Origin of the sequence: Hydrogenophaga sp. (assembly GCF_036675665.1) — a bacterium.
In the GTDB taxonomy this organism is placed as follows: Bacteria; Pseudomonadota; Gammaproteobacteria; order Burkholderiales; family Burkholderiaceae_C; genus Hydrogenophaga.
This window is the reverse complement of the sequence record NZ_JAKFEO010000007.1, coordinates 333,515-391,185: the sequence shown is the minus strand read 5'-3', so window position 1 is coordinate 391,185 and position 57,671 is coordinate 333,515. Positions and strand designations below refer to the sequence as shown.

Here is a 57,671-nt window from a genome sequence, read left to right as displayed (position 1 = left end):
CCTGGGTGCCGCTGGGGTCGGCAGCGGTCTGCATCAGAGCATGACCTGCGGCTGGACCCTGGATGGTCATCGGCGTGTTGCCGTGGATGCGTCGGTTGTAGGGTGAGTTGCGGACCAGCTCCCATTCTCCGGCACTGGTGCGGCGCACGTGGGCCACCGTGCCGCCGTGAGCAGCCAGGCCTTTGCGTGCCTTTTCGAACGTGAAGGGGGCAAGCCAGTCGGTCGGATCGGTGTCAGGCTTGTAGAAGTACTCGGGGTTGATGTACTCGTGATTGAAGACCAGCAGGCCTTCGTCGTTGCGCTCGCCCAAAGCGTTCCCTTCGGTGTTGAAACCGAAGAAGGCCATGCCGTCATGGTTGTCACCGACTTGTTGTTCCTGATCGGCTGCAGTATTGGAGGCATCCGCCGCGAAGCCTGGTGCGCTGAGGCTCAGAGGCGTTCCCCAGGGCAGGAATGGGGTGGCTACATAGCCGGGCGGCACGGTTACCGTGTCTGCGCCTGAGGTGGGGATGCCCTGGAATCCCAGCAACTGCTCGCTGGGGGGCGTAACGACCGGTGCGGTCGGAGCTGGATCGTCGCCGCCACCGCAGGCTGCAAGGCCGCCCAAGAAGGGAATGGCTGCCATACCAAGTCCGGTCTTGAGCAACAAGCGCCGGTTGGGCTGACGTGCAATCGCTTCGTCAACAAGCTGGGTGAGGTGAAGATTGAAAGAAGGATTCGAGATGCCGTCATCGTCTCGCAGGGTGTCTGCCATTTTTTTTGCTCCAGGTAAGGGGAAATGCCCTGGGCAGAGGATGACGACACTGTGTTTAACCTTGACGCACCATTGATGAATCTTTGGTGACGTGCGCATGCAGGCCCTGCACGGTCAAAGCGTTTTTTGCACTACAAGGCGGGGTGCGAAGAATCCGGGCACTTTGTGCAGGCGATTGCGGCCTGCGGGGGCCAGGCCCGCTGGTTGAGCCGGTAGAGGGATCAACGCGTTGCGGCCGGGTGCGCCTCGGGCGGGCGCTGCTCCATGTACCCGCGCCCATCCTTCACACCGGTGCGCCCGGCGATCTGCCAGGCGGTGCGCTGGTCGATCAGGCGGGCCAGGAACTCCAGCTCTTCGTCGGTGTGGTTCAAGGCCGGTGCGGGGGTGAGGAAACGCCCGGCCTTGGGTTCGACCTCGCCCCAGAACGCCTGGTGGTAGCTCGACACCGAGAGCGCCCGGTTGCCCCCGGCCTGCATCTCCACCGTGCCGTAGCAGTTGCAGAAATAGCTGCGGTTGGCCTGGTCGGCAAACACCTCGGTGTACACGCCGGTGCCCCGGATGCCCGCGGTCAGCGTGGGGGTGACGATGGATCGGCTGGGGCCGCTGCCGAAGGCGCTGACCACCGCACCGCTGAGCAGGCGCAGCAGGCTCACCGTGTGCAGGGTGGCACCACGCTCCACCGTCATGCGCGAGTTTTGCCGCACATTGAAGGACGCATTGCCCAGCACGAAGATCAGCCGCGAGGCCGGGCCGGTGGCGATCTCGTCGCCGGTCTGGATGGTTTGCTGGGCCAACATGCGCCGCCCGTTCAGGAGAACGTCTCCCACCAGCTCCACCACGTTGCTGCGCTGCTGCGCCATGGCCGCCGGCAGCCCACCCATGGTCACCCAGGCGGCGGCCGCCTTGAGGGTGTCGCGGCGCTGGAACCAGGTCACTTCGCTCTCGACGCGGCCCTGCAGGGTGTGTTGGCTCATGCATCTTCTCCGGTGGTGGGGGGCACTGGCTGCTCTGTCGACTCGAAACTGTCAACAAAAGTGAAATATATCGAGGTGTGAAACATCGAGGCCATGAACAGGACAGCCGGGTACAAAACGATGTTGAGCGCGGCCGCGCCGCCCAGCAGGGCGCCGAGCAGGCTCATGAGGAGGCCCACCAGCATGAACACGCCGACCCAGCCCAGCGAGTACATGAGCATCGCGCCCTTGTTGCCCCAGCAGGCCATGAAGCTGAAGAACAGGCTCTTGCCCGGGCTCACGCCATGCCAGTGCACCAGGGCCGGTGCATGCCAGAAGGCCATGAGCACCGGCAGGTAGACCACCAGACCGGCGAGCAGGCCCTGGTTGGCCAGCGAGGCGCGCACCACGTCGGCCGTGACCTCGGCGTTCGCGTCCGGTGGTGGTGTGGCCTCGCCGGCAAACAGCGTGGCCACGCCCAGCACCAGCAGCAGGCCGGCGGCATACAGCGCACCGAGGATGAGCATGTTGCGGGTCTGCACCGGCGTGCCCCGCAGGCCCGAGATCAGCGTGGACGGCATGGGAAAGCGGCCGTGCATGGCTTCGCGCGTGGCCGCCATCAACCCCAGCGTGGCCGCCGGCACCAGTGCCAGCGAGATCACCGTGCCCAGCAGCGGAATGAGCGAGAGCACCGAGACGGTGGCCATGAACATGAAGAACAGGCCCGACATGGCCAGCGGCTGGCGGAAGAAGGTCTTCATGCCCAGCTTGACCCACTGCAGGCCGGTGCGGGCGGGAACGAGGTGGAGTTTCATGCGGTCACGGGTTGGGGCGCTGTCGCGGGAGCAGCGGCATCGAGCAACTGCACCGACAGGTCGCGCGCGTGGGTGGCGCGCTCGCGCAGCACGCGTTCGAAATGGGTGGGGTCGTGGGCCTGCAGCATGGCGGCTTCGCGCGGCAGGTGCAGGTCCCACAGGCGGGAAATCCAGAAGCGCAGGGCGCCGGCGCGCAGCATGGCCGGCAGCAGGCTTCGCTCGGCCATGCTCAGCGGGCGCACCACCTGGTAAGCCGCCAGCAGGGCCCGGGCGCGCGCTGCGTCGTGGCTGCCGTCGGTGGCGTCCTGGCTGTGGTGCACGCACCAGTCGTTGAGGCAGACCGCGATGTCGAACAGGAAGGTGTCGCAGCCGGCGAAATAGAAATCAAAGAAGCCGGTGAGCTCGCCGGCCTCGAACATCACGTTGTCGCGGAACAGGTCGGCGTGGATCGGGCCGCGGGGCAGGGCGGTGCAGGCCGGGCTGGCTGCCACGTGGTTCTGGTAAGCCAGCTCGGTGCGGATCAGGTCGGCCTGCGGTGCGCTCAGAAAGGGCAGCACCACCGGCACGGTCTCGTTCCACCACGCCAGACCGCGCAGGTTGGGCTGGTTCAGGGGGAAATCGCGTCCGGCCAGGTGCATGCGCGCCAGCATGCCGCCCACCGCTTCGCAGTGCGTCACACCGGGGGCCAGCTCGCTCCTGCCGCGCAGCTTGTTCACCACGGCGGCGGGCTTGCCTTGGACCGTGTGCAGGATCTCGCCTTTCGCGGTGGCGGCCGGGTCGGGCACCGGGATGCCTTTGCCCGCCAGAAACTTCATGAGGTGCAGGTAGAACGGCAGTTGCTCGAAGCCCAGCCGTTCGAACACGGTGAGCACATGCTCCAGCGTGGCGCCATCGCGCTCGCTGGTCACGAAGTAGTTGGTGTTTTCAATGCCGCCCTGGATGCCCCGCAATTCGGTGAGGTCTCCCAGATCCAGGGTGTGCAGCAGGGCAGCGGCTTCCGCGAACGCGACTTCGGTGTAAACGGCCATGAAACGCGCAATCAGAAGTTCAGGATGCGCCAACTGCTGCGACCGGCATTGCCGGTGCGCTTGCCGCCGACTTCGCCGGTGCCTGAACCGTTCGTGTCGGGGTTGATCTGGTAGGCCGGCGCGCCGTTCTTGGGTTGCACGTCGATGCTCTTTGTCTCGCCGCCCACACGCACCTCGTCGATGCGGGTGAGCGCGTCTTCGTTGGTGATGCGTTCGATGCGATCGCGCGGCGAGACCGGCTGGGGCGGCTGCTCCACCGGGGCCGTCTGGGCCTGGGCGGCCGAGGCCAGGGTGATGCCCGCCACCAGGGCGAGGGTGGAGAGCAGGCGTGGGGTGTGGGCGTTCATGCCTCATTGTAGGCAGGCGGGGGCCTGCGGCACACATGAAGGGCCAAGCGCCCGGCCGACGAAGCGGGCTCGATCTCCCCGACAATGCTCGCATGTCCGACGTTACATCCCCCACCCCCACCCTGTTGCTGGTCGACGGGTCCAGTTACCTCTACCGTGCTTTCTTTGCTGGCGGCGAATCGATGAGCACCAGGCTCCCCGATGGCACGGAGCTGAAAACCGGCGCCATACGCATCCTGATCAACATGATGCAGAAGCTGCGCAAGGACGTGCGAGCCGACTACGCGGCCTGCGTGTTCGACGCCAAGGGCCCGACCTTTCGCGACGCGCTCTACCCCGAATACAAGGCCAACCGCTCGCCCATGCCGGACGACCTGCGCGCGCAGATCGGGCCGATCCACGAGGTGGTGAAGCTGCTGGGCTGGAAGGTGCTGGACGTGCCCGGCGTGGAGGCCGACGACGTGATCGGCACGCTCGCGCACGTGGCGGCGCAGCAGGGCATCACCTGCGTCATCTCCAGCGGCGACAAGGACCTGAGCCAGCTCGTCAACGAGCACATCACCGTCATCGACACGATGAACGACCGACGACGCGACATCGCCGGCGTGACGGCGGAGTTCGGCGTGCCGCCCAGCCTGATGCTGGACTACCAGACCCTGGTGGGTGATCAGGTGGACAACGTGCCCGGCGTGCCCAAGGTCGGCCCCAAGACCGCCGTGAAGTGGCTGCTCGAATACGGCTCGCTGGAAGCGCTGGTGGCGCGCGCGGGCGAGATCAAGGGCGCGGCGGGGGAGAACCTGCGCAACGCGCTCGATTGGCTGCCCAAGGGGCGCGAGCTGCTCACGATCAAGACCGACTGCGATCTCAAGGACCACATCGAAGGCTTGCCCTCGCTGGAGGCCATCACGATCGCCGGGCAGGATTCCGAAGGGCTCAAGGCGTTCGGTGAAAGGTATGGCTTCAAGGGGCTGGTGAAGACGCTGATGCAGCACGACGTGCCGCCCGAGTTGATCGAAGAACACCTGGCCAAGGCAAAAACCAAGACCAAGGACAAGGCGGGCGACGGCTCGCCGGGGCTGTTCGACGAGCCCGACCTGAGCGGCAGCACCGAGCGCACCACCAACCTGGCCTACGACACCATCCTGACCTGGGAGCTGTTCGACACCTGGCTGCAGCGCGTGCTCGCGGCCGACCTGGTGGCGGTGGACACCGAAACCACCTCGCTCGACGAGATGCGCGCCGAGATCGTGGGCATCAGCTTCAGTGTCAAGCCCGGCGAGGCAGCCTACATTCCGCTGCGCCACAGTGGGCCCGACGCGCCCGAGCAGTTGCCGTTCGACGAGGTGCTGGCGAGGCTCAAGCCCTGGCTGGAAGACCCGCAGAAACACAAGCTCGGCCAGCACGTGAAGTACGACCGCCATGTGTTCGCCAACCACGGCATCGAGGTGCAGGGCTACGTGCACGACACCATGCTGCAGAGCTATGTGCTGGAAGTGCACAAGCCGCACGGTCTGGCCAGCCTGGCCGAGCGCCACCTGGGCCGCCAGGGCATCAACTACGAAGACCTGTGCGGCAAGGGCGCGCACCAGATCCCGTTTGCGCAGGTCGACGTGGCCAAGGCGGCCGAGTATTCGTGCGAAGACAGCGACCAGACGCTGGACGTGCACCTCGCTCTTTGGCCACAGTTGCAGGCGGACGACAAGTTGAAGTTCATCTATGAACTCGAGATCGCCAGCAGCGAAGCGCTCTACCGCATCGAGCGCAACGGCGTGTTGATCGACGCGCCCATGCTGGCCGCTCAAAGCCACGAGCTGGGCCAGCGCATCGTGGCGCTGGAGCAGGAAGCCTATGCCATCGCGGGCCAGCCCTTCAACCTGGGCAGCCCCAAGCAGTTGGGTGAAATCTTCTTCGACAAACTGGGCCTGCCCGTCATCAAAAAGACGGCCACGGGCGCGCGCAGCACCGACGAGGAGGTGCTGGAAAAACTCGCCGAGGACTACCCGCTGCCCGCCAAGATCCTGGAGCACCGGGGCCTGTCCAAGCTCAAGGGCACCTACACCGACAAGCTCGCCCAGCTCGCGCTGCCGCGCACAGGGCGGGTGCACACGCACTACGCGCAGGCAGTGGCCGTGACCGGTCGCCTCTCCAGCAACGACCCCAACCTGCAGAACATCCCCATTCGCACGCCGGAAGGCAGGCGCGTGCGCGAGGCCTTCGTGGCGCCGGCCGGCCACGTGATCGCCAGCGCCGATTACTCGCAGATCGAGCTGCGCATCATGGCGCACATCAGTGGCGACGCCGCGCTGCTGCGCGCCTTTCACGAAGGCATCGACGTGCACCGCGCCACCGCAGCCGAGGTGTTCAGCGTGGAAGCGGCGCAGGTCAGCAACGAGCAGCGCCGCTATGCCAAGGTGATCAATTTCGGTTTGATCTACGGCATGAGTGCCTTTGGCCTGGCCAAGGCGCTGGCCATCGACAACACCGCGGCCAAAAATTACATCCAGCGCTATTTCGAACGCTTCGAGGGCGTGAAGCGCTACATGGACGAGACGCGGCAGAGCGCCAAAGCGAAGGGCTACGTGGAGACGGTGTTCGGTCGGCGTCTGGTGCTGCCGAGCATCCAGGCGGCAAAAGGTGCGCTGTTGTCCTCGCTGGAGCGGCAGGCCGTCAACGCGCCCATGCAGGGCACGGCGGCCGACCTCATCAAGCTCAGCATGGTGGCGGTGCAGAAGACGCTGGACGAGCAGCGGCGCGGCACGAAGATGATCATGCAGGTGCACGACGAACTGGTGTTCGAGGTGCCCGAGGGCGAGGTGGACTGGCTCAAGACCGAGATCCCGCGCCTGATGGCGGGCGTGGCTGAACTCAAGGTGCCGCTGCTCGCGGAAGTGGGCGTGGGACCCAACTGGGACAAAGCCCATTGATATGAAACACCCCCGCCGCGCTTCGTGCGACCCCCTCCAGGGAGCGGCGCCTGCGGTCCGGCGGAGCCGGTTCCGCGGCGCCCCTGGGTGGGACACGCGGGCCGGACACTGACGTGCAGCATCGCCGCGCGTTCCTGTGCGCCGGCCTGTCCGTGGCGGGCTGGCCCGCATGGGCGCAGACCGACGACAAGTGGGGCGCCCAGCGCGGGTACCCGGAGAGCCGCTCAAGCTTCGAGCGCTTGCCCGAATACCGCGTGGGCAATTACTCCGGCGGCCACGAGCGTTCGATCCGCCACCACGTGATCCGCGCCGGCGGCAGGGTGGCTGCCTGGAACGAGACGCCGGTGAACGATTTCCGCTACCGGTGGGCAGGGTTGCGCAAGACGCCCGACGACTACCTGGCGCAGTGGCCCGTCACGGGCCTGCTGATCGCGCGCGACGGCAACATCCTGGTCGAGCGCTACCGCTTCGCCCGCCAACCGTCCATGCGCTTGCAGAGCTGGTCCATGGCCAAGAGCATCACCTCGCTGTTGCTGGGCATCTGCCTGGACCGTGGACTCATTGCCTCGTTCGATGACCCGGCCGCCCGGTACGCGCCCGAGCTCGACGGCACCCTGCACGGTGAGACCACGTTGCGCCACCTGGCCAACATGTGCAGCGGCGCCGATGTGGTGCACGCGCGCGACAACGCCGTTCTGTACCCCGGTGCGTTGCTGGGCCGGGACCCCGACATCGCGCGCACCGTGAAGGACTGGAACCGGCGCAGCGAGCCCGCCGGCACGCGCTTCAACTACAACGAGCTGTGTCCGCTGACGCTGGGCATGGTGATGCGCCGCGTCACCGGGGATTCGCTGTCGGCCTTCGCCGAACAGGTGCTGTGGCAGCCCCTGGGCGCCGAGGCGCCAGCCACCTGGTTCACCGATGCGCGCGGGGCCGAGTTCAACAGCATCGGTTTCGCCGCGCGGCTGCGCGACTGGGCGCGGTTGGGCCAACTGGTCGCTCAACGCGGCCGCGGCCCCGAGGGCCAGGTCATCGTCAGCGAGGCGTGGATCAACGAATGCACGTCATGGAGCGAACGTGATGCCCCGGTGCGCCCCGGCCGGGCCCGGTTGGCGCTGGGTTACAAGGCCTTGTTCTGGCATTCGCGTGCCGATGGTTCGCGACCCGCCATGCACGGCCACCACGGCCAGCGCGTGCTGATCGACATGCCCACGCGCACCGTGCTCGTGCAGACGGCGGTCGACCAGCAGGGTCTGTGGGAGCAGGAACTGCTGGACATGTTTGACGCCGCCACACGGGTTTGATGGCCGTGGCAGACTGGTCCGACCCCAACCAGATCAGGAGACTTCCACATGCTCAAGGACCCACACGACCAACACGCCCAGGACCTCGGGGCCCTGCTGCCCGGCCAGTCGAATGAACACGGCACCACCCGCCGCACCGCCCTCAAGGCGGCGCTGGGCGTGGGTTACGCCGCGTCTGCCTTGCCCCTGATGGCGCAGACGGCGATCAGGACGCCGTCCGACGGGCTCACCGTGGGCGAGGTCATGATCGACGTCAACGGTTTCAAGATGCCCGCCTACCGTGCCGCGCCGGCCGGCAAGACCGGCCTGCCGGTGGTGCTCGTGCTCTCCGAGATCTTCGGGGTGCACGAGTACATCGCCGACACCGCGCGCCGATTCGCCAAGGCGGGCTACATGGCGATTGCGCCCGAGCTGTTCGTGCGCCAGGGCGATGCACAGAGCTATGGTGAGATCGCCAAGCTGATCGCCGAGGTGGTGTCCAAGGTGCCGGATGCACAGGTGATGGCCGACCTGGACGCCGCGGTGAAGTGGGCCGGTGCCAACGGCGGCGATGTTTCAAAGGTGGGCGTGACCGGTTTCTGCTGGGGCGGGCGCCACGTGTGGCTGTACGCGGCCCACAACCCGGCGGTGAAGGCCGGCGTGGCCTGGTATGGACGGCTGGTGGGCGATGCGACGCCCCTCAATCCGAAGCACCCGGTGGACATCGCCGCCCAGCTCAAGGGCCCCGTGCTGGGTCTCTATGGCGGCGCCGACTCCGGCATCCCCCTTGACACGGTTGATAAGATGAAGGCCGCTCTGGCGGTGGGAAGTCCGGCCGCCAAGGCATCGACTTTTGTGGTCTACCCCGAGGCACCCCACGCTTTCCATGCCGACTACCGCCCGAGTTTCCGCAAGGAGCCGGCCGAAGACGGCTGGAACCGGGCACTGGCGTGGTTCAAGCAGCACGGCGTGGCCTGAGCCGCGTTGCGCCGGGGACCCAAGGCCGCTGAAAAGCGGCCTTTTTCATGGACAAACTGAAAAGAACAACATGACCTTGTTGGCGATCCTGGTGGGTACCGTGGCGGCCGGTGTGGGCAGCGTCTGGCTGGCCGCGCTGATGGCGTTTGCGATGCTGGCGCGCTTCACACAACACATGCTCAGTCTGGCCGCCGGTGCGCTCATGGCCACAGCCTTCATGCACCTGCTGCCCGAGGCGTTCGAGAGCGAGGCCGGCGCGCACGAGTTGTTTGCCATGTTGCTGGGCGGGCTGGTCTTTTTCTTCCTGCTCGACAAGGCCGAGTTGTGGCACCACGGGCACGAGCACAACCACGGGCCGGCGCAGGCGCAAGCTCACGGGGATCACGCCCACCATCACCACGATCATGCGCACCACAGCCACGGTCCACGTTCGGGCGGCTGGGCCGTGCTGGCCGGCGACAGCGTGCACGCCTTTGGCGATGGCATCCTGATCGCTTCGGCTTTCCTGGCCGACATGCGCCTGGGCGTGATCACCTCGCTGGCGGTGCTGGCCCACGAAGTGCCGCACCACATCGGCGACCTGGTGGTGCTGCGCCTCACTTCGGGCACCTCGCGCGCCGCGCTGGTCAAGGTTTCCATGGCGGGCACGGTCACCGCCCTGGGCGGCGTGGTGGGCTATTTCCTCGTGACGCAGTTGCAGGACTACCTGCCATTCTTCCTGGTGGCCGCGTCCAGCAGCTTTGTCTATGTGGCGCTGGCCGATCTGATTCCGCAGTTGCAGAAGCAGCTGGGCTTTCGGGACACGGTGGCGCAGGTGGCCTGGTTGCTGGCGGGCATCGCGCTCGTGACTCTCGTGAGCAGCCTGGCCCACTGACCCCATCAGGCGGCGGGTTCGTCGCCGAGCGAAAAGCTGAACGTGGCGCCCTCGCCGGGCGCGCTGATGGCCGTGATGTCGCCGCCGTGGCGCTCGATGATGCGGCGCACGGTGGCCAGACCGATGCCCGTGCCTTCAAACTCGTTGGCCATGTGCAGGCGCTGAAATGGTTTGAACAGTTTGGCGGCGTAGGCCATGTTGAAGCCCACGCCGTTGTCCCGCACGAAATACCGGGGCGCACTGTCTGCCTCGTGCTCGGAACGCCCGAACTCGATCACCGTGTGTGGCTGGTCGCGGCTGTATTTCAAGGCGTTGCCCAGCAGGTTCTCCAGCGCGATGCGCGCGAGCTGCGGGTCGCATCCGGCCGCCAGGCCTTGTGCGATGTGGCACTGCACCTGGCGCTGCGGGTGTTTGTCCAGCTGTTCGGCCAGGATGCTGCGCACCAGCTCGCTCAAGTCGACGCTCTGGCGCTCCAGGGGTGCCTGGCTCACGCGGGCCAGCGCCAGCAGCGCGGAGATGAGCGAGCCCATGCGCGCGGTGGACGACAGCACCCGGTCGAACATCTCGCGCTCGTCGGCACTCATGCGCTCACCGAGCTGTTCGTCAAGCAGACGGGTGAAGCCGTCGATGGCGCGCAGGGGTGACTTCAGGTCGTGTGAGACCGTGTAGGCGAAGGAGTCGAGTTCCGCGTTGAGCTTCTGCAGATCGGCGGTGCGCTCGCGCACCCGCTGCTCCAGCGTTTCGGTCAGGCGCTGGATCTCGCGGTCGCGGTGCAGGCGCACCAGCTCGGCGTTGGCGCGGCTGGCAAAAATGGAGACCAGCGCCTGAAGGTCTTCGCGCAGGGTCAATGGCTTGCGCCACATCGCAAACAGGATGCCGATGGGCGTTCCGTCGGCATCGCGCATGGCCTGTCCGAGGTAGGCCTGGAAACCTTCCCGGTTGATGCCCCTGGCCTGCGGAAACTCCTGCGGCAGGCCTTGGGCGCACACGAACATGTCTTTTTGCTGGAGGGTTTCAGCGCACGGTGTGTTGGCTGTGTCGAAGCTGAAGGTGGGCATGGGCACTGCATCCTTCCAGATGGAGAGGGCATGCACTTGTTGCGGATCCCTGCATTCGCCGATCACCACCATGTCGCATCCGATGGCTTCGCAGAGGTGGCGTGTCAGCGCGCCGAAGAACGCCTCGCCGGTTTCCGCCGCCACGCCCTTGGCCACATTGAGCAACAAGGACTCCCGCCTCTTTTCGGCGGTGGTGTTGATCGTGCAGGACAGGATGCAGGCCTCCCCGTCGATCTCGATGAGTTCGGCCCACAGCCGGGCATCGATCAGGCTGCCGTCCTTGTGGCGCATCCGGGTGTCGTAGTTGTCGATGCGGCCGTCGCGCAGCAACTGCGCCACGAACCGTTCGCGGTCGGCAGGCGTGAGCCAGACACCGGTATCGACCGATGTCTGACCCAGTTGCTCCTCAAGCCGCAATCCCTGCACGGAGTTGTTGGTTTGATTGATCTCCACGAAGCTTCCGTCGGAAAGCCGGGTGATGGTGAGGTTCAGCGGACTGAAGTTGAAGGCCTTGGCAAACCGCTCTTCAGAGCGCCTGAGCCGGTCCATGGCTTCGGCCTGCGCACTCACATCGGTGATGGTGGTGATGATGAGCTTGTCTTCACGGTCGGTGCCCATCTCGCTGGAGATGAGCGCCTGGAAGAGGGTGCCATCGGCACGCCGGCCCAGGCAGGGAAACTGGTCCATGTGGCGCTCGGCGTAGAGCTGTTGCAGGTAGGTGTCGCGCTGGGCCGGGTCGTTCCAGAGAAAGTTCTCCTGGCGGCCGAGCACCTGGTCGCGGGTGTAGCCGTAGCTGCGTTCGAACGCCGGGTTCACATCGAGGATGGAGCCGGTGCGCGCCGACTGGGCCACCATGGGGCTCGGGCTGGTGCGGAAGATGCGGGCGAAACGCTCCAGGTTGCGGTCACGCTGCTGCTCGGTGGCTTTGCGCCGCTCGAATTCCAGGGTCTGCAGCCCGATCGCCCGGTTGGTCCTCACCCGACTGTGGTGCACCATCAGCGCGGACACCAGGATGGTGGCCGAGTGCGTGATCCACACCCGCAGACTGACGTTGAAATCCGGCGTGGCCGTCAACAGACCGTTGGCTTCGGCCCAGGTCAGGGCGCCCAGCGAGCCGATGCTGGCCACCGTGGTGACGATGAGCGCCGTGCGCCCTAGAAAAATGCCCGCGCCCAGGACCGCGGCCAGGAACAGGAAACCCACGGCGGTGCGCACCGAGCCGTAGGTGAGGGCGGAGAAGATGGCGGAGGCCAGCACGGCGGCCACGATGGCGTGAGCCACATAACGCGTGCGACCGGTGCGCGTGAGGCCGTAGCAGAACCAGGCCACGACCGTGAGCCCGCCAGCCACCCAGCCCTCGTGCTTGCCCGGAGCCGCGAGCACCAGTTCCAGCATGAGCACCAGCAGGCCCGCGATGCCGATCACGAGCGACATCAAGGCCAGCGCAGAGGTGCGGTCCCGGTCCCCGAGAATGTTCAGCGCGGCGTCGTCGTAGGACTGCATGGAGGACGTGAAGGACATGGGCGCAGGATTGCGGTGGCCGTCAGCCTGCGGCGCAGGGCGCAGCGGGCGTGTTGCACCATTCGCTCCAGCTGCCGGGATAGAGCGCAGTGCGGCCCAGGCCAGCAATTTCCATGGCCAGCAGGTTGGGAACGGCGCTCACGCCGCTGCCGCAGTGGTGAACCACGCTGGCGGGGTCGCGCCCGGCCAGCAGGTGTTCAAACTCGGCGCGCAATTGCGCTGCCGGCTTGAAGCGACCATCCGGTCCGATGTTCTCGGTGAAAGGCCGGTTCAATGCGCCCGGAATGTGACCGGCCACGGGGTCCAGCGGTTCGACCTCACCGCGAAAGCGCGCAGCGGCCCTGGCGTCGATCAGCGTTTGTGCGGGGCGGCCGAGCGATTGCAGGATGGAGCCCGTGGACGCGGTGGCTGCCGCGGTCGGCTTGAGCGTGAAGTTGCCGGACTCGGGCTGCGGAGAAGGCCCGCTGACGACCGCACAGCCGGCCGCTTTCCAGGCCGCCAGCCCACCATCCAGCACGGCCACGGGCTCATGTCCGCACCACTTGAGCATCCACCACAGGCGCCCGCAGTAGTTGGCACCCTGGCGATCGAGCACCACCACCTGCATGCCGTCCGACAGTCCCAGTGCCGCCATGCGCTTGGCAAACGTCTCGCGCGATGGCAGGGGATGGCGCCCGCCGCTGGTGCGGTCGGTGCCCGTCTTGTCGCTGAGGTGGTGGTCCAGGTGCACGTACAACGAACCGGGGATGTGCTCCTCGGCGAACTGCGCGGCGCCCGCATCGGGCTTCATGAGTTCGAAGCTGCAGTCGAACACGCGCAGCGGCGCACCGGAGGACATGAGTTGCTGCAGTTCGCGGGCAGAGATCAGCGTGGTGAACATGCGCGCATTGTGCTTCAGGTCCCAGGGGCGTCAGTGATCCTCGGCGGGCGCGTTCGGCACGGCCCGTGTGCGCAGCACCGTGGCGGTGATGCCGCTGACGATGATCAGGCCCATGCCCAGCCATCCGATCAGGGAAAGCTGGTCGCCGAAGATGACCATGCCGTAGATGCCCGCGATCACGATGCCCGAGTACTGCAGGTTGGCCACCACCATGGTCGCGCCGCGCGAGTAGGCGCGCGTCATGCAGAGTTGTCCGAACAGGGCCAGCAGGCCGATGGGCAACAGCCAGAGGGCGCTGGGCCAGTGCAAGGGGCTCACGCCCACGAACAGCATGCCCAGCGCGCCCGCGAGCACGGCGCCGACGGAGAAATAGAACACGGTGCGGCTCTCGGGCTCGCCGGCACGCGAGAGCGCGGCCACCTGCAGGTAGGCGAAGGCCGCGAAGATGCCCGAGAGCAAACCCACCAGCGCGCCCATGACCTGGTGGTCGGCGAGCGTGGGGCGCAGCATCATGGCCACGCCGGCAAAGCCTGCGAGCACGGTGAGGAACAACGGCCCCTGCTGGCGGATCGGCGCATTGCGGCCCTGCATCAGCAGTGCGCCGCCGAGCAGGAAGGTGGCAATCCACACGCTGCTCATGTAGTTCAACGTCATGGCCGTGGCCAGGGGCAGGGCGGCAATGGCGAAGAACCAGGCGGTGAGCGAGATCGTGCCGACGATGCTGCGCCAGACATGCATCATCGGCAGGCTGGTGCGCAGCGAGACGCCTTGCATGCGCGTCATGCCGACCAGGAAGGCCATGCCCACGAGGCCGCGGTAGAAGACGATCTCGAAGCTGTTGAAGTGCGCGGCCGCGAACTTGATGCACACGCCCATGGTGGCGAAGAACAGCGAGGCAAGCAGCATCCAGAGCGCTTGCACCGATCAGGCTCTCGATGTGTTCTGGTGGCGGATCACGGGGTCGATGGCGTGCTCCTGTCAGCCAGCGAGTGTCGCCGCCATCCGGCGGCGATACCACTCGTGGAAATGTTGCATGCCGTCTTCCATCGGGCTCTGGTAGGGGCCGACCTCGTCATCGCCACGGGCCAGCAGCGCCTTGCGACCGGCGTCCATGCGCTCGGCGATCTCGTCGTCTTCCAGACAGGTCTCCATGTAGGCCGCTCGCTGGGCTTCGACGAACTCACGCTCAAAGGCGGCGATCTCTTCGGGGTAGTAGAACTCGACCATGTTGATGGTCTTGTCCACGCTCACCGGGTGCAGGGTGGAGACTGTGAGCACATGCGGGTACCACTCCACCATGATGTGTGGGTAGTAGGTCAACCAGATCGCACCGTGCTCGGGCATCTGGCCCTGCCGGTACCGCATGAGCTGTTCGTGCCAGCGCTGGTAGACCGGGCTGCCGGCCTTGCCCAGCAGGTTGGCAGGCCCCACCGTCTGCACCGAATACTCGGGCTTGAATTCCCAGCGCAGGTCTTCGCAGGTGACGAATCCGCCCAGGCCCGGATGGAAGGGCGCCACATGGTAGTCCTCCAGGTAGACCTCGATGAAGGTCTTCCAGTTGTAGTTGCACTCGTGCAGCTCCACGTGGTCCAGCACCATGCCCTCGAAATCGAGTGCGGCGCGCGGCCCCATGTGGGCCAGATCGGCCTGCACGTCGCGGCCGTTGTCCTCGAACAGCAGACCGTTCCACTCGCGCAGCGGGTAGTTGTTGAGGTTCAGGCAGGGGTCTTTGTCGAAGTGGGGCGCGCCCAGCAACTGGCCCGCCTGTTCGCCCTGGATGCCGCTGTAGGTCCAGCGGTGCAAGGGGCACACGATGTTGCCGCCCGCGCTGCCGCTGCGGGTCTCCAGCAGGTTGCCCCGTCCCTTGAGGATGATGGCCTGCCGGTGGCGGCAAACGTTGGAGACCAGCTCGACGCCGCTGGCGGTGCGCACCAGAGCACGTCCGCCGGCTTCCTGCGGCAGGGCGTGGTAGTCCCCTGGGTTGGGGACGGCGAGTTGGTGCCCCACATACCGGGGTCCGCGCTGGAAGAGGACTTCCTTTTCGCGCTGGAACAGCGCTTCGTCGAAGTAACTGGAAACCTGAAGTTGGCTTGCGGCCTGCTGCAGTTGAAGACTTAAATCAGACATGGTGGTCCTGACCTAGAGACTCCCCCTATGAAGGGGCAGGGTAAGCGCTGTGCTCGTGAGACGAATTCGCGCGGGATGGGTGAAGTGGTGCGTCCCTCCGGGCTGGGGTGGCCCGTCAGTGATGAAAAGGGTGGAATTCTACCCCCCGGGGCAGTACCCACTGGCCAGCGCAGGTATGTCAAGGCGTGCCCACTTTAGAATGAACCACGTGAACGATCCAATCCCCACCGTGCCCCGCTCCACCAAGACTGCACCGGCCGCTTCCCCGACCGACGCCCCGCCCACCGCCGCGAGTTACGAAGCAGCGCTGCAAGAGCTGGAACAGCTCGTGTCCCAACTCGACGCAGGCCAGCTGCCGCTGGACCAGTTGCTCACCCGCTACCAGCGCGGGGCAGAGTTGCTGGCCTTCTGCCGCGCCCGTCTGGAAGCGGTGGAAAACCAGATCAAGGTGCTCGAAGGCGGTGAGCCCAAACCCTGGGACTCCGCGTGAGCGCCGTGCTGTCCACCCTCCCATCCACGGACTTCATCGCCTGGCGCGAAGCGCGGCAAGCCGCCGTCGAGCAAGCCCTCTGCGAAGGGGTGCCGCGCGAGGCGCCGGCCGGCTTGGGCGATGCCATGCGTTACGCCGTGCTCGACGGCGGCAAGCGGCTGCGCCCGCTGCTGGTGCTCGCCACGAGCGAGACCCTGGGCGGTCAACCGCTGGCGGCCATGCGCGCGGCCTGCGCGGTGGAACTGATCCACGCCTATTCGCTGGTGCATGACGACATGCCCTGCATGGACAACGACGTGCTGCGCCGTGGCAAGCCCACGGTGCATGTGCAGTTTGGTGAGGCCCAGGCCCTGCTCGCAGGCGATGCGCTGCAGGCGCTTGCCTTCGAGCTGCTGGTGCCCGACGACGGTACCGTGCAGCCCGTCATGGCCGCCCGGCTGTGCAGGCTGCTGGCGCTGGCGGCGGGCGCCGGCGGCATGGCCGGTGGTCAGGCGATCGATCTGGCCAGCGTGGGTCATGCCCTGGACCAGCCTGCGCTGGAAGCCATGCACCGGCAAAAGACCGGCGCCCTGCTGCAGGCCAGCGTGATGATGGGTGCGGCCACCGCGCACGTGTCTCTCGCCACCGAAGCGCGATTGGCCGAGTTCGGGGCCTGCGTGGGCCTGGCGTTCCAGGTGGTGGACGACATCCTTGACGTGACCGCCGATTCGGCTACCCTGGGCAAGACAGCGGGCAAGGATGCAGCAGCGGACAAGCCCACTTTTGTATCCCTGATGGGGTTGACCTCCGCACAAGCGTATGCGGACCGTGTGCTGGATCAGGCCCACGAGGCCTTGCGGTGCAGCGGCATCGATCGGCCTGACACCTTGCATGCCCTGGCCGACTGGGTCGGGCGCCGCGATTCCTGAGGTCCACCGGCCCTGCCCATTCATTCATGACCCGATCAACCCTGCCCATGAGTTCATTGCTCTCATCCATCGAGTCTCCGGCCGATGTGCGTCGCCTCACCCGCGCCCAGCTTCTGCCGCTGGCCGATGAGTTGCGCTCCTATCTGCTCCAAAGCGTGGCACGCACCGGTGGCCACCTGAGCTCCAACCTCGGCACGGTCGAGCTCACGCTGGCCTTGCACTACGTGTTCAACACGCCCGAAGACCGCCTGGTCTGGGACGTGGGCCATCAGACTTACCCACACAAGATCCTGACCGGTCGGCGCGACCGCATGAGCACGCTGCGCCAGTTGGGTGGCATCAGCGGTTTCCCGCGCCGCTCCGAGAGCGAGTACGACACCTTTGGCACGGCCCACTCGTCCACCAGCATTTCGGCGGCGCTCGGCATGGCCATGGGCGCGAAGATCAAGGGTGAACAACGCAACGCCGTGGCCATCATCGGCGACGGCGCCATGACCGCCGGCATGGCCTTCGAGGCGCTCAACAACGCTGGTGTGGCCGAAGGCCGCCTGCTCGTGGTGCTCAACGACAACGACATGTCGATCTCGCCGCCGGTGGGCGCGCTCAACCGCTACCTGGCCCAGCTCATGAGCGGGCAGTTCTACGCCGCCGCGAAGAACGTGGGCAAGCAGGTGCTCAAGGGCGCTCCGCCCCTGTTCGAACTCGCCAAGCGTCTTGAGGAGCAGGCCAAGGGCATGGTGGTGCCGGCCACGCTGTTCGAGAAGTTCGGCTTCAACTACATCGGCCCCATCGACGGGCACGATCTGAACTCGCTGATCCCCACGCTGGAGAACATCCGCCACCTGCTCGAGACCGACAGCGGACCGCAGTTCCTGCACGTGGTCACCAAGAAGGGGCAGGGCTACAAGCTGGCCGAAAACGACCCTGTCGCTTACCACGGACCGGGCACCTTTGATCCGGCGGTGGGCATCGTCAAGTCCGCCTCCGCTCCCAAGACCACCTTCACCCAGGTGTTCGGCCAGTGGCTGTGCGACATGGCCGCGGCCGATGAACGCCTGGTGGGCATCACGCCCGCCATGCGTGAAGGCTCGGGCATGGTCGAGTTCGAGCGCCGTTTCCCCGCGCGCTATTTCGATGTCGGCATTGCCGAGCAGCACGCCGTGACCTTCGCCGCGGGTCTGGCCTGTGAAGGGCTGAAACCGGTGGTCGCGATCTACTCCACGTTCCTGCAGCGCGGCTACGACCAGCTGATCCACGATGTGGCGCTGCAGAACCTGCCCATGGTGTTCGCACTCGACCGCGCGGGCCTGGTGGGGGCCGACGGCGCCACCCATGCTGGTGCCTACGACATCGCTTTTCTGCGCTGCATTCCCAACATGGCTGTTGCCTGCCCGGCCGACGAGGCCGAGTGCCGTCAACTTCTGTCGACGGCACATGCCCAGAACCAGCCGGTGGCCGTGCGCTATCCGCGTGGTGCGGGTGTGGGTGCTGCCGTCCCGATCAGCCTGGAGGGGCTGCCGTTCGGCAAGGGTGAGCTTCGGCGCCAGGGCAAGGGCATCGCGATCCTGGCCTTCGGTACGCTGCTCCATCCTGCGCTGGCCGCTGGCGAAAAGCTGGGCGCCAGCGTGGCCAACATGCGCTGGGCCAAGCCACTCGATGTCGAGCTGTTGCGCGAGCTGGCCGGCACGCACGAGGCGCTGGTCACGGTGGAAGAGGGCTGCCTGCCCGGTGGCGCCGGCAGCGCGGTGCTGGAGGCCTTGCAGTCCGAAGGCTTCAACCTGCCAGTGCTCTCGCTCGGTCTGCCCGATGAATTTTCCGAGCATGGCGATCCCGCCAAGCTGCTCAGCGCACTGGGCCTGGATGCCACCGGCATCGAGGCGTCCATCCGTGCCCGGTTTGAATCGTTGCTGCACGCAGCGCCTGGCCTGAAGGTGGTGGCCTGAGCTGGTCCTGCCCCGTCACCCGAGATGCTTGTCGTCAGGCGTGATGAAACGTGCATGAGACCTAGCACTTTTTGCAAAGCCTCGTTTTTCGAGGGAAAACCCCTGAGCCCCTCAGGGGGGTCGTTCCTACAATCGCGACTGACTTAATTTACAAGTCTCTTGCCCGGCTTGCCGAGCCGGGTCTACCCATACCAACCACGGAGTCAATCGATATGGATCGTCGTTCACTTATCAAGAATGCAGGTATCGCCGGCGTTCTGGCCGCAGGCGCCGCGCCCGCTGTGCATGCCCAGGCCGCCATACGCTGGCGTCTGGCCTCCAGCTTCCCCAAGGCACTCGACACCATCTACGGCGCGGCCGAAGTCTTCGCCAAGAAAGTGGGCGAAATGTCGGGGGGCAAGTTCTCGATCACGACGCACCCCGGCGGTGAGCTCATGCCCGCGTTCGGCGTGGTCGATGGCGTTCAGGAAGGCACCGTGGAGTGCGCCCACACAGCGCCTTACTACTTCTTCGGCAAGGACGACACCTTCGCCCTGGATTGCGCCATTCCCTTTGGCCTCAACAGCCGCCAGATGACCGCGTGGATGTACGAAGGCAACGGCATGAAGCTGTTCCGCGAGTTCTACGAGGGCTACAACATCGTCAACTTCCCCATGGGCAACACCGGTGCGCAGATGGGTGGCTGGTACCGCAAGGAAATCAAGACCCTCAAGGACATCCAGGGCCTGAAGATGCGTATCGGCGGCTTCGCCGGCAGGGTGCTCACCACCATGGGCGGTGTGCCGCAGAACATCCCGGGTGGCGAGATCTACCAGGCGCTGGAAAAAGGCACCATCGACGCCACCGAGTGGGTCGGTCCCTACGACGACCAGAAGCTCGGCTTCAACAAGGTCGCACCGTACTACTACTACCCCGGCTGGTGGGAAGGTGGCCCGCAGCTCTCGCTGTACATCAACAACAAGGCCTTTGCCGCCCTGTCGCCCGAGAACAAGGCCATCGTGGAGTGCGCCGCTGCCATCGCGCACACGACCATGCAGGCCAAGTACGACGCCCTGAACCCGGCCGCGCTCAAGCAGTTGGTGGCTTCGGGCACCAAGGTCCTGCCTTTCCCCAAGTCCGTGATGGACGCCGCGTTCAAGAACTCCATGGCGCTCTACGCCGACATCAGTGCCAAGAACCCGAAGTGGAAGAAGATCTACACGGACTATTCGGCCTTCCGCAAGGACCAGAACCTCTGGTTCCGTTTCACCGAAGCGCAGTTCGACCGCTACATGCAGTCGGCCAAGCTGTAATCGGTCTTGCGATCCAGCAAGAAGCCCCGCCCCGGCGGGGTTTTTTGCACGGACGCCAAGCTTTACCGGCCGCGCGCGATGGCGAAGTTTTCAGTGGCTATCCCGTGGTGGGTTTGTTGCTTGCTAGACTCAACGGCTTTGTCCGTCACACCCAAATCCTATGGGAATTCCCATGCTGTTCCTGCTCAAACTCTCGCGTCTTATCGATGCACTCGGCGACCTGATCGGCAAGGGGGCCATGTGGCTCATCCTGGCTGCCACATTCATCAGCGCGGGTAACGCCATCGTTCGCAAAGTCTTCAATGTCAGTTCCAACGGTCTGCTGGAGATCCAGTGGTACCTGTTCGCTGCCGTCTTCATGCTCGGTGGTGGCTACGCATTCCTGCGCAACGCCCACGTTCGCATCGACTTCATCTCTGCCAAGTTCAGTGCGCGCACGCGCAACTGGATCGACGTGGCCGGCATCCTCGTTTTCCTGTTTCCGCTGTGCTACATGATGGCCACGCTGGGCTGGCCGCTGTTCGAACGCGCCTGGACCTCGGGTGAGATGTCCTCCAACTCGGGTGGCCTGATCCGCTGGCCGGTGTACGGGCTTATTCCGCTGGGCTTCGCGCTTCTCTTCATCCAGGGCATTTCCGAGCTCATCAAGCGTTTTGCATTCCTCACGGGGAATGGACCTGATGTCTTGAGCCATACCGGTCCCAGTGAGGCTGAGTTGCTGGCCGAACAAATCGCCGCCGATGAAAAGGCACGCCGCGCAGGAGCCGCGACATGATCGAACTGCTGACCCAGAATTTTGTGCCCGTCATGTTTGCGGGCCTGTTGATCTTCCTGTTGGCGGGTTTCCCTGTGGCGTTCTCGCTGGCTGCCACTGGGCTGTTCTTCGGCTTCATCGGCATGGAGCTGGAGCTGTTTCCCTCGAACCTGTTTCAGGCGCTGCCGTTGCGGGTCTTCGGCATCATGCAGAACGACACCCTGCTGGCCATCCCGTTCTTCACGCTCATGGGCATCATCCTGGAGCGCAGCCGCATGGCCGAGGACCTGCTGGAGACCGTGGGTCAGGTGTTCGGGCCGGTTCGCGGTGGCGTGGGCATTGCTGTGGTGTTGGTCGGTGCCTTGCTCGCTGCCACCACTGGCGTGGTCGCAGCATCGGTCATTTCCATGGGCCTGATCGCCATGCCCATCATGCTGCGCTATGGCTACAACCGCACCATCGCCACCGGCACCATCACCGCGTCGGGCACGCTGGCGCAGGCACTGCCGCCGTCGCTGGTGTTGATCGTGCTGGCCGACCAGCTCGGCCGCTCGGTGGGCGACATGTACGCTGGCGCGCTGGTCCCCGGCCTCATGTTGGTGGGCTTGTACCTGTTGTTCATCGTGGCGGTGGCGCTGTTCAAGCCGTCGTGGGTTCCGGCCCTGCCGCCCGAGGCGCGTATCTACTCACAACCCAACGGCTCCAGCGGCCACATCTCGCTGATCGCCTTGCTGGTGCTGTGTGGTTTCGCGGGCTTCGTCTGGTCGCAGGTGCACGAGTCGGTGATGAACCCTTGGCTGGGCCGCGAACTGCCGGCGCCGGGTGACGAGATCTTCATCCTGTCCATGACCATCGCTGCCTTCCTGGCGCTCGGTCTGGCGCTGATCAACCGCCTGTTCAAACTGGGGCTGCTCTCGCGCCTGACCGAACGCGTCACATTCGTGCTGATTCCGCCGCTGGTGCTGATCTTCCTGGTGCTGGGCACGATCTTCCTGGGTGTAGCCACGCCCACCGAGGGTGGCGCCATGGGTGCGCTGGGCGCGTTGATCATGGCGGGTGCGCGTCGCACGCTGTCGTTCTCGCTGCTCAAGCAGGCGTTGGAGAACACGACCAAGCTGGCCATCTTCGTGATGTTCATCCTGATTGGCTCCACCGTCTTCAGCTTCACCTTCAACGCGGCCGACGGTCACGTCTGGGTCGAACACCTGTTCGACAAACTGCCTGGCGGCCAGCTGGGCTTCCTGCTGGTGGTGAATCTGCTGGTGTTCGTGCTGGGCATGTTCATCGACTTCTTCGAGATCGCCTTCATCGTGGTGCCCTTGCTCGTTCCGGTGGCCGAAAAGCTCGACATCAACCTGATCTGGTTTGGCATCATTCTGGCGATGAACCTGCAGACCTCGTTTCTCACCCCGCCGTTCGGCTTTGCGCTGTTCTACCTGCGCAGCGTGGCAGCGCGCAACGACTACGACGATGTGGTCACGGGCAAACGCATCAAGGCGGTGACCACGGCGCAGATCTACAAGGGCTCGATCGCCTTCATCGTGCTCCAAGTGATCATGGTCATGGTGATCGTTTTGAATCCTGGCATCGTCACCGGCAACCTGGGTGTGGCGGTGAAAGTGGATGACGCCGCCGTCAGCGACATGCTGCGCAACATGCCCGGCCTGGAAGAAGAGCCTGAAGCCGCCGAGGAGCCGGGTGCAGAGCCGGCTCCCGAAGGCGATTTGAAGCCCGAGCCTGCTGCCGAGGAAGCGGACCCTGACCCCATGAAGGCGATGGAAGAAGCGCTGAAAAAAACCAAATGAGAAGCCAGTCCGGAGCCTGCTGAATGCGCATCGATGTGAAAGTGCTGGATCCGCGCATGGCGGATCAACTGCCCGCCTACGCCACTGAGGGCAGCGCAGGGCTGGATCTGCGGGCCTGCCTTGATGCACCTTTGACATTGGCGCCCAACGCCTGGCAACTGGTGCCCACAGGCCTGGCCATCCACCTGGCCGACCCTGGCTTTGCCGCCATGATCCTGCCCCGCTCGGGGCTGGGCCACAAGCACGGCATCGTGCTCGGCAACCTGGTGGGCCTCATCGACAGCGACTACCAGGGCCAGCTCATGGTGAGCGCCTGGAACCGCAGTGGCGTGCCCTTCACCATCGAGCCCATGGAGCGCATCGCGCAGATGGTGATCGTGCCGGTGGTGCAGGCGCGGTTCAACGTGGTCAATGACTTCGAAGCCGCGAGCGAGCGCGGCGCGGGTGGCTACGGCTCCACCGGCCGCGGTTGAACTTCGGCGTCAATGCAAGGTGCGTGGGCCGGGTGGTGTGATACCCGGTCCCTGCAGCTCGTCGGGCTCGTCCACCTGCATGCGGAAAAAGCCCGTGCCCAGCGAGCCTTTGCCCACCTCGGCTTCGGTCGCTTCGCGCACCGCATGCACCTTCATCGAGATGCGCAGCGCAATGCCCGCCAGCGGATGGTTGCCATCAAGCACCACGTGCTCGGGGTAGATGTCGCTCACGAAGTACAAGCGGTCGCGGGGGGCAGCCGGGTTGCAGCCCGGTGGCAGGCCTTCGAAGCCCATGCCCTCCTCGAGTTCGGCGGGAAACAGGTGGCGCGGCTCCAGAAAGAGCAGTGTGTCGTCGTAGTCGCCGAAGCCGTCCACCGGCTCCAGATGCAGCTCGATCGTGTCGCCCACCGAGTGGTTGATCAGGCCTTCCTCGATCTTGGCCAGCAGGTCGCTGCCGCCCACGAGAAACTCCACGGGTTCTTCGAGCACATCAAGTGCTTCGCCCAGCGTGTCCTTCAGGGTCCAGGTCAGCGCCACGACGCATTGTTGGGTGATTTTCATCCGACAATTGTCCCATGTTCAAACCCGAAACCATTGGGCCGCAGGCCACGGTCGCCGTCACGCAAGTCCCTGTGAGCTTGTTGGGCGGTTTGTCGCCGGCGCAGTTCATGCGCCGCCACTGGCAGAAAAAACCCCTGCTGATCCGCCAGGCCATCCCTGACTTCGAACCGCTCCTGAGCCGCTCGCAACTGTTTGATCTGGCCAGCCAGGAAGCAGTCGAGTCGCGCCTGATCGTGCGCAAGCCCCAAGGCTGGACGCTCAGGCAAGGTCCGTTCAAGCGCAGCAGTCTGCCACCGCTGAAGCAGCCCGGCTGGACCCTGCTGGTGCAAGGTGTGGATCAGCACGACGATGCCGTGCACGAACTCTTGCAACGTTTTCGTTTCGTGCCCGATGCGCGCCTGGACGACCTGATGATTTCCTGGGCCAGTGAGGGCGGTGGCGTGGGTCCGCACTTCGACAGCTACGACGTGTTTCTGCTGCAGGCCAGCGGCCAGCGGCGCTGGCGCATCGGTCGCCAGAAAGACCTGACACTGCAGCCTGACGTGCCGCTGAAGATCCTGCAGAATTTCGAACCCGAGGAAGAGCACGTGCTCAACGCGGGCGACATGCTGTACCTGCCGCCGCGCTGGGCGCACGATGGCGATGCGATGGGCGAGGACTGCATGACGTATTCGATCGGCTTTCGCGCGCCTCAGCGGGGTGGTCTGGCGGGTGAACTGCTGCAGCGCATGGCCGACGAACTCGACGACGAGACGCTCTACCGCGACCCCGGGCAAGTGGCCACGGCTCACCCGGGTGCCATGCCCGCCGGGCTGGAGGCTTTTGCTGCGGACGCGCTGCAGCGGTTGCTGGCCGAGCGGCAGTCGCTGGCCTGCGCGCTGGGCGAGGTCATGACCGAACCCAAGCCACGCATCTGGTTTGAAGAAGCGCAAGATGATTGGGTGGCGGGCGCCGTGCGGCTGGACCGCCGCACCCGCATGATGTACGACCCGCGCCATGTGTTCATCAACGGCGAGAGTTTTCGGGCAGGGGGGGCCGATGCACGCCTGATGCAGCGGCTGGCCGATCAGCGCGGCCTGGACGAGCGGCAGGTGCGGCGCGCCAGCGATGGGGCACAGTCGCTGCTGCAGGACTGGTTCGAGGCCGGCTGGCTGCACCGCGTGTGAAGCCACCGGGTTCTTGCTGATCACTCACCCAGGAGCTCGCCATGACCGACCCCCTTGCCGCAGACACCGTGCCGCTGCCATCCTTGCCCACGGGGCGCTTGCAGGGACGCCAGGTTTTTGTGGATGCCGTGCGCCAGGCGTTCGAGGTGGCCGCCGAACAAGGCTGGAACCACATCACCCTGAGCGACCCCGACTTCGCCGATTGGCCCCTGGGAGAGCGCGCCGTGGTGGATGCGCTCAACCGCTGGGCACACCGGGGGCGCACGCTGAAAATGCTGGCGCGCCACTACGACCAGTTGCGCTTGCTGCATCCGCGTTTCGTGCAGTGGCGCGTCACCTGGTCCCACCTGATCGAGGCGCACGCCTGCCCCGGTGCGTCGGGCGCGGAACTGCCCAGCGCGATGGCTTCTCCGGTCTGGACGCTGGAGCGGCTCGACCCATTGCGCAACACGCTGGCAGCCAGTGTGGACGCCGAACGGCGGGTGGCGCTGCAGGAGCGTGTGAACGAGTGCTGGCTCAAGAGCGTGCCGGCGTTTCCGGCCAGTCGGTTGGGGCTCTAGCCGCTCGCGCGACCAAAGAAAAGGCCGCCCGAGGGCGGCCTTTTGCTGGCTGCGACGTGGACCTTTACTTCAGGTCGTTGGCCAGCAATTGCGTGATGCGCTGGGCATTGGCCGAGCCGTCGGGCTGGCCCTGGGCGCCAAGCACCGAGACCGTGGTGGCCGTGTCGGCACTGCGCACGACGACCTGGTAACGCTCGGTGGCTGCCTCCTTCTTGGAGCCGCCGAACAGCTTGCCGAAGAAGCCAGGTTCCTTGGCGTTGGTCACGGGTTCCACGTAGCGCACGAAGTAGATGCCTTTGCTGCGGTCGCGGTCTTCCACCGTGAAACCGGTGCGATCCAGCGAGAGGCCGACGCGGCGCCAGGCGCGGTCGAAGTTGTCTTCGAACTGGACCACGGGCGAGTTGTTCACCATGACCACCTTGGCCGCGGCTTGCACCGGCGCAGAGGCCGTGACGGCCTGAGCCTGCGCTTCGGTCACGCCGAGCTTGACCATGAGGCGGCGCAGGAATTCGGTTTCGAGTTCCACGTCGGCCGGGCGGGGCTGCCAGATGGTCTGGTCCTTTTCCTTGGTGGAATACACCTCGACCATGCCGCGATGGCTGATGTAGATCTCGGTGCCGCCGTTGGCCGTGCGCTCCAGGCGGGTGCGGAAGCGGTCGCGCTCGCCGGTGGAGTACAGGTTCTCGAATACCTTGCCGATGGTCGAGCGGATGAAGTCCTGCGGCAGCTTGGCCCGGTTCTCGGCCCAGTCGGTTTCCATGATGCCCAGTGTTTCCTGGTCGATGTCGAGCAGGAAACCGTTTTCCTGCCAGAAGTCGCGCACGGGGCTCCAGAGCTTGTCGGCCGGGCGGTCCACCACCAGCCAGCGCTGATTGCCTGCGCGCTCGATGCGCACGTCACCCACCTTGGCCATGGCGGTGGTGGCTGCGTTGGCCTGGGCTGGCAGGGCGGCCTGGTAGCCGCTGGCCGTCACGGTGGTGCCCGGCACGTTGTAGCGCGAGTCGCGGTTGAGCTGGGTCAGATCGGGCGGCACGTCCAGCGTGCTGCCGCGCTGGGCACTCTTGTAGTCGATCTTGTCTTCCTGGAGCATGGAGCAGCCCGAGGCGATGAGGGCGGCTGCGGCCACCAGGCCCAGGCGGGACCACGCGGCAGCACCGGCCCAGGTCTTGAGGCGGGAGGTCTGATTCAGAGTGGGAGTGGACATGGGAAGCTCGGTGGGAACCGGGAGTGTGGGATGGACAAGAGAGGGGTTGGAGTCAGATCAGGCCGCTTTGTTGCAGCGCGCCTTCAACCAACGGCACCAGGTGGCGCGACATGGGCGTGAGCGGCAGGCGCATGGTCTCACGGCACAGATCCATGCGGGCCATGGCCCATTTCAGCGGAATCGGGTTGGCTTCGCAGAACAATTGTTTGTGCACCGGCATCAGGCGGAACTGGATGTCCATGGCGCGTTTCACGTCGCCCGCGATGGCCGCCACGCAGAGCTCATGCATCAGGCGCGGCGCGATGTTGGCCGTCACGCTCACGTTGCCCTGGCCGCCGCACAGCATGAGGGCGACAGCGGTCGGGTCGTCGCCCGAGTAGATGGCAAAACCCTTGGGCGCTTCGCGGATCAGCCACTGCGCGCGTTCGATGTTGCCGGTGGCCTCCTTGATGCCGACGATGCCGGGCACCTGGGCGAGGCGCAACACGGTCTCGTGGTGCATGTCGGCCACGCTGCGGCCGGGCACGTTGTAGAGCACGGTGGGCAGGTCACCCACGGCTTCGGCAATCGCCTTGAAGTGCTGGTACTGGCCTTCTTGCGTGGGCTTGTTGTAGTAGGGCACGACCTGCAGCTGGCAGTCGGCACCCACGCTTTGCGCGAAGCGCGCGAGCTCGATGGCCTCGCGGGTGGAGTTGGCGCCGCAGCCGGCCATGATGGGCACACGCTTGTCGCCGTGCGTCTTGGCCTGTTCGACCGAGACGCGGATGATCTCGCAGTGCTCTTCGACCGTGACGGTGGGTGATTCGCCGGTGGTGCCGACCACGCCGATGCAGTCGGTGCCTTCGGTGATGTGCCAGTCGATGAGTTTGCGCAGGGTGGGGTAGTCCACGCTGCCGTCTTCATGCAGGGGGGTGGCCAGGGCCACGATGCTGCCGGTGATGGTGTTCATTGCTGCAGGCTCAAATGGGGGCGCGTTTTGGGAGCCGCCCGGTTGGGGTACGGCCTCTCGCGCGAATCGTGCATTCTACCCAGTGGCATCCAGCGGATACCGGGGCGGCGAGTCGGGTGTTCCCGGGTGTTTTCGCACCGCCGCGATGCGCTGCACGAAGCGCTCGGGACGGTCGCAGAAGCCGTCTTCAAATGCCACCACGTGAAGACCCTCGCACGCCCTCAGAAGTTCGCCGGATTGCAGCAGGAAGTCGGGTCGCGATGGCTTGCCCACGCTCTCGTTGCCCGCCGCAAAGGTTTCGTAGATCAGCACGCCGCCTGGCGCCACGCTGCGCGTGATCACGGGCAGCAGCGCTCGCCAGAGGTAGTTGGTCACCACCACCGCGTCGAAGGCCTCGCCTTCGAATGGCCAGGGCCCGTTCTCGATGTCGGCCAGCACCGCGCGGCCAAGGGGCTTCACCGCTTCGATCGCCTCGGCCGATCGGTCGACCCCGGTGACGGTGTGACCGCGCTGTGCAAACCATTTCAGGTGGCGGCCGTGGCCGCAGGCCACGTCGAGCACCCCGCCGCCCACCGGAACCAGGCGCGACCAGCGCTGCACCCACGCCGAGGGTGCCTCCGTACCGTGCATCAGAAACAGCTCCAGAGCTGGTCGGCCAAATTCACCAGAAAGCCCGGCTGGTTGTAGAGCGCAAAGGTGCCCAGCAGCACGGCGACGACGCCGGTCCACACCAGGGCACGCAGGGCAATGGGTTTCACGCCAGCGCTCCCTGGGGTTGCGGTGCGCGCACGATGGGGGTCTCGCGCACCGGCAGGTTGATCAGACCGGCGAAGACACCCAGCGCGATCGAGATGTACCAGACGATGTCGTAGCTGCCCGTGCGGTCGTAGAGCACACCGCCCAGCCACACGCCCATGAAGCTGCCGATCTGGTGGCTGAAGAACACGAAGCCGCCGAGCATGGACATGTGGGCCACGCCGAAGATCTGCGCCACCACCGCGTTGGTGGGTGGGATGGTGGAGAGCCACAGCAGGCCCATGACACTGGCAAACACGTACACGCTCATGGGCGAAAGCGGCACGATGAGGAAGATGGCAATGACCACCGCTCGCGCGAAATAGATGAACGACAGGATGTGTCGCTTGGCCAGGCGCTGCCCGAGCACGCCGGCCGCATACGTGCCGAACACGTTGAACAGCCCGATGAGCGCCAGCGCGTAGCTCGCCACTTGAGGCGAGAGGCCGTTGTCCTTCAGGTAGCTGGGCATGTGCACGCCGATGAACACCACCTGGAAGCCACACACGAAATAGCCCGCCATGAGCAACTGGAAGCTGCGGTAGCGGAAAGCCTCGCGCAGCGCCTGCAGGATGGTCTGCTCGCGCGCTGGCGCGCTGCCTCCGGCAAAGCCGGGCTCGCGCAGCCCCCAGGCCAACGGCACGATCAGCAGCACTGCAGCGCTCAGGAACAGCAGCGCTTCCTGCCAGCCGAAGCTGCTGATGAGCCAGCCTTCCACCGGCACCATGAGGAACTGGCCGAACGAGCCGGCCGCCGCGGCCACGCCCATGGCCCAGGAGCGCTTCTCGGCCGAAATCTGCCGCCCGATCACACCGTAGATCACCGCGTAGGTGGTGCCGGCTTGCGCGGCGCCGATCAGCACACCGGCGGTGAGGGCAAACGTCATGGGCGTGGTGGTCAGGGCCATGCCGGCCAGACCGAGGCCGTAGAGCACTGCCCCGCCGATCAGCACGCGAAACGCACCGAAGCGGTCGGCCGCCATGCCGGCGAAGATGCCGAACAGGCCCCAGGAGAGGTTTTGAATGGCCAGCGCGAAGGCAAAGTTCTCCCGCGTCCAGTCTTGTGCCTGGGTGATGGGCTGCAACCAAAGGCCGAAGCCGTGGCGGATGCCCATGGACAGGGTGACGATCAGGGCGCCACACGCCAGGACCTGGAAGGTCGAGAGCGGGGCGCGGGTGGGGGATGCGGTGGCAGAGGACATCCGGCGACTGTAGCGAAGAAGCTCCCGGTTCGCCTGTCATCCGCGGCGCTCGCTCTTGATATTGGCCCGCTCGATTGATGCCGGTTGGGCATCGCTGGCCATACCGGCAACGGGTATCTGTATTTTTGTACAGTCTTTCCGGGCTGCCGTGCTTACAATCCGCCCCCATGGCAACCCAAACCCCCCCCGCATATTCCGAAGGCTCCATCCGCGTCCTCAAGGGCCTGGAGCCGGTCAAGCAGCGGCCGGGCATGTACACCCGGACCGACAACCCACTGCACATCATTCAGGAGGTGCTCGATAACGCGGCCGACGAGGCCCTGGCCGGGCACGGCAAGAAGATCAAGGTCACGCTGCACACCGACCACTCGGTGAGCGTGGAAGACGACGGCCGCGGCATCCCGTTCGGCTTGCACCCCGAAGAAAAGGCCCCTGTGGTCGAGCTGGTGTTCACCCGGCTGCACGCCGGCGGCAAGTTCGACAAGGGCAAGGGCGGCGCCTACAGCTTCTCGGGCGGCCTGCACGGCGTGGGTGTGAGCGTGACCAACGCCCTCTCGACCCGGCTGGAAGTCATCAGCTACCGCGAAGGCCAAGTGGCAAAGCTCGCGTTTTCCGCCGGTGACGTGATCGAGCCGCTGGTGCTGGCGCCAAAGGGCGAGGGCGACCGCAAGCAGGGCACCACGGTGCGCGCATGGCCCGACCCCAAGTACTTCGAGTCGGCCGCGCTGCCCATGGCCGAGCTCACCCACCTGCTGCGCAGCAAGGCGGTGCTGATGCCGGGCGTGACGGTGACCCTGGTCAACGACAAAACCAGGGACATCCAGACCTGGCTCTACAAGGGCGGCCTGCGCGACTACCTGCAGCAGACGCTCAACGGCGACCCGGTCATTCCGCTGTTCGAAGGTGAAGGCTTTGCCGACAGCGGGCACGACAGCTTCGCCGAAGGCGAAGGCGCGGCCTGGTGCGTGGCCTTCACCGAAGACGGCCAGCCCGTGCGCGAGAGCTATGTGAACCTGATTCCCACCAGCGCGGGCGGCACGCACGAGAGCGGCCTGCGCGACGGCCTGTTCCAGGCGGTCAAGGGCTTCATCGAGCTGCACGCGCTGCTGCCCAAGGGCGTGAAGCTGCTGCCGGAAGACGTGTTTGCGCGCGCTTCGTATGTGCTCAGCGCCAAGGTGCTCGACCCGCAGTTCCAGGGCCAGATCAAGGAGCGTCTGAATTCGCGCGACGCCGTGCGCCTGGTCGGCAGCTTCGTGCGCCCCGCGCTGGAGCTCTGGCTCAACCAGCACGTGGACTACGGCAAGAAGCTCGCCGAACTCGCCATCAAGGCCGCGCAGTTCCGCCAGAAGGCGGGTCAGAAGGTCGAGAAGCGCAAGGGCTCGGGCGTGGCCGTGCTGCCCGGCAAGCTCACCGACTGCGAGAGCAAGGACCTGGCGCACAACGAGGTGTTTCTGGTCGAGGGCGACTCGGCCGGCGGCAGCGCCAAGATGGGCCGCGACAAGGAATGCCAGGCCGTGCTGCCGCTGCGCGGCAAGGTGCTCAACACCTGGGAGGTCGAGCGCGACCGGCTGTTTGCCAACAACGAGATCCACGACATCGCCGTGGCCATCGGTGTCGATCCGCACGGCCCCAACGACACACCCGACCTCAGTGGCCTGCGTTACGGCAAGGTCTGCATCCTGTCGGACGCCGACGTGGACGGCTCGCACATCCAGGTGCTGCTGCTCACATTGTTCTTCCGCCATTTCCCCAAGCTCATCGACGCCGGCCACGTGTTCGTCGCGCGCCCGCCGCTGTTTCGCGTGGACATCCCCGCGCGCGGCAAGAAGCCCGCGGCCAAGCAGTACGCGCTGGACGACGGTGAACTGCACGCCATCCTCGACAAATGCGCCAAGGACGGCGTGCCGCCCGAGAAGTGCCAGATCAGCCGCTTCAAAGGCCTGGGCGAGATGAACGCCGAACAGCTGTGGGACACCACGCTCAACCCCGACACGCGCCGCCTCATGCCGGTGGTGCTGGGTGCGATCAATTTCGCGGACACCGAAGCCCTCATCACCAAGCTCATGGGCAAGGGCGAAGCCGCCTCGCGCCGCGAGCTCATGGAGTTGCACGGCGACTCGGTCGAGATCGACATCTGATCGCCCTCTCACTTTTGCACTGACACATGTCCGACATCCTGAACCCAGAATTGCCCTTGTCCGAACCGGACGACGGCCTGAACCTCGCGAACTACGCGCAGCGCGCCTACCTCGAGTACGCGCTCTCCGTCGTGAAAGGCCGCGCACTGCCCGACGTCTGCGACGGCCAGAAGCCGGTGCAGCGGCGCATCCTCTACAGCATGGACCGCATGGGTCTGGGCTTCAGCGGACCCAACAACAACACCGCCGCGCGCCCGGTGAAAAGCGCGCGCGTGGTCGGTGACGTGCTGGGCCGTTTCCACCCGCACGGCGACCAGGCCGCGTACGACGCGCTGGTGCGCATGGCGCAGGATTTTGCGCAGCGCTACCCGCTCATCGACGGCCAGGGCAACTTCGGTTCGCGCGACGGCGACGGCGCGGCGGCCATGCGCTACACCGAGGCGCGGTTGGCCAAGATCACCACGCTGCTGCTCGACGAGATCGATGAAGGCACGGTGGACTTCGTGCCCAACTACGACGGCTCCACCGTGGAGCCCAAGCAACTGCCCGCACGCCTGCCGTTCAACCTGCTCAACGGCGCATCCGGCATCGCCGTGGGCCTGGCCACCGAAATCCCCAGCCACAACCTGCGTGAGGTGGCCGACGCCTGCGTGGCGCTGATCAAGACCCCGAAGCTCACCGACGACGAACTCTTCGCCATCCTGCCCGGACCGGATTACCCGGGCGGCGGCCAGATCATCAGCCCGGCGGGTGACATCGTCGACGCCTACCGCACCGGGCGCGGCAGCCTCAAGGTGCGCGCACGCTGGAAGATCGAAGAGCTCGCGCGCGGCCAGTGGCAACTGGTGGTGACGGAACTGCCGCCCGGCGTGAGCACGCAGCGTGTGCTGGAAGAGATCGAGGAACTCACCAACCCCAAGGTGAAGGCCGGCAAGAAGGCGCTGACGCAGGACCAGACGCAACTCAAGGCCAGCATCCTGATGGTGCTCGACGGCGTGCGCGACGAATCGAGCAAGGACGCCCCGGTGCGCCTCTTGTTCGAGCCCAAGAGCAGCCGCATCGGGCAACAGGAGCTCATCACCGCGCTGCTCGCGCACACCAGCCTGGAGAGCTCGACACCGATCAACCTCACCATGATCGGGCTCGACGGCCGGCCCACGCAGAAGTCGCTGCGGCAGATGCTCAACGAATGGATCGAATTCCGCCAGAGCACCATCACGCGCCGCTCGCAGCACCGCCTCACCAAGGTGCTGGACCGCATCCACATCCTCGAAGGCCGGCAGCTCGTGCTGCTCAACATCGACGAAGTGATCCGCATCATCCGCCACAGCGACGAGCCCAAGGCCGCGCTGATCGAGCGCTTCAGGCTCAGCGACCGGCAGGCCGAAGACATTCTTGAAATCCGCCTGCGCCAGCTCGCGCGTCTCGAAGCCATCAAGATCGAGCAGGAGCTCAAGTCGCTGAAAGAAGAGCAGGGCAAGCTGGAAGACATCCTGGGCAATCCGGGCAGCCTGAAGCGCCTGATGGTGAAAGAGATCGAGGCCGACGCCAAGACGTTTGCCGATGCGCGCCGCACGCTGATCCAGACCGAGAAGAAAGCCGTGGCCGAGATCAAGGTGGTGGACGAACCCGTGACGGTGGTGGTGTCCAGCAAGGGCTGGGTGCGTGCGCGAACCGGCCACGGCCACGAGGCCGGCAGCTTCGCATTCAAGGCCGGCGACGGTCTGTACCGCACCTTCGAATGCCGCACGGTGGACACCATGATCGTCTTCGGCAGCAACGGGCGTGTTTACAGCGTGCCCGTGGCCAGCCTGCCGGGCGCGCGCGGCGACGGCCAGCCCATCACCACGTTGATCGAACTCGAAAGCGGCACGCAGCCGCTGCACTACTTCGCCGGCCCGGCCAACGCCGCGCTGCTGCTCGCCAGTTCGGGTGGCTACGGCTTCCTCGCGACGGTGGAGAACATGGTGTCGCGCCAGCGCGGCGGCAAGACCTTCCTGAACCTGGGTGAAGGTGAAACGCCCTGCGCGCCCTCGCATGCGGCATTCACCTCCGGCGCTCAACCGCTGAACGCAGCCACCCACGTGTGCTGTGCCTCCACCGGTGGGCGCATCCTCACGTTTGAGATCGGCGAACTCAAGCTGATGGAGAAGGGTGGTCGCGGCCTGATGCTGATCGACCTCGAACCCAAGGACACCCTGGCCGGCGCGGCGGCCTACACGCGCAGCGTGAAGATCGAAGGCATCGGGCGCGGCGGCAAGGAGCGCGAGGAAACGCTGGAGATCCGCAGCCTGAACAACGCCCGCGCGGCGCGGGCCCGCAAGGGCAAGGCCGCCGATCTGGGCTTCAAGCCCAGCCGCGTCACCAGAGTGGAATAAGAAGGTGGCGCGCTCGCCCACACTGGACGAATTGCGCCGCTACGCGATCGCGCGCAGCCTGTTCAAGCCGCTGACGCTGCCGGCCGCGATTCGCCGGCTCGGCTTTGTGCAGGCCGACCCGATGCGGGCACCGGCGCGGGCGCAGGACCTGATCCTGCGCATGCGGGTGCGCGACTACCGCGCGGGCGATTTGGAGCGCCGCTACGAGCGGCTGGGCATCGAGGAAGACGCGTTCGTCAACTACGGTTTCGTCTCGCGCGACATGCTGGCGCTGCTGCACCCACGCACGCCGCGCCGGCCGTGGGACGCGGCCACCACCCGCCGGGCGCAGGAGGTGCTGGCCTTCGTGCAGGCGCGGGGTGTGGTGCACCCGCGTGAGGTGAGCGAGGCCTTTGCGCACCACGGCCGTGTGGCCGGCTACTGGGGCGGGGAACTCAACGCGAGCACCCGCCTGCTGGACGACATGCACCACCACGGCTGGTTGCGGGTGTGCCGCCGTGAGTCGGGCACCCGGGTGTACGCGCCGATGGAGCACCCCGAGCAGGACGCCGATCCCGCCTCGCGCCTGGCGCGCGCCGAGGCCCTGGTCGATCGCATCGTGGCGCTGTATGCGCCATTGCCCGCGCCCAGCCTGGGCTACCTGGTCACGCTGCTGCGTTACGGCGCGCCTCACCTAGCGGTCGAGGCGCGCGCGGTGGCCAAGGCGGCGCGTTCGCGCTATGGCCATGCGGTGATCGACGGCACCACCTGGTACTGGCCGGCGGACGAGAACCCGGTCTCGCGCCGCCACCAGCCAGACCAGGAAGTGCGGCTGCTCGCACCGTTCGATCCCGTGGTCTGGGACCGCCGTCGCTTCGAGATGCTGTGGGACTGGACGTACAAGTTCGAGGCCTACGTGCCCGCGCCGAAGCGCACCATGGGCCACTACGCGCTGCCCGTGCTGTGGGGCGAACAGATGGTGGGCTGGGCCAACCTGCGCCGGGAGCGCGGGCAGCTTCGGCACGAACTGGGGTTTGCCGCAGCGCGACCGCGCGATGCGGGCTTCCAGCGCGCACTTGAAGAAGAACTGGCACGTTTTGAAGTCTTCCTGGCAAGCACACAGGCGGCACCGGTCGGTGACGTTGCGCCATGAAGAAGGGCCGCGAGAGCGGCCCTTCTTCATGGGTTGAACTCACCACCCGGCAAGACTCTCATGGTCTTCCATCGGCATAGGCAGGGTGCCGTGGCCCCGGCAGGAGACCGTCGCCAGCACGCACAGACAGCAGGCGATGGCTTGCGATGCCCGCCACAGCGTGGCTCTGATCGGTGACCGAGCTGAGGACCTGTTGAACCAGCGCTGTGATCAAGAGCCCCACCAGACCCGCGCTGTTGTTGTTCTTGCCCTCTTCACTGGACGCACTGGCCGTGCCGTCCCACAACAACGTCCCGGTTCTGGTATCGACCAGCCGTGCATGGGCTTCCACCACGGTGGCGCTGCCCACCACGTAGTAGGTGGCACCATAGCGCTTGACCTTCATGTACAGAACAGCGTCGGCACCAAAGATGTCGTTGAGTTTCTTCAGATCGACAGCGTGCATGTCGTCGGCCTGGGTCAGACCGTTCTGGCGAAATGTTTCGTCGACCAGTGCGACCGGCAAAACGTAGTAGCCAGCCTCGGCCAGCGGCTTGCTGCTGTGCGAAAGCAGGCTGTGGGTGGCTTTGACGTCCAGCGATTCATTGACAGGCGGCAGCACCAGGATGGACCGGGGCTTTGCCTGTTTGAGCGCGGTGTAGTCGTAGGCCCTGGGGGCCGCGCAACCCGTGAGCAGCGCGGCCACCATCAAGGCGGCGGTTGAGAAAAGGCGAGTGGAAGACATGGGCATGACGATTCTCATTTTTTGAACTGGGCCAGCAGCCGGTTCATGAAAGGAGTGGACTCGGGGAATCTGGATTTCTCGAGTTCAAGCTGCTGCACCATCTGATCGTCTCTGCCCACCTTCGAATAGAGCATGCCCAGATGTGCGTGCAGGCCCGGAGGAGTGGCGGTGCCATTGGCCTGGATGGTTTGCAACTGCAGCTCCAGTGCGGCAATCTGTGCCTCGGGCGATTCGCCCTTGAAGTGCCCGTGAACCTGAGCGGGGTAGCTGTCCCATTGGTACAGGGGTTTGCTGGTGGCCATGCAGCCGCTCAACAGCAGGGTTGCGCCCAGCAGCGCCAGCGCTCGTGTGGTGAGGTATGTCATGAGATCTAACCTCACGCTCACAGGGCTGGGCGCCAAGCGCCTGAGTCGATGCCTGCCACCAGCTTCTCGACGGCTTCGCGGATCGCGAGGTCAAGCACCTTGCCATTGAGGGTGGCATCGTAGCTGGCGGTACCACCGAAGCCGATGATCTCGCGGTTGCTCAGGCTGTACTCGCCGGCACCCTGCACCGAATACACGACTTCCGACGTTTGGGTCTTGACGATGTTGAGGCTGACCTTGGCGTAGGCCGATTGCGACTTGCCCTTGCCGAGGATGCCGAAGAGCTGGTGGTCCCCCACTTCCTTGCGACCGAACTCGGTGACGTCGCCCGTGATCACATAGTCGGCGCCCTTGAGCTTCTGCACCTGACCGCTCAGCCCGGCTTCTTGCCGGGTTTCGCTCATGTTTTCGCGGTCCAGCACGCTGAAGCGGTTGGACTGCTGCAGGTGGGTGACAAGGATGGTTTTTGATTGCCCGCCGAGCCGGTCCACGCCATCGGAGAAAAGCCCACGCATGTAGCTGGACCGGTTGTCGAACTTGCCGATGGAGATGGGTGTGCGTGGACCGCTGTACACGCTGGTGGCACTGGCCACCTGCGCAGTGGGCAGGCTTCTGGAGGCCTCGGTGGCGCAGCCGGTCAAGGCCAGAATGGCACACGCCGTCGCTGCCCAATGTTGAATTCGAGTCATGAAATCGCTCCCTTGGATACGAACTAAGTACAAACCGCGGGCACGATTGAAGCATGCTTTCGAGCGGGCCCGAACCATTCCGATTCCTTGAGAGCGTGATTTCCGTTACGAAAGTTCGGCGATGATCTCCATCTCCAGGCAGGCACCCTGATGCGGTGGCGCCGCGTCGAACGCGCTGCGCTTGCTGCCTGAGCAGCGCCCACATCACAGCAAGGCTGCGACGTGGGACTTCAAACCGGATCGCGTGACGCAGGTTGAGAGAACATGGAAAACGGTGAATGGACCGGGATGGTGATTGCAGCAGCGCTGGCGGTGCTGGCGTTCGGTGTCACACGCCTTGCAGTGCGCCACTTCGCAAGGCGCCGCGCCGCCAAAGATCAAGTGGCAGCACAAGCCACCCAGAGCCGCCAGGTGCGGCGAGCCAGCGAACGCAGGAAGCGGTAATTCCCTTCGAGCGAGACAGCCCCGCCCAGGGGCATCGCGGGTCCGGCTACGCCGGCCCAAGATGCCGCCCCCCTCCCAGGGGGGAGCGCCGTGAGGCGCACGGGGGGTCAACCCAGTTCAGCGATCAGCTCGATCTCCACACACGCACCCATGGGCAGTTGCGCCACGCCGAACGCACTGCGGGCATGTGCGCCCACCGGTCCGAAGATCTGGCCGATCAGTTCGCTGCAGCCGTTGGTGACCAGGTGCTGTTCGGTGTAGGTGGCGGTGGAGTTGACCAGGCTGAGGACCTTGACGATGCGTTTGACGCTGTTGAGATCCTTGCCGGCGGCCAGGCAGGCAGCGGCCAGGGTGCCGAGCAGGTCGATGGCCACGGCGCGCGCGGCTGCCTTTCCCTCGTCGGTCGTCATGGTCAGGCCGAGCTGGCCGACCCAGGGCTTGCCATCCTGCCTGGCGATGTGGCCGCTCAGGAAGATGAGGTTGCCGGTCTGCACGAAGGGCACGTAGGCCGCGGCGGGCACCGAGACGGGGGGCAGGGCGATGCCCAGTTCGGACAGCTTGTCGTAAATGCTCATGGGATGGCTCCTGAAGAATGAGCGACCCATTCTAATGACCGCCCCGCTGCGGGACGGGCTGCGCGAGCCTCAGGCCTTGGGGCCGTTCGTCAGGGCTTCGAGCGCCTTGAGTTCGTCGGGCGGTGCCACGGTCACGGCCACTTGCAGCGTGTGATCGGCGCCGCTCTGGATCACGCCGCGCATGGGTGAGACGTCGCCAAAATCGCGGCCGGTGGCCAGCGTCACATAGTCTTCGCCGGGACTGCCCCAGCCGCAGCGGTTGTTGGTGGGGTCGAAGTCGAACCACGCGCCCTGGGGTTGCGCTTCCTCATCCGACTCGCTCACCACCGGCACGTAGACCGACACCCAGGCGTGTGAGGCATCGGCTCCGATCAGGCGCACCTTGCCCGGTGCCGGGCGCGTGAGCAGGTAGCCGCTCACGTAGCGCGCCGGCAAGCCCAGGGTGCGCAGGCAACCCAGCATGATGTGGGCGAAATCCTGGCACACACCCTTGCCTTGTTCGAGCGCTTCGAGCGCGGGTGTGTTCACCTCGGTGCTGGCCGTCTCGTAGATCAACTCGGTGTGAATCCGCTCCATCAGCGCCTGCGCTGCGGCCAGAGCGGGCAGGCCGGGCAGGAATGCAGGACGCGCGAAGGCGGCAAAGGCATCGTCGCGCGGCACGTAGGGCGAAGCAAACAGGAACTCGCTGGCCGGATCGAACGGTGCGTTGGCGCGGTAGCGGAAGTGCTCGCGCACGCGCTCCCAGGTCATGCCGCGCCACGGCGGGCCCTGGGGCAGCGGCTGGTGTTTGCTGGTCTCGACCAGGCTGTCGGCCTCGACCGTGAGCACGCTGTGCGTGGCCTGCAGCGAAAAGAAGGTGCGCTGGTTGCCGAACACGTCGGTGGTCTGGCTGCGCGCGGCCGGCATCGGGTCGATGCGCAACTCGCTCTGGAGCACACGCTGATGCGGCGTGCTCAGAGGGCACAGGTGCACCATGTGCTGCGCGAGGTCGATCGAGCCGTGGTAGCGGTAGCGGGTGCGATGCAGTATCCGTAGGAGCATGTCAAACCCCTAGGGACTGGTTGCGCAGATCGGCGTGACTGAAGTGCAAACGGCTGAGTTCGTCGGAGAGTTCTGCCGCCGCGATCTCACAGCCATCCAGCAGCTCGGCGAGATCGCTCCAGGTGCGCAGGCCTTCGGGGCTGCGTTGCCAGTTGCTCAGGTCTTGCAGCACCCAGGTGTCCGGGTTGGGCAGCCCCTGGGCGAGCACGGCATCTTGTGGGGTGGCGCTGCCGGCCAGCTTGGCCAGGCGCGAGCGCAGCGTCTGCACCACCCAGGCCAGCGAGCGCGGGTTGTCGCGGTCCATCACGAGCAGGTCGATCAGGGCGACCATGTCGCGACGTTGCTGGTACTGCGCATGAAAGGTGATGGTGCTGTCGAACAGCGCGATCACGGCCTCGAAGCCGGCCTGGTCGTGCACGCAACCGTGTTCGAGCGCCAGCGAGAGCGCACGCGAGAGTGTGACGAGGCGTTCGATGTGCCGGCCCATGGAGAGCAGGCGCCACCCGTCATCGTGCACCATGCGGTCGGTTTGTGAGCCGGTGATGGCGGCCAGCAGCTCGCTGGCGTTCTGCAGTGCCGTCATGGCTTCGGCGGTCGTGTACTCGGCTTCGGCCGAGAGGGCCGCGCAGTCGCGCGCAAAGCCGGTTTCGGTGCGCTCGATCAGGTGCCAGTGTTCTTGCGACAGGCGCTCGCGCACCTGCGAGGCGGCGGCCTTGAGCGCGCGCAGGTTGAAGCCCACGCTGTGCGACTTCGCGGCCATCGGGTCGGAGGCCTTGGGCGAGAGCGCTGCAATGAGGCTGCGCGCGAACACGCGCGGGGAAGCGGTGGCGGTCGGGGCGCCGGCGAGCACCAGCGAGTTTTCGGAAGCGGTGGCTGTGAGCCAGGCCATCAGCGGGCGCGAGTTGGATTCTTCGCCACCGAGGTGGTTGAGCACGATCTGCGCGAGGCGCACGCTGTTTTCGGCGCGTTCGGTGTATCGACCCAGCCAGAACAGGTTTTCCGCGGCGCGGCTGGTCACGGGGCGCTTCTGTTGCGCCAGCGCCAGCGTGCTGGGCGCCGACTGCAGCAGACTGGTGTGGTCCACCGGGCCTTCGGTGAGCACCCAGCAGTCGGCGCTGCTGCCACCGCGCTGCATCGCGGCAATGAGCTCGCCGCGCGGTGCCAGGCGCACCAGGCCGCCGGGCAACACGCGCCAGGAGCCGGCGCCGTCGGCCAGCGCAAACACGCGCAGCATGGCCGAACGCGGCATGAGCCGCTCGCCCGACCAGGTGGGGGTTTGCGAGAGCGGCAGCCACGACTGCACGGTGTAGTGGTCGGGGTGGCGCGCCATGCGGCCGGACCACTCGTTGAGCTCGCGCTCGCTCAGGCTCTGACCCATGGCCGTGTCCAGGCCCGAGCGCGGGTAGGTGGGCTTGATCACGCTGCCCTTGAGCAGCGGCAGCACCTCGCGCAACGCGGCGTCTTCGCCGCACCACCAGGTGGCCAGCGAGGGCAGGGCGAGTTCTTCACCGAGCAGGTGGCGGCTGATGGCGGGCAGGAAACCGAGCAGCGCGCTGGATTCGAGCGGCGCCGAACCGGGCGCGTTGGCCAGCAGCAGGTTGCCCGCGCGCAGCACCTGCAGCAGGCCGGGCACGCCCAGGCGTGAGTCGGAGCGCAGTTCCAGCGGGTCGAGCCATTCGTCGTCCAACCGCTTGATCAGCGCGTGCACCGGCTCCAGGCCGCTGAGTGTCTTGAGGAACAGGCGCTGGTCGCGCACGGTGAGGTCGTTGCCCTCGACCAGCGTGAGGCCGAGGTAGCGCGCGAGGTAGGCGTGCTCGAAATAGGTTTCGTTGTACGGGCCGGGCGTGAGCAGCGCGATGCGCGCGTTCTCGCCTTCGGGGCACATGCGCTTGATGCCGTCCATGAGCGCGCGGTAGCTCGCGGCCAGGCGCTGCACCTTCATGCCGGCGAAGGCCTTGGGGAACTGGCGCGCGATGGCGATGCGGTTTTCCAGCAGGTAGCCCAGGCCCGACGGCGCCTGCGTGCGTTGCCCGACCACCCACCAGCGGCCGTCGGGGCCGTGGGCCAGATCGAAGCCCACGATGTGCAGCCAGGTGTCGCCCAGGGGTTTCACGCCCTGCATGGAGCGCAGATAGCCCGGATGCCCCTGCACGAGGGCGGCGGGCAGCAGGGCGCGCTTGAGCAGTTCGCGCTCGCCGTACAGGTCGCCCATGATGGCGTTGAGCAGGCGCGTGCGCTGCAGGACGCCGGTCTCGATCTGCGCCCAGTCGGTCGGGCCGAGAAGCATGGGAAACAGATCCAGTGCCCAGGGCCGCTGCAGGCCGGCCGAGGCGTCGGCATAGACGTTGTACGTCACGCCGTTGTCGCGGATCTGGCGCTGCAGGTTGTCGCTGCGGCGGTTCAGATCCTTGAAACCGTCGGTGCCGATGTGCTCGAAGAAGCTGCCCCAGTGGGATGACAGCGCGTCGCTGGTGGACTTGCCGCCGGCACGCAATTCGTCGCGGTGGCCGGCATCGGCAGGGATCGACAACGACAAGGCCCAGTCGCCGGGGTTCTCGGGACTGAGCTCGTCAAACAGGGAGTCGGAGGCGTCGTTGTTCACTGCACCCGAGTATGCCCGCTGGCCCGCAGGCGCCACCCCCGGCGGGGTGGCGCCTTGTTGCTTCCGTCACACAGGGCGTTTCGCCCGGCGAACGGTCAGTAGCGCAGGTCCAGCGTGGCGGGGAACTCACGGCTGCTGCTGGCCGGCTTCACGTCCATGTGGCCCGGGGTGTGCCCCATCTGGAAGAAGCGCGACATGCGACGGCTCTCGGCCTCGTAGGCGTTGATCGGGAAGGTGTCGTAGTTGCGCCCTCCCGGATGCGCCACGTGGTACTGGCAGCCGCCCATCGAGCGCTTCATCCAGGTGTCGACGATGTCGAAGGTGAGTGGCGCGTGCGACGGAATCGACGGGTGCAGGGCCGACGGCGGGCTCCACGCCTTGTAGCGCACCCCGGCCACGTACTCGCCGGCGGTGCCGGTGGTCTGCAGCGGGATGGCGCGGCCGTTGCAGGTGATCACGTGGCGGCTGTCGTTCCAACCGCTCACGCGCACCTCGATGCGCTCGAGCGACGAATCGACATAGCGCACGGTGCCGCCCGGCGCGCCTTCTTCGCCCATCACATGCCAGGGCTCCAGCGCGCTGCGCAGCGTGAGCTCGATGCCGCGCGCAGCCACCTGGCCCACCATGGGGAAGCGGAATTCGAAATGCGGGTCGAACCAGGCCATGTCGAATTGGTAGCCAAAGTCGGCCAGGTCGGTGAGCACGTCTTCGAAGTCCATGCGCACGTAGGTGGGCAGCAGGTAGCGATCGTGCAGCTCGGTGCCCCAGCGGGTGAGGCGGCCGTGCCAGGGTTGCTGCCAGAAGCGCGAGACCAGGGCGCGCAGCAGCAGCTGTTGCGCGATGCTCATGCGCGCGTGCGGTGGCATTTCAAACGCGCGCAGCTCCAGCAGACCCAGGCGGCCCGTGGGCGTGTCGGGCGAGTAGAGCTTGTCGATGCAGAACTCGCTGCGGTGCGTGTTGCCCGTCACGTCGATCAGGATGTTGCGCAACGTGCGGTCGACCATCCACGGCGGCATGTGGTCGCCGTAGGTGGTGCGGTTCTTCTCGATCTGCGCGAGCGCGATTTCCAGCTCGTACAGCTGGTCGTTGCGCGCTTCGTCCACACGCGGGGCCTGGCTGGTCGGGCCGATGAAGAGGCCGCTGAACAAATACGACAGCGAGGGGTGGTTGTGCCAGTAGGCAATGAGGCTGCCGAGCAGCTCGGGCTTGCGCAGGAAAGGCGAGTCGGCCGGGGTGGCGCCGCCCATCACGAAGTGGTTGCCGCCACCCGTGCCGGTGTGGCGGCCGTCGGTCATGAACTTCTCGGCGCACATCCTGGTCTGGTGCGCGGCCTCGTACAGGAACTCGGTGTGCTCCACCAGTTCGCCCCAGGTGTGGGCCGGGTGGATGTTGACTTCCACCACACCCGGGTCGGGTGTGATCTGCAGCATCTTCAGGCGCGGGTCGCGCGGTGGCGGGTAGCCCTCCAGCACGACGGTCACGCCCAGGCGCTCGGCCGTGGCTTCCACCGCGGCCAGCAGATCGAGGTAGTCCTCCAGGTGGGCCATCGGCGGCATGAAGACATACAGGTGCTGGATCTTGCCGCCGCCGGCCTTCTCGGCCTTGGGGCCACTGGCGCGGTGCGGGTCGCGGGCTTCCACGCACAGCGCGGTGCGCGTGAGCCAGGCAGCCGATTCGGCGCGCTGCGGAAAGCGGGCCGACAAGGCTTGTGCCGGTGCGGCGCCGGGGCCGGGTTGGCCAGGGCGCAGGCCTTCCACGGTTTCGGCGTCGGGGTCGAAGTCCATGCCCTGCATCGACACCGTGCCGCCTTCGGCAAAGCCGCCGCCCACCTGGTGCGGCGAGACCTGGTGCTTCACCGCGGCGCCGCGCGGCAGCGGGTCGCGCGCGGTGTGCGGGTCCTGTTCGATGTGGTACGGGTAGTCGCCGGCCGAGACCCAGGGCAGTGAGTCCAGCGGCAGGCGGTAACCCATGGGCGAGTCGCCTGGCACGAGGTACATGCGTTCGTCGCGGAAGAACCAGGGGCCGGTGGACCACACGGTGCCCGAGATGCGCGCGTAGGTGCTCTTGCCGTTGTTGGACAAGGCGCCGTTGGGGCCCGAAGCCTGCAGCGGCAGCACATAGCCCACGGTGGCTTCCAGGCCCTGGGTGAACACGCGGCGCAGGCGCGCGCGCTCCAGTTCGTCGTCGAGCTTGGCATCGAACGGGTCCACGTTGACCGGCAGGCGGCGCTCGCGCCAGAGGTAGTACCAGGTGTCCTCGAAGCCGGGGGTGATGTACTGCGTGGACAGGCCGAGCTTGCGGGCCAGCGCCTGGGTGAAGCGGCGCGCGTCGTCGCTGGTGTAGTGCTTCTCGTCGCGCTCATCGGCGAGCAGCGCGGGGTTCTGCCAGATGGTTTCGCCGTCGGCGCGCCAGAACATGGACAGCGCCCAGCGCGGCAGCTGTTCGCCCGGGTACCACTTGCCCTGACCCATGTGCACGAAGCCGCCCGCGCCGTATTCCACACGCAGGCGGTCCAGCAGTTCCGTGGCGTAGCCGCGCTTGGTGGGGCCGAGCGCGTCGATGTTCCATTCGGCCGCGTCGCGGTCGCTGGTGGCCACGAAGGTGGGCTCACCGCCCATGGTCAGGCGCACGTCGTGTTTCTGCAGGTCGACGTCGACCTTCTCACCCAGGGCCACCACGCCGGCCCACTGGTCGTCGGTGTAGGGCAGGGTCACGCGGGGGGATTCGTAGACCCGGGTCACACCCATGTGGTGGCTGAACTCCACCTCGCACTTGTCCATGGCGCCTTCCACCGGCGCGGCACTCGAGGGCTGCGGCGTGCAGGCCAGCGGGATGTGGCCTTCACCCGCGAGCAGGCCGGAGGTCGGGTCCAGGCCGATCCAGCCGGCGCCGGGCAGGAACACCTCGCACCAGGCGTGCAGGTCGGTGAAGTCCTGTTCGGGGCCGTTGGGTCCGTCGACCGATTTCACGTCGGACTTGAGCTGGATCAGGTAGCCCGAGACAAAGCGCGCGGCCAGGCCCATGTGGCGCAGGATCTGCACCAGCAGCCAGCCGGTGTCGCGGCAGGAGCCGCTGCCCAGCTTCAGCGTTTCTTCAGGCGCCTGCACGCCCGGCTCCATGCGGATGGTGTACGCAATGGCGTGCTGCAGCTTCTGGTTCACGTCCACCAGAAAGTCGATCGTGCGGCGCTCGCTGCGATCCACCGTGGCGAGATACGCCTTGAGCAGCGGTGTCACGGGCGCGGTGACCAGGTAGGGCGCGAGTTCCTTTTTCTGTTCCTCGTCGTAGGTGAACGGGAAGTTCTCGGCGCGCGGCTCCAGGAAAAAGTCGAACGGGTTGTAGACCGCCATTTCCACCACCAGGTCGATCGTGACCTTGAACTCGGTGGTGGGCTCCGGGAAGACCAGGCGGGCCTGGTAGTTGGCAAACGGGTCTTGCTGCCAGTTGATGAAATGCCCTTCGGGTTCGATGCGCTGGGAGTACGACAGCACCTTGGTGCGGCTGTGCGGCGCGGGCCGAAGACGGACCACCTGGGGGCCGAGTTTGACCAGCCGGTCGTATCGATAATGCGTGATGTGGCTCAGAGCGACATGAATGGCCATGTGGGGGCTTTCAACGGGGAGGAAAACAATGAATCGTCAGGCAGATGCTGGGCCGTGGGCGCTGGGACTTATCCTAGCAAGTCTTGCGCCAAAGAACGATGACGCCACCGCAGGCACCGCTTTTGTGCGGGCGTTGCGCGCGCTTCGCTGATCATGCGATGGGGCTGGCTGGCAGGGCTGCCCGGCTGGGTGCTGGGCGTGGCACTGCAGTTGCAGCAGCCGGTGCTGTGGCCGTTGCAGGTGTATGCCTTGTTGCTGTGCGCGGGTGTGGCCTGGGCCGCTGGCTCGCGGCGGTTGCGCTTCGCGCTGCCTGGGGCCGTGCTGGCGGGTGCGTTGATCGGCTTTGGCCTCACCGGTGCGCGCGCCACGCATTTCGCCAGCCACGCGCTGGACCCGGCCCTGCAGGGGACCGACATCGAACTGATCGGGCGTGTGGCCTCGTTGCCGCAGCGCATGGCGCAAGGCGAGCGGTTCGAATTCATCGTGGAGGCGGCCATGCGCGCGGGCAAGCCGGTGCCAGTGCCCGAGCGCATCCAGCTCGGTTGGTACAGCGGCTTTGCCCCCGCCGCCGAAGAACCGCTGTGGGAACTCGCCCGCCAAGGTCCGGCCGTGCACGCTGGCGACCGCTGGCGTTTCACGGTGCGCCTGCGCAGCCCCCACGGGCTGTCCAACCCGCACGGCTTCGACCGCGAACGCTGGCTGTGGGAGCAAGGCATCCAGGCCACCGGCCACGTGAAGAGCGGGCCGCGCGACCCGGCGCCCCAACGGCTGGGCGCGAGCGGGCGGCACCCGCTGGACGCCCTGCGCCAGAGCGTGAGCGAGCGCATCGACGAGCGCGTGAGCGATCCGCGCAACGCGGGTGTGCTGGCGGCCCTGGTGGTGGGTGACCAGTCCGCCATCGACCGCGCCGACTGGACCCTGTTCCGCACCACCGGTGTGGCCCACCTCATGAGCATCTCGGGCTTGCACGTGACCATGTTCGCCTGGCTGGCCACCGCGCTGCTGGCCTGGGGCTGGCGGCGCCTGGCCCGGGTCTGGCCGCAAGCGTTGCTGGCGGTGCCCACGCCGGTGGTCGCGGGCCTGGGCGGCGTGGCGCTGGCGGCGGCGTACGCCTTGTTTTCCGGTTGGGGCGTGCCGGCGCAGCGCACGGTGATCATGCTGGCGGTGGTGGTGGGCCTGCGCCTGGGTGTGCGGCGTTGGCCGTGGCCGGTGGTGTGGCTGCTGGCGATGTGGGCGGTGTTGCTGCTCGATCCCTGGGCGTTGATGCAGCCGGGTTTCTGGCTCAGCTTCGTCGCGGTGGGCATCCTGTTTGCCACCGACCCCGGGCGCTCGCAGGGCGCGGCACGCGGCGGGCCGCTGCACCGACGAGGAGGGCGGGCGCTGCTGCATCTGCTGCGCGAACAGGGCGTGGTCACGCTGGCCCTGGCGCCGCTCACGCTGCTGTTGTTCGGGCAGTTCTCGGTGGTGGGGCTGCTGGCCAACCTGGCGGCCATTCCGCTGGTGACCTTGCTGATCACGCCACTGGCCCTGCTGGGTGTGGCGCTGCCGCCGTTGTGGGATGCAGCAGCCTGGGTGGTGCAAGCCATGTCGGTGGGCCTGCAGTGGCTGGGCCAGTGGTCCTGGGCGGCGGTGTTCCGCCCCGCGGCGCCCTGGCCGATGGCGTTGGCGGCGGTGGCCGGCGGCGCCTTGCTGGTGCTGCGCCTGCCGTGGGTGGTGCGATCAGCGGGGCTGTTGCTGCTGGCGCCCGCGCTGCTGTATGCGCCGCCGCGTCCGGCACCGGGGCAGTTCGAGCTGATCGCGCTGGACGTGGGGCAGGGCAGCGCGGTGCTGGTGCGCACCGCCGACCACAGCCTGCTGTTCGACACCGGTCCGCGCTTCGGCCCGGAGAGCGATGCGGGCGAGCGCGTGGTGCTGCCGCTGCTGCGCTCGCTGGGTGAACAACTGGACGCGGTGGTGGTGAGCCACCGCGACAGCGATCACGCGGGTGGTGCCGAGGCGGTGCGCGCGGCGCACCCGCAGGCGCGGTGGCTGTCGTCGTTCAGCGCAGACGCGCCAGAGCGCTGCATGGCAGGCCAACGCTGGGCGTGGGACGGTGTGACTTTTGAGGTGTTGCGCCCGTGGCCGCAAGACTTTGCCGCCGATGGCCAGGGCCTGCTCAGCAGCAATGCCATGTCGTGCGTGCTGCGGATCGCCAGCGCGCAGCACAGCGCCTGGCTCGGCGGTGACATCGACGCCGCACGCGAGGTGCAACTGGCACTCGCCCGGCCCGATGACCGCGCCACCGTGATGCTGGCGCCGCACCACGGCAGCCTCACGTCGAGCACGCCGGTGCTGCTCAACACCTTGCAGCCGCGCTGGGTGCTCGTGCAGTCGGGCTACCGCAACCGCTTCGGCCACCCCGCAGCGGCGGTGCTGGAGCGCTACCGCCAGCGCGGCATTGCCTGGGTGAATTCGCCCGACTGCGGCGCGGCCACCTGGCGCAGCGCCGAACCCGAAACGGTCGACTGCCATCGTGAACACGCACGTCGCTACTGGCACCACACGGGGCACCACACGGACCTTGCGGCGCGCTCGTCCGGGGCTCTGGAGCCCTGAATCCGGAATTGTTGGCCCAGTCCTTGCTATGCTGTGGTCAGGAGAAAAAAGCCCATGAGCAGACCGATGTTTGACGAAATGAATGCCTCGCCCAGCGAGGTCCGGGCCCATTACGAGAACTACGCCCGCTGGCTGGCGCAGCAGCCGGACGACGTCATGGCAGCGCGGCGCGAAGAGGCGGAAATGATCTTTCGTCGCGTCGGCATCACCTTTGCGGTGTACGGCGCCAAGGACGAAGACGGCTCCGGCACCGAGCGGCTGATTCCCTTTGATCTCATTCCACGCATCATTCCGGCGCACGAGTGGCAGAGCATGGAAGAAGGCCTGGTGCAGCGCGTGACCGCGCTCAACCGCTTCATCCACGACGTCTACCACGACCAGGAAATCATCAAGGCGGGCATCGTGCCGGCCGAGCAGATCTTCCAGAACGCGCAGTTCCGCCCCGAAATGATGGGCGTGGACGTGCCCCACAACATCTACTCGCACATCTCGGGCGTGGACATCGTGCGTGCCCCCAACGCCGACGGCGTGGGCGAGTACTACGTGCTCGAAGACAACCTGCGCGTGCCCAGCGGGGTGAGCTACATGCTCGAAGACCGCAAGATGATGATGCGGCTGTTCCCCGAACTCTTCGGCGAGAACCGCGTGGCCCCGGTGGCCCACTATCCCGACCTGCTGCTGGAAACCCTGCGCGCGGTGAGCCCGGCCACCACGGCCGAACCCACGGTGGTGGTGCTCACGCCCGGCATGTACAACAGCGCCTACTTCGAACACGCCTTCCTGGCGCAGCAGATGGGCATCGAGCTGGTGGAAGGGCAGGACCTCTTCGTCAAGGACAACTTCGTCTACATGCGCACCACGCGTGGCCCGAAGCGCGTGGACGTGATCTACCGCCGGGTCGACGACGACTTTCTCGACCCCTCGGTGTTCCGCCCCACCTCCACCCTGGGCTGCGAAGGCCTGCTCGGCGTGTACCGCAGTGGCAACGTGGCCATCTGCAACGCGGTGGGCACCGGTGTGGCCGACGACAAGTCGATCTACCCCTACGTGCCCAAGATGATCGAGTTCTACCTGGGGCAGAAGCCCATCCTGAACAATGTGCCCACCTTCATGGGCCGCGACGCCGAAGACCTCAAGTACATGCTCGCCAACATGAAGGACCTGGTGGTCAAGGAAGTGCATGGCGCCGGTGGCTACGGCATGCTGGTCGGCCCGGCCTCCACCCAGGCCGAGATCGAGGACTTCCGCAAGGCCGTGGTGGCCAACCCCGGCGGCTACATCGCCCAGCCCACGCTCTCGCTGTCCACCTGCCCCACCTACGTGCAGAGTGGCGTGGCACCGCGCCACATCGACCTGCGCCCCTTTGTGCTCAGCGGCAAAGAGGTGCAGATGGTGCCTGGTGGCCTCACGCGGGTGGCGTTGAAAGATGGCTCGCTGGTCGTCAACTCTTCACAGGGTGGGGGAACCAAGGACACCTGGGTACTGGAAGACTGAGTCCGTTCGTTCAAGGGAAAACACATGCTGTCACGCACCGCCGACCATCTCTTCTGGATGTCCCGCTACACCGAGCGCGCGGAGAACACCGCCCGCATGCTCGACGTGAACTACCAGACCTCACTGCTGCCGCAGTCCGCCGCCGTGGCCCAGGTGGGCTGGGAAGGCCTGCTCGTCATCAGCGAGCTCATGCCGGCCTACAACAAGAAGTACGGCGAAGCCATCACGCCGCGCAACGTGCTCGACTTCATGGTGCGCGACGAGTCCAACCCGTCGAGCATCGCCACCTGCCTGAAGGCCGCGCGTGAAAACGCCCGCGCCGTGCGCGGCGCGCTCACCACCGAGCTGTGGGAAACGCAAAACCAGACCTGGCTGGAACTCGGTCGCATGCTCAAGAGCAAGAACTTCGAGCGCGACCCCAGCGAATTCTTCGAATGGGTCAAGTTCCGCTCGCACCTCTCGCGCGGCGTGGCCATCGGCACCATGCTGCAAGACGAGGCGTTTCACTTCTACCGCATGGGCACCTTCCTGGAGCGCGCCGACAACACCGCGCGCCTGCTCGACGTGAAGTTCCACGCCGTGCACAGCGACTTCTTCGGCAACGCCAGCGAGCTCGACCAGGAGTACGACTTCTACCACTGGAGCGCCATCCTGCGCAGCGTGAGCGGCTTCGAGGTCTACCGCAAGGTCTACCGCGACGTGATCTCGCCCGAGCGCGTGGCCGAGCTGCTCATCCTGCGCGCCGACATGCCGCGCAGCCTGGCCGCCAGCCTCAACGAAGTGGTCAACAACCTCACCGTGGTCTCCAACGACCTGTCGGCCGAAACCCTGCGCCGCGCCGGCAAGCTCAAGGCCGACCTGCAGTACGCCCGCATCGACGAGATCCTCTCCACCGGCCTGCATGCTTTCCTCACGCAGTTCCTGGACCGGGTGAACGAACTCGGTGGGCGCATCAGCCAGGACTTTCTGGTGCCGGCGGGCTGAAAGCCGCCGACCCCATGACAAAGGCCAGCTTCGTGCTGGCCTTTTGCGTGGTGCCTCACGCAACCCGCGTTGACGTACGCCACCCGGCGTACATACGCCCCCGACGCGCCTCCCTAGCATCCAGTTGTCCGCTGAGCCACGCCCGAAGAGGGCAGCCGGCGGCGCCAACACCAACCCCTCACGGGACCTCGGAAACTCTGGAGAAGCGCCATGTCCAATCACCACAACTCACGCCGTTTCACCCTCAAGACCCTCTCGGCCGCTGCCGTGGCCGTCACGCTCGGCGGCCTCTCAAGCCTGCCGGCCCACGCCCAGGAGACCATCAAGGTCGGCGTCCTGCACAGCCTCTCGGGCACCATGGCCATCTCGGAAACCGTGCTCAAGGACACGGTGCTGATGGCCATTGACGAGATCAACGCCAAGGGCGGCCTGCTGGGCAAGAAGCTCGAGCCCGTCGTCGTTGACCCGGCCTCCAACTGGCCGCTGTTCGCTGAAAAAACCAAGCAGCTGCTGACGCAGGACAAGGCCGCCGTGATCTTCGGTTGCTGGACCTCGGTCTCGCGCAAGTCGGTGCTGCCGGTGGTGGAAGAGGCCAACGGCCTGCTGTTCTACCCCGTGCAATACGAAGGCGAAGAGCTGAGCAAGAACGTGTTCTACACCGGTGCCGCGCCCAACCAGCAGGCCATCCCCGCGGTGGAATACCTGATGAGCAAGGACGGCGGTTCGGCCAAGCGCTGGGTGCTGCTGGGCACCGACTACGTGTACCCCCGCACGACCAACAAGATCCTGCGCGCCTTCCTGAAGGCCAAGGGCGTGGCCGATGCCGACATCATGGAGGAGTACACCCCGTTCGGTCACTCCGACTACCAGACCATCATTGCCAAGATCAAGAAGTTCTCGTCCGAAGGCAAGAAGACGGCCGTGGTCTCCACCATCAACGGTGACTCCAACGTGCCGTTCTACAAGGAGCTGGGCAACGCCGGCCTGTCCGCCAAGGACGTGCCCGTGGTCGCCTTCTCGGTGGGCGAAGAAGAGCTGCGCGGTGTGGACACCAAGCCGCTGGTGGGCCACCTGGCTGCATGGAACTACTTCATGAGCGTGAAGAGCCCGGCCAACACCGAGTTCACCAAGAAGTGGGCGGCTTATGCCAAGGCCAAGAACATCCCCGGCCACAAGGATAAGCCCCTCACCAACGACCCGATGGAAGCCACCTACATCGGCGTGAACATGTGGGCGCAGGCCGTGACCAAGGCCAAGTCCACCGACACCGACAAGGTGATCGCGGCCATGGCCGGCCAGACCTTCAAGGCACCGGGTGGCTTCACCAGCACCATGGACAAGGAAAACCACCACCTGCACAAGCCGGTGTTCATCGGCGAGATCAAGGCCGATGGCCAGTTCAACGTGGTGTGGAAGACGCCCGGCCCCGTGGTCGCCGATCCATGGAGCGACTACATCGCAGAGAACAAGGGGAAAAAGAACGTCCCCGAAATGAAGAAGTAAAGGAGCACCCCCCTGCGCCGCTGACGCGGCTTCCCCCCTCTCTGGCGCGCCTGCGGCGCTGGGAGGGGGGACGGCATCTGGGGCCGGCGGAGCCGGACCCTCGATGCCCTTGGGATGGCGGGCCTGCGCGCCACTGTGATCGCTTTTGTCGGCTTAGGAATTCACATGACGATTCGTTGGCTCCGTTTGTTGGGGCTGTTTTTGGCGATCTGGATGGGCGCAGGTGTCGCCCACGCCCTCACACCCGCCGACGCACTGGCCCTGGTGGACGGTGACACCGATGTGCGCATCGACACCCTGAACAAGCTCGCCGCCGAACCCGACGAGAAAGCCTCGGCCCTCATCAAGGCCATGGCCGCCGAGGCCGTGCGCGTGCAGGGCGAGCGGGTGTTCATCGTGGTGGACGACGCCGCCGTGGACGCCGTGACCGGCGAGAAGCTGCCGCTGCCCGACGACGCGGGCGACGTGATGATCAACAACCGCCTGCGCAGTGCCATGGAAAGCGCCCTGGCCGGCATGGAGCTGGTGGGTGCACCGCCGGAGCGCCAGCGCGAGGCCGCGCGCACCCTGCAGCGCAGCGCCTTCGAAGAACCCGACATCAGCCAGCTCGCGTTGATCGACAAGGCATTGGCCGGTGAACTCGACGCGCAGGCCCGCCAGAGCCTCGAACTCGCGCAGGCCGCCGTGTTGCTGGCCAGCGAAGACCCGGCCCGGCGGCTCGCCGCGGCGCAAAAGCTGGGCGAAGCCCAACAGCCCATCGTGCGTCCGCTGCTGCTGCAGCAGATGGAAAAAGAGACCGACGCCGGCGTGAAAGCCGCGCTGGCCGATTCGCTTGAGGGCATCGACCGCATGCTGGCCCTGGGCAACACGCTGGCGCAGGCCTTCACCGGCATCAGTCTCGGCTCCATCCTGCTGCTGGCCGCCCTGGGCCTGGCCATCACCTACGGGCTCATGGGCGTGATCAACATGGCCCACGGCGAGCTCATCATGATCGGTGCCTACGCCACCTGGCTGGTGCAGGTGTTCTTTCGCCAGTCGCTGCCCGAGTACTTCGACTGGTATCTCCTGGCCGCCTTGCCGATCGCCTTCACCGCGTCTGCCCTGGTGGGCGCGGCCATGGAGCGCACGGTGATCCGTTTCCTCTACGGCCGCCCGCTCGAAACCTTGCTCGCCACCTGGGGCATTTCACTCGTGCTCATGCAGACCGTGCGCAGCCTCTTCGGCGCGCAAAACGTGGGCGTGGAAAACCCGAGCTGGATGAGTGGTGGTGTCACATTCCTGGGCAACCTCAACCTGCCGTGGAACCGCATCATCATCATCGGCTTCGCGGTGGCGGTGCTGGTGGGCGTGACACTCATGATCACCAAGACCCGCCTGGGCCTGTTCGTGCGCGGCGTCACGCAGAACCGCCCCATCGCTTCGTGCATGGGCGTGAACACCGCACGCATCGACACCTACGCGTTTGCACTGGGCTCGGGCATTGCGGGCCTGGCCGGTTGCGCGCTCAGCCAGATCGGCAACGTCGGCCCCGACCTCGGCCAGAGCTACATCGTGGACTCGTTCATGGTGGTGGTGCTCGGCGGCGTGGGCCAGATCGCCGGCACGGTGTACGCCGCGCTGGGGCTGGGCATGCTCAACAAGTTCATTGAAGGCTGGGCCGGCGCCGTGCTGGCCAAGATCGCGGTGCTGGTCTTCATCATCATCTTCATCCAGAAGCGGCCGCAAGGGATCTTCGCCATGAAGGGCCGGAGCGCAGAAGCATGAGCACCACACCCAACGTACCCGTGGCTGTGCCGCTGCCACAACCCGGCCCCTTGCTCACCCGCAGCGGCTGGAGCGCGTTCGTCGTCGCCCTGCTGGTGGTGTGCGCCGTGGCGCCGCTGCTCAACCTGTTCGTGCCCCAGGGCAGCGCCTTCCACCTGAGCGACTACATGGTCGGCCTGCTCGGCAAGATCATGTGTTACGCCATCTGCGCGCTCGCCATGGACCTGATCTGGGGCTACACCGGCATCCTGAGCCTGGGCCACGGCCTGTTCTTCGCGCTGGGCGGCTACGTGATGGGCATGTACCTCATGCGCCAGATCGGGCTGGACGGCAACTACAAGAGCGAACTGCCCGACTTCATGGTGTTCCTCGACTGGAAGGAACTGCCCTGGCACTGGGCTCTGAGCGACAGCTTCATCGCCACCCTGCTGCTGATCGTGCTGGTGCCCGGTGCGGTGGCCTTCGTGTTCGGCTACTTCGCCTTCCGCTCGCGCATCAAGGGCGTGTATTTCTCCATCATCACGCAGGCGCTCACCTTCGCCGCGCTGCTGCTGTTCTTTCGCAACGAGACCGGTTTCGGCGGCAACAACGGCTTCACCGATTTCAAGCGCATCCTGGGCATTCCGCTGGCCACGCCGAACATGCGCATGACGCTGTTCGTGATCACCGGCCTCACGCTGCTGGGCTTCTTCCTGTGGGCGCGCTGGCTGGTCAACAGCAAGTTTGGCCGCGTGCTGCAGGCCGTGCGCGACGCCGAGAGCCGCGTCATGTTCTGCGGCTACAACCCGCTGCCCTACAAGCTCACCATCTGGACCATCTCGGCCGTGATGTGCGGCATTGCCGGCGCGCTGTATGTGCCGCAGGTCGGCATCATCAACCCCGGCGAGATGAGCACGGCCAACAGCATCGAGATCGCGATCTGGGCCGCGGTGGGTGGCCGCGCCACGTTGATCGGGCCCATCGTCGGCGCCTTCATCGTCAACGGCGCCAAGAGCTGGCTCACCGTGAGCTTTCCCGAGTACTGGCTGTATTTCCTGGGCGTGCTGTTCATCGTGGTCACGCTCTTCATGCCGCAGGGTGTGGTGGGATTGGTGAAGAAGCTCCGCGGCACAAAGGGAGAACGTGCATGACGCCCGACCTGATGGAAGAGGGCGCCCAGCGCCTGCAGAGGTTGGCGGCCGCAGGCACAACAGGCAACACCGAATCGGGTGGCCGCGCGGCGGGCTTCTCGCGGCTCGTCACGCCCGGCGAGGTGGACACCACGCACGGCCGCATCCTGTACCTGGAGGGCGTGAACGTCAGCTTCGACGGCTTCAAGGCCATCAACAACCTCAGCCTGGACATCGCACCCGGCGAGCTGCGCTGCATCATCGGCCCCAACGGCGCGGGCAAGACCACGATGATGGACATCATCACCGGCAAGACCAAACCCGACTCGGGCCACGTGTTCTTTGGCAGCACCATCGACCTGCTGCGCTACCGCGAAGCCGAGATCGCGGCCATGGGCATCGGGCGCAAGTTCCAGAAGCCCACGGTGTTCGAGCACCTCACCGTGTTTGAAAACCTCGAACTCGCGCTGGCCACCGACAAGGGCGTGCGCCGCTCCATGGTGTTTCGCCTCAGCGGGCTGGAGAAAGATCGTCTGGGCGAAGTGCTGCAGACCATCCACCTCACCGACAGCGCTGCGCGCCTGGCCGGCAACCTGAGCCACGGGCAAAAGCAGTGGCTGGAGATCGGCATGCTGCTGATGCAGGACCCCAAGCTCTTGCTGCTGGACGAACCTGTGGCCGGCATGACCGATGAAGAAACCGAGCGCACGGCGCAGCTGTTCTTGACGCTCAAGGGCAAGCATTCGCTGATGGTGGTGGAGCACGACATGAGCTTCATCCGCACGATTTCGGAGAAGGTGACGGTGTTGTGTGATGGGGCTGTGCTGGCGGAGGGGACTCTTGACGAAGTTCAGGCGGATGAGCGGGTGATCGAGGTCTACCTTGGGCGCTGATCTTGTTTCTGCTTCGTTGGGTTTGTGCATTCGTGGCAGGCCGGGTCTCGGCCCGGCGGCCGACTCACTTTCTTTTGCTTCGCCAAAAGAAAGTAAGCAAAGAAAAGGCGAGCCGGATTCGCTGTCCCTGCGCTTCGCTTCGGGCACGCTGCGTTGCTCGGATCGCCCGGGGTGCGCACAAACTTGTCTGCTTCGCAGCCTTCGGACATGTGCGCCCCTTGTCCGGGCGCTCCTGCGCTACTCGCCAGCGAATGACGGCGGGGAGCGGGAGCAAGACACGCCCGCCGGAAGGGAAGCCCGATCCCGTTCCCGATCCCGCTTGTTGCCGTGTGGCCGGGCTGAGCAGCGCAAGGAAGCCCGCAGGGCCCCGGACTTCGGCTCGCCTTTCTTTTGGGCACTTTTCTTTGGCGAAGCAAAGAAAAGTGCCTCGGCCGCCGGGCCGAGACCCGGCTCGCCACGAAAGCAAAAACACAACTTCAAAGAGGACAAGAAATGAGCCTGCTAGAAGTCAAAGCCATCAATCAGTACTACGGCGGCAGCCACATCCTGCGCAACGTCAACCTAACCGCAGAGCTGGGACAAGTGACCGTGGTGCTCGGCCGCAACGGCGTGGGCAAGACCACGCTCCTGAAATCGCTCATGGGCCTGGTGCCCATCAAGAGCGGCAGCATCACGCTCGACGGCGTGTCCATCGCCAGCGCCACACCCTATGAACGTGCGCGACTGGGCATGGGCTTCGTGCCGCAAGGCCGCGAGATCTTCGGACGCCTCACCGTGCAGGAGAACCTGCTCATGGGCCTGGCCTACAAAAAGGGCAACACGCCCATTCCGCCCGAGCTGTTCGAGCTGTTCCCGGTGCTCAAGCAGATGCTCGGCCGCCGCGGTGGCGACCTCTCGGGCGGCCAGCAGCAGCAGCTCGCCATTGCGCGGGCGCTCGCGGCGGGGCCAAAGCTGTTGATCCTGGACGAACCCACCGAAGGCATCCAGCCCAACATCATCAAGGACATCGGCCGCGTCATCCGCATGCTGGCCGACCGCGGCAACATGGCCATCGTGCTGGTGGAGCAGTACTACGACTTCGCCGAAGCCCTGGCAGACCGTTATGTGGTCATGGAGCGCGGCGAAGTGATTGCCAGCGGCCCCGGCAGCGAAATGCAGGCCAAGGGCGTGCGTCAGCTCGTCGCGATCTGAGGCCGCCGCGCTTCAGGCCTTGGCGGCTTCCGGTGCCGGGGTTTTGGCAGGTGCCTGCCCGGCCCACTGGTCCAGCAGTTGCATGCAGACCTGGGCCGCCGGCTCAGGCTCCTGCCCCAGAAGGGTGGCCACATGGAACAGGTCCATCAGCGCCTCCGCCATGGCACTGGGCACCATGCCTGGCTTGAGCTTGTGACCGTTCTCCTGGGCAAACGTCAGCAGCCAGCCGCCATCGTTCGCGCCCAGGCCCACGCACCCAAAGCGCTGGCCCTCGTCGAGCACGTGAGCGAGCAGGCAGAACGGCACCCAGCCCGGGCCGAAACGTGCCTGTGCACGTGCCAGGGCATGCAGGGTGTGTCGGGTCAGGCCTTTGGGCCTCGATGGCTCGTGGAACACCGTCAACCCGATCTCCATGCCGACCCGCATCAGGTGCGCTGGCGGGCACTGGTTCGCCACCTCGTTGACCAGGCAGTGGTTCAGGTGGGCGGTGGCGTGCAGGTGCTGCAGCGGGCGCAGCAGGCGCGAGAGACCGGGCTGCGTCGCCATGCAGCTGCGCACCACGCCGGGCAACCACACCGTGGGGTCGACCTGGGCGTCCAGCATGGTGTGCAGCGCCAGCAAGGGGCTCAGCTCGAACGAGGGCAACAGCAGCAGGTCGAACACCGTGTGCTGCGCCGAAGGGCTCGACGGGTGACCATGGTGGCCGGTGCGGTGCGGTGCCAGCCACTCCAGCACATCGGCCCACGCGTCGTCGCGCTTGTCGAAGGTCTGCACGATGCGGTGGATCTGCGCCAGCACCAGGCAG

47 protein-coding genes (2 of these 47 running past the window's edge) are annotated in these 57,671 nt (G+C 66.2%); 24 read left to right on the top strand and 23 right to left on the bottom strand.

Annotation, left to right across the window (positions count from 1 at the left end; all coding sequences use genetic code 11):
- The 5 genes from V6M63_RS04590 to V6M63_RS04570 all read right to left on the bottom strand — a co-directional run.
- Positions 1 to 754 carry the beginning of a PhoX family protein gene (locus V6M63_RS04590; RefSeq protein WP_332739888.1) on the bottom strand. 1,346 nt of this gene lie to the left of the window's left edge, so 754 of the gene's 2,100 nt are visible here — the first part of the coding sequence; it begins with the start codon at positions 752 to 754; the stop codon falls past the left edge of the window.
- A 221-nt stretch (positions 755 to 975) separates the two neighbouring features.
- Entirely contained in the window at positions 976 to 1,728 is a 753-nt protein-coding gene (locus V6M63_RS04585; protein WP_332739886.1) for an iron dicitrate transport regulator FecR, read from the bottom strand.
- Positions 1,725 to 2,522: a BPSS1780 family membrane protein gene (locus V6M63_RS04580; protein WP_332739884.1), complete on the bottom strand. Its 798-nt coding sequence runs from the start codon at positions 2,520 to 2,522 to the stop codon at positions 1,725 to 1,727. The genes V6M63_RS04585 and V6M63_RS04580 overlap by 4 nt, the downstream gene beginning before the upstream one ends.
- Entirely contained in the window at positions 2,519 to 3,550 is a 1,032-nt protein-coding gene (locus V6M63_RS04575) for a homoserine kinase (RefSeq protein ID WP_332739882.1), read from the bottom strand. Before V6M63_RS04575 ends, V6M63_RS04580 begins: the two co-directional genes overlap by 4 nt.
- 11 nt (positions 3,551 to 3,561) lie before the next feature.
- Positions 3,562 to 3,897, bottom strand: a complete 336-nt coding sequence (locus V6M63_RS04570) for a hypothetical protein (RefSeq protein ID WP_332739879.1) — start codon at positions 3,895 to 3,897, stop codon at positions 3,562 to 3,564.
- Positions 3,898 to 3,989: 92 nt separating this feature from the next.
- Here V6M63_RS04570 and polA point away from each other — a divergent pair, with 92 nt between their 5' ends.
- The 4 genes from polA to V6M63_RS04550 all read left to right on the top strand — a co-directional run bounded on the left by polA (position 3,990) and on the right by V6M63_RS04550 (position 9,956).
- Positions 3,990 to 6,821 (top strand): DNA polymerase I, encoded by a 2,832-nt coding sequence (gene polA, locus V6M63_RS04565; RefSeq protein WP_332739877.1) that lies wholly within the window; start codon positions 3,990 to 3,992, stop codon positions 6,819 to 6,821.
- 113 nt (positions 6,822 to 6,934) lie between these two features.
- Entirely contained in the window at positions 6,935 to 8,125 is a 1,191-nt protein-coding gene (locus V6M63_RS04560; protein ID WP_332739875.1) for a serine hydrolase domain-containing protein, read from the top strand.
- A gap of 48 nt (positions 8,126 to 8,173) precedes the next feature.
- Complete coding sequence (locus V6M63_RS04555) at positions 8,174 to 9,082, top strand: dienelactone hydrolase family protein (protein ID WP_332739873.1); 909 nt, start codon at positions 8,174 to 8,176, stop codon at positions 9,080 to 9,082.
- 70 nt (positions 9,083 to 9,152) lie between these two features.
- Positions 9,153 to 9,956: a ZIP family metal transporter gene (locus tag V6M63_RS04550; protein ID WP_332739871.1), complete on the top strand. Its 804-nt coding sequence runs from the start codon at positions 9,153 to 9,155 to the stop codon at positions 9,954 to 9,956.
- 5 nt (positions 9,957 to 9,961) lie between these two features.
- On the opposite strand, the gene V6M63_RS04545 is transcribed toward V6M63_RS04550, so the two are convergent.
- Genes V6M63_RS04545 through V6M63_RS04530 form a run of 4 tightly spaced genes read right to left on the bottom strand, consistent with a single transcriptional unit; the run spans position 9,962 to position 15,542 of the window.
- Entirely contained in the window at positions 9,962 to 12,535 is a 2,574-nt protein-coding gene (locus V6M63_RS04545) for a PAS domain-containing sensor histidine kinase (RefSeq protein WP_332739869.1), read from the bottom strand.
- A 22-nt stretch (positions 12,536 to 12,557) separates the two neighbouring features.
- A complete protein-coding gene (locus V6M63_RS04540) occupies positions 12,558 to 13,415 on the bottom strand; it encodes a sulfurtransferase (RefSeq protein WP_332739868.1) in 858 nt (285 codons plus the stop codon).
- A gap of 30 nt (positions 13,416 to 13,445) precedes the next feature.
- The gene (locus V6M63_RS04535; RefSeq protein WP_332739867.1) at positions 13,446 to 14,336 is read right to left on the bottom strand and encodes a DMT family transporter; all 891 of its coding nucleotides are present in this window, start codon (positions 14,334 to 14,336) and stop codon (positions 13,446 to 13,448) included.
- Between the two features lie 57 nt (positions 14,337 to 14,393).
- Positions 14,394 to 15,542, bottom strand: a complete 1,149-nt coding sequence (locus V6M63_RS04530) for an aromatic ring-hydroxylating oxygenase subunit alpha (protein ID WP_332739865.1) — start codon at positions 15,540 to 15,542, stop codon at positions 14,394 to 14,396.
- A gap of 220 nt (positions 15,543 to 15,762) precedes the next feature.
- On the opposite strand from V6M63_RS04530, the gene xseB reads away from it, so the two are divergent.
- The 7 genes from xseB to dut all read left to right on the top strand — a co-directional run bounded on the left by xseB (position 15,763) and on the right by dut (position 23,207).
- Complete coding sequence (xseB, locus tag V6M63_RS04525) at positions 15,763 to 16,032, top strand: exodeoxyribonuclease VII small subunit (protein ID WP_332740153.1); 270 nt, start codon at positions 15,763 to 15,765, stop codon at positions 16,030 to 16,032.
- Positions 16,029 to 16,940, top strand: coding sequence for a polyprenyl synthetase family protein (locus tag V6M63_RS04520; RefSeq protein ID WP_442909535.1), 912 nt, complete (start codon positions 16,029 to 16,031; stop codon positions 16,938 to 16,940). Before xseB ends, V6M63_RS04520 begins: the two co-directional genes overlap by 4 nt.
- A gap of 47 nt (positions 16,941 to 16,987) precedes the next feature.
- Positions 16,988 to 18,883 carry a 1-deoxy-D-xylulose-5-phosphate synthase gene (gene dxs, locus V6M63_RS04515; RefSeq protein WP_442909541.1) on the top strand — a complete coding sequence of 632 codons (1,896 nt, stop codon included), beginning with the start codon at positions 16,988 to 16,990 and terminating at the stop codon, positions 18,881 to 18,883.
- A gap of 212 nt (positions 18,884 to 19,095) precedes the next feature.
- Positions 19,096 to 20,175, top strand: a complete 1,080-nt coding sequence (locus V6M63_RS04510; protein WP_332739861.1) for a TRAP transporter substrate-binding protein — start codon at positions 19,096 to 19,098, stop codon at positions 20,173 to 20,175.
- A 172-nt stretch (positions 20,176 to 20,347) separates the two neighbouring features.
- Complete coding sequence (locus V6M63_RS04505; RefSeq protein WP_332739860.1) at positions 20,348 to 20,950, top strand: TRAP transporter small permease subunit; 603 nt, start codon at positions 20,348 to 20,350, stop codon at positions 20,948 to 20,950.
- Entirely contained in the window at positions 20,947 to 22,734 is a 1,788-nt protein-coding gene (locus V6M63_RS04500; protein ID WP_332739859.1) for a TRAP transporter large permease, read from the top strand. Before V6M63_RS04505 ends, V6M63_RS04500 begins: the two co-directional genes overlap by 4 nt.
- A gap of 23 nt (positions 22,735 to 22,757) precedes the next feature.
- On the top strand, positions 22,758 to 23,207 hold the full coding sequence (gene dut / locus V6M63_RS04495) for a dUTP diphosphatase (RefSeq protein ID WP_332739858.1): 450 nt from the start codon (positions 22,758 to 22,760) through the stop codon (positions 23,205 to 23,207).
- A 9-nt stretch (positions 23,208 to 23,216) separates the two neighbouring features.
- On the opposite strand, the gene V6M63_RS04490 is transcribed toward dut, so the two are convergent.
- A complete protein-coding gene (locus V6M63_RS04490) occupies positions 23,217 to 23,768 on the bottom strand; it encodes an FKBP-type peptidyl-prolyl cis-trans isomerase (protein ID WP_332739856.1) in 552 nt (183 codons plus the stop codon).
- A gap of 14 nt (positions 23,769 to 23,782) precedes the next feature.
- Between V6M63_RS04490 and V6M63_RS04485 the strand changes: the two genes are divergently transcribed.
- Both V6M63_RS04485 and V6M63_RS04480 read left to right on the top strand, forming a co-directional pair.
- Positions 23,783 to 24,934 (top strand): JmjC domain-containing protein, encoded by a 1,152-nt coding sequence (locus V6M63_RS04485; RefSeq protein WP_332739854.1) that lies wholly within the window; start codon positions 23,783 to 23,785, stop codon positions 24,932 to 24,934.
- A 41-nt stretch (positions 24,935 to 24,975) separates the two neighbouring features.
- Entirely contained in the window at positions 24,976 to 25,494 is a 519-nt protein-coding gene (locus V6M63_RS04480; protein ID WP_332739852.1) for a hypothetical protein, read from the top strand.
- Between the two features lie 64 nt (positions 25,495 to 25,558).
- Here V6M63_RS04480 and bamC read toward each other — a convergent pair whose 3' ends face one another.
- From bamC to V6M63_RS04455, 5 genes are all read right to left on the bottom strand, one after another.
- The gene (gene bamC, locus V6M63_RS04475; RefSeq protein WP_442909534.1) at positions 25,559 to 26,698 is read right to left on the bottom strand and encodes an outer membrane protein assembly factor BamC; all 1,140 of its coding nucleotides are present in this window, start codon (positions 26,696 to 26,698) and stop codon (positions 25,559 to 25,561) included.
- Between the two features lie 52 nt (positions 26,699 to 26,750).
- Entirely contained in the window at positions 26,751 to 27,647 is an 897-nt protein-coding gene (dapA, locus tag V6M63_RS04470; protein ID WP_332739850.1) for a 4-hydroxy-tetrahydrodipicolinate synthase, read from the bottom strand.
- Between the two features lie 75 nt (positions 27,648 to 27,722).
- A complete protein-coding gene (locus V6M63_RS04465; protein ID WP_332739848.1) occupies positions 27,723 to 28,277 on the bottom strand; it encodes a class I SAM-dependent methyltransferase in 555 nt (184 codons plus the stop codon).
- A complete protein-coding gene (locus V6M63_RS04460) occupies positions 28,277 to 28,405 on the bottom strand; it encodes a hypothetical protein (RefSeq protein WP_332740165.1) in 129 nt (42 codons plus the stop codon). Before V6M63_RS04460 ends, V6M63_RS04465 begins: the two co-directional genes overlap by 1 nt.
- Positions 28,402 to 29,643, bottom strand: coding sequence for an MFS transporter (locus V6M63_RS04455; protein ID WP_332739846.1), 1,242 nt, complete (start codon positions 29,641 to 29,643; stop codon positions 28,402 to 28,404). The genes V6M63_RS04460 and V6M63_RS04455 overlap by 4 nt, the downstream gene beginning before the upstream one ends.
- 167 nt (positions 29,644 to 29,810) lie before the next feature.
- On the opposite strand from V6M63_RS04455, the gene V6M63_RS04450 reads away from it, so the two are divergent.
- The 3 genes from V6M63_RS04450 to V6M63_RS04440 are packed head-to-tail and all read left to right on the top strand — an operon-like array spanning position 29,811 to position 35,291.
- Complete coding sequence (locus V6M63_RS04450; RefSeq protein ID WP_332739844.1) at positions 29,811 to 31,781, top strand: DNA topoisomerase IV subunit B; 1,971 nt, start codon at positions 29,811 to 29,813, stop codon at positions 31,779 to 31,781.
- Between the two features lie 26 nt (positions 31,782 to 31,807).
- Positions 31,808 to 34,159, top strand: coding sequence for a DNA topoisomerase IV subunit A (parC, locus tag V6M63_RS04445; RefSeq protein WP_332739842.1), 2,352 nt, complete (start codon positions 31,808 to 31,810; stop codon positions 34,157 to 34,159).
- A 4-nt stretch (positions 34,160 to 34,163) separates the two neighbouring features.
- Positions 34,164 to 35,291: a DNA glycosylase AlkZ-like family protein gene (locus V6M63_RS04440; RefSeq protein ID WP_332739840.1), complete on the top strand. Its 1,128-nt coding sequence runs from the start codon at positions 34,164 to 34,166 to the stop codon at positions 35,289 to 35,291.
- Positions 35,292 to 35,349: 58 nt separating this feature from the next.
- On the opposite strand, the gene V6M63_RS04435 is transcribed toward V6M63_RS04440, so the two are convergent.
- From V6M63_RS04435 to V6M63_RS04405, 7 genes are all read right to left on the bottom strand, one after another.
- On the bottom strand, positions 35,350 to 36,015 hold the full coding sequence (locus V6M63_RS04435) for a DUF799 domain-containing protein (protein ID WP_332740147.1): 666 nt from the start codon (positions 36,013 to 36,015) through the stop codon (positions 35,350 to 35,352).
- Between the two features lie 14 nt (positions 36,016 to 36,029).
- Positions 36,030 to 36,380, bottom strand: coding sequence for a DUF4810 domain-containing protein (locus tag V6M63_RS04430; RefSeq protein WP_332739838.1), 351 nt, complete (start codon positions 36,378 to 36,380; stop codon positions 36,030 to 36,032).
- Positions 36,381 to 36,397: 17 nt separating this feature from the next.
- A complete protein-coding gene (locus tag V6M63_RS04425) occupies positions 36,398 to 37,069 on the bottom strand; it encodes a CsgG/HfaB family protein (RefSeq protein ID WP_332739836.1) in 672 nt (223 codons plus the stop codon).
- A 551-nt stretch (positions 37,070 to 37,620) separates the two neighbouring features.
- Positions 37,621 to 38,088, bottom strand: coding sequence for a RidA family protein (locus V6M63_RS04420; RefSeq protein ID WP_332739834.1), 468 nt, complete (start codon positions 38,086 to 38,088; stop codon positions 37,621 to 37,623).
- Positions 38,089 to 38,157: 69 nt separating this feature from the next.
- Positions 38,158 to 39,129 carry a transglutaminase family protein gene (locus V6M63_RS04415; RefSeq protein ID WP_332739832.1) on the bottom strand — a complete coding sequence of 324 codons (972 nt, stop codon included), beginning with the start codon at positions 39,127 to 39,129 and terminating at the stop codon, positions 38,158 to 38,160.
- A gap of 1 nt (position 39,130) precedes the next feature.
- Positions 39,131 to 41,767: a circularly permuted type 2 ATP-grasp protein gene (locus tag V6M63_RS04410; RefSeq protein WP_442909533.1), complete on the bottom strand. Its 2,637-nt coding sequence runs from the start codon at positions 41,765 to 41,767 to the stop codon at positions 39,131 to 39,133.
- A 59-nt stretch (positions 41,768 to 41,826) separates the two neighbouring features.
- Positions 41,827 to 45,333, bottom strand: a complete 3,507-nt coding sequence (locus V6M63_RS04405) for a transglutaminase family protein (protein ID WP_332739828.1) — start codon at positions 45,331 to 45,333, stop codon at positions 41,827 to 41,829.
- Between the two features lie 153 nt (positions 45,334 to 45,486).
- Between V6M63_RS04405 and V6M63_RS04400 the strand changes: the two genes are divergently transcribed.
- From V6M63_RS04400 to urtE, 8 genes are all read left to right on the top strand, one after another.
- Positions 45,487 to 47,928 (top strand): DNA internalization-related competence protein ComEC/Rec2, encoded by a 2,442-nt coding sequence (locus tag V6M63_RS04400; protein WP_332739827.1) that lies wholly within the window; start codon positions 45,487 to 45,489, stop codon positions 47,926 to 47,928.
- Between the two features lie 54 nt (positions 47,929 to 47,982).
- Positions 47,983 to 49,422, top strand: a complete 1,440-nt coding sequence (locus V6M63_RS04395; protein WP_332739826.1) for a circularly permuted type 2 ATP-grasp protein — start codon at positions 47,983 to 47,985, stop codon at positions 49,420 to 49,422.
- A gap of 24 nt (positions 49,423 to 49,446) precedes the next feature.
- Positions 49,447 to 50,406 carry an alpha-E domain-containing protein gene (locus tag V6M63_RS04390; protein ID WP_332739824.1) on the top strand — a complete coding sequence of 320 codons (960 nt, stop codon included), beginning with the start codon at positions 49,447 to 49,449 and terminating at the stop codon, positions 50,404 to 50,406.
- A gap of 210 nt (positions 50,407 to 50,616) precedes the next feature.
- Complete coding sequence (gene urtA / locus V6M63_RS04385; RefSeq protein WP_332739822.1) at positions 50,617 to 51,909, top strand: urea ABC transporter substrate-binding protein; 1,293 nt, start codon at positions 50,617 to 50,619, stop codon at positions 51,907 to 51,909.
- Between the two features lie 165 nt (positions 51,910 to 52,074).
- The gene (urtB, locus tag V6M63_RS04380; RefSeq protein WP_442909532.1) at positions 52,075 to 53,673 is read left to right on the top strand and encodes an urea ABC transporter permease subunit UrtB; all 1,599 of its coding nucleotides are present in this window, start codon (positions 52,075 to 52,077) and stop codon (positions 53,671 to 53,673) included.
- Positions 53,670 to 54,803 (top strand): urea ABC transporter permease subunit UrtC, encoded by a 1,134-nt coding sequence (urtC, locus tag V6M63_RS04375; protein WP_332739820.1) that lies wholly within the window; start codon positions 53,670 to 53,672, stop codon positions 54,801 to 54,803. Before urtB ends, urtC begins: the two co-directional genes overlap by 4 nt.
- On the top strand, positions 54,800 to 55,675 hold the full coding sequence (urtD, locus tag V6M63_RS04370; RefSeq protein WP_332739818.1) for an urea ABC transporter ATP-binding protein UrtD: 876 nt from the start codon (positions 54,800 to 54,802) through the stop codon (positions 55,673 to 55,675). Before urtC ends, urtD begins: the two co-directional genes overlap by 4 nt.
- A gap of 498 nt (positions 55,676 to 56,173) precedes the next feature.
- A complete protein-coding gene (gene urtE / locus V6M63_RS04365; RefSeq protein WP_332740143.1) occupies positions 56,174 to 56,866 on the top strand; it encodes an urea ABC transporter ATP-binding subunit UrtE in 693 nt (230 codons plus the stop codon).
- 12 nt (positions 56,867 to 56,878) lie between these two features.
- On the opposite strand, the gene V6M63_RS04360 is transcribed toward urtE, so the two are convergent.
- On the bottom strand, positions 56,879 to 57,671 hold the 3' portion of the coding sequence (locus V6M63_RS04360) for a hypothetical protein (protein WP_332739816.1). 926 nt of this gene lie beyond the right edge of the window; the window shows 793 of its 1,719 coding nt (coding positions 927–1,719); the start codon falls outside the window, past its right edge; the stop codon is at positions 56,879 to 56,881.

Excerpts from the sequence above, each read along its gene's own strand:
- V6M63_RS04585 (WP_332739886.1), bottom strand. The coding sequence starts at position 1,728 with ATGAGCCAACACACCCTGCAGGGCCGCGTCGAGAGCGAAGTGACCTGG.
- V6M63_RS04580 (WP_332739884.1), bottom strand. The coding sequence starts at position 2,522 with ATGAAACTCCACCTCGTTCCCGCCCGCACCGGCCTGCAGTGGGTCAAG.
- V6M63_RS04575 (WP_332739882.1), bottom strand. The coding sequence starts at position 3,550 with ATGGCCGTTTACACCGAAGTCGCGTTCGCGGAAGCCGCTGCCCTGCTG.
- V6M63_RS04570 (WP_332739879.1), bottom strand. The coding sequence starts at position 3,897 with ATGAACGCCCACACCCCACGCCTGCTCTCCACCCTCGCCCTGGTGGCG.
- polA (WP_332739877.1), top strand. The coding sequence starts at position 3,990 with ATGTCCGACGTTACATCCCCCACCCCCACCCTGTTGCTGGTCGACGGG.
- V6M63_RS04555 (WP_332739873.1), top strand. The coding sequence starts at position 8,174 with ATGCTCAAGGACCCACACGACCAACACGCCCAGGACCTCGGGGCCCTG.
- V6M63_RS04550 (WP_332739871.1), top strand. The coding sequence starts at position 9,153 with ATGACCTTGTTGGCGATCCTGGTGGGTACCGTGGCGGCCGGTGTGGGC.
- V6M63_RS04545 (WP_332739869.1), bottom strand. The coding sequence starts at position 12,535 with ATGTCCTTCACGTCCTCCATGCAGTCCTACGACGACGCCGCGCTGAAC.
- V6M63_RS04540 (WP_332739868.1), bottom strand. The coding sequence starts at position 13,415 with ATGTTCACCACGCTGATCTCTGCCCGCGAACTGCAGCAACTCATGTCC.
- V6M63_RS04530 (WP_332739865.1), bottom strand. The coding sequence starts at position 15,542 with ATGTCTGATTTAAGTCTTCAACTGCAGCAGGCCGCAAGCCAACTTCAG.
- dxs (WP_442909541.1), top strand. The coding sequence starts at position 16,988 with ATGAGTTCATTGCTCTCATCCATCGAGTCTCCGGCCGATGTGCGTCGC.
- V6M63_RS04510 (WP_332739861.1), top strand. The coding sequence starts at position 19,096 with ATGGATCGTCGTTCACTTATCAAGAATGCAGGTATCGCCGGCGTTCTG.
- V6M63_RS04505 (WP_332739860.1), top strand. The coding sequence starts at position 20,348 with ATGCTGTTCCTGCTCAAACTCTCGCGTCTTATCGATGCACTCGGCGAC.
- V6M63_RS04500 (WP_332739859.1), top strand. The coding sequence starts at position 20,947 with ATGATCGAACTGCTGACCCAGAATTTTGTGCCCGTCATGTTTGCGGGC.
- dut (WP_332739858.1), top strand. The coding sequence starts at position 22,758 with ATGCGCATCGATGTGAAAGTGCTGGATCCGCGCATGGCGGATCAACTG.
- V6M63_RS04490 (WP_332739856.1), bottom strand. The coding sequence starts at position 23,768 with ATGAAAATCACCCAACAATGCGTCGTGGCGCTGACCTGGACCCTGAAG.
- V6M63_RS04485 (WP_332739854.1), top strand. The coding sequence starts at position 23,783 with ATGTTCAAACCCGAAACCATTGGGCCGCAGGCCACGGTCGCCGTCACG.
- V6M63_RS04480 (WP_332739852.1), top strand. The coding sequence starts at position 24,976 with ATGACCGACCCCCTTGCCGCAGACACCGTGCCGCTGCCATCCTTGCCC.
- bamC (WP_442909534.1), bottom strand. The coding sequence starts at position 26,698 with ATGTCCACTCCCACTCTGAATCAGACCTCCCGCCTCAAGACCTGGGCC.
- dapA (WP_332739850.1), bottom strand. The coding sequence starts at position 27,647 with ATGAACACCATCACCGGCAGCATCGTGGCCCTGGCCACCCCCCTGCAT.
- V6M63_RS04465 (WP_332739848.1), bottom strand. The coding sequence starts at position 28,277 with ATGCACGGTACGGAGGCACCCTCGGCGTGGGTGCAGCGCTGGTCGCGC.
- V6M63_RS04455 (WP_332739846.1), bottom strand. The coding sequence starts at position 29,643 with ATGTCCTCTGCCACCGCATCCCCCACCCGCGCCCCGCTCTCGACCTTC.
- V6M63_RS04450 (WP_332739844.1), top strand. The coding sequence starts at position 29,811 with ATGGCAACCCAAACCCCCCCCGCATATTCCGAAGGCTCCATCCGCGTC.
- parC (WP_332739842.1), top strand. The coding sequence starts at position 31,808 with ATGTCCGACATCCTGAACCCAGAATTGCCCTTGTCCGAACCGGACGAC.
- V6M63_RS04435 (WP_332740147.1), bottom strand. The coding sequence starts at position 36,015 with ATGTCTTCCACTCGCCTTTTCTCAACCGCCGCCTTGATGGTGGCCGCG.
- V6M63_RS04430 (WP_332739838.1), bottom strand. The coding sequence starts at position 36,380 with ATGACATACCTCACCACACGAGCGCTGGCGCTGCTGGGCGCAACCCTG.
- V6M63_RS04425 (WP_332739836.1), bottom strand. The coding sequence starts at position 37,069 with ATGACTCGAATTCAACATTGGGCAGCGACGGCGTGTGCCATTCTGGCC.
- V6M63_RS04420 (WP_332739834.1), bottom strand. The coding sequence starts at position 38,088 with ATGAGCATTTACGACAAGCTGTCCGAACTGGGCATCGCCCTGCCCCCC.
- V6M63_RS04415 (WP_332739832.1), bottom strand. The coding sequence starts at position 39,129 with ATGCTCCTACGGATACTGCATCGCACCCGCTACCGCTACCACGGCTCG.
- V6M63_RS04405 (WP_332739828.1), bottom strand. The coding sequence starts at position 45,333 with ATGGCCATTCATGTCGCTCTGAGCCACATCACGCATTATCGATACGAC.
- V6M63_RS04400 (WP_332739827.1), top strand. The coding sequence starts at position 45,487 with ATGCGATGGGGCTGGCTGGCAGGGCTGCCCGGCTGGGTGCTGGGCGTG.
- V6M63_RS04395 (WP_332739826.1), top strand. The coding sequence starts at position 47,983 with ATGAGCAGACCGATGTTTGACGAAATGAATGCCTCGCCCAGCGAGGTC.
- V6M63_RS04390 (WP_332739824.1), top strand. The coding sequence starts at position 49,447 with ATGCTGTCACGCACCGCCGACCATCTCTTCTGGATGTCCCGCTACACC.
- urtA (WP_332739822.1), top strand. The coding sequence starts at position 50,617 with ATGTCCAATCACCACAACTCACGCCGTTTCACCCTCAAGACCCTCTCG.
- urtB (WP_442909532.1), top strand. The coding sequence starts at position 52,075 with ATGACGATTCGTTGGCTCCGTTTGTTGGGGCTGTTTTTGGCGATCTGG.
- urtC (WP_332739820.1), top strand. The coding sequence starts at position 53,670 with ATGAGCACCACACCCAACGTACCCGTGGCTGTGCCGCTGCCACAACCC.
- urtD (WP_332739818.1), top strand. The coding sequence starts at position 54,800 with ATGACGCCCGACCTGATGGAAGAGGGCGCCCAGCGCCTGCAGAGGTTG.